General features: G+C 52.6%; 48 protein-coding genes and 10 pseudogenes. 18 read left to right on the forward strand and 40 right to left on the reverse strand.

The genetic code is table 11. The features are described from left to right. Window positions 1–262, forward strand: a pseudogene (locus B9P82_RS29510) (carboxylesterase family protein); the annotation flags it as partial. A 117-nt stretch (window positions 263–379) separates the two neighbouring features. Further along, window positions 380–1,508 (forward strand): annotated as a pseudogene (locus tag B9P82_RS29515) (carboxylesterase family protein); the annotation flags it as partial. Between the two features lie 624 nt (window positions 1,509–2,132). Here the strand turns inward: B9P82_RS29515 and B9P82_RS24165 are convergent. Continuing rightward, window positions 2,133–2,981: pseudogene (locus tag B9P82_RS24165) on the reverse strand (IS3 family transposase); the annotation flags it as partial. Window positions 2,982–3,213: 232 nt separating this feature from the next. Here B9P82_RS24165 and tnpA point away from each other — a divergent pair. From tnpA to B9P82_RS24185, 4 genes and pseudogenes are all read left to right on the forward strand, one after another. Beyond that, window positions 3,214–3,849 (forward strand): IS66-like element accessory protein TnpA, encoded by a 636-nt coding sequence (tnpA, locus tag B9P82_RS24170; protein ID WP_101701128.1) that lies wholly within the window; start codon window positions 3,214–3,216, stop codon window positions 3,847–3,849. Continuing rightward, a complete protein-coding gene (tnpB, locus tag B9P82_RS24175) occupies window positions 3,846–4,193 on the forward strand; it encodes an IS66 family insertion sequence element accessory protein TnpB (RefSeq protein WP_101701082.1) in 348 nt (115 codons plus the stop codon). Before tnpA ends, tnpB (B9P82_RS24175) begins: the two co-directional genes overlap by 4 nt. Before the next feature lie 19 nt (window positions 4,194–4,212). Continuing rightward, window positions 4,213–5,624 (forward strand): annotated as a pseudogene (locus tag B9P82_RS24180) (IS66 family transposase). Window positions 5,625–5,661: 37 nt separating this feature from the next. Then, window positions 5,662–6,282, forward strand: a pseudogene (locus B9P82_RS24185) (IS66 family transposase); the annotation flags it as partial. 121 nt (window positions 6,283–6,403) lie between these two features. On the opposite strand, the gene B9P82_RS24190 reads toward B9P82_RS24185, so the two are convergent. The 32 genes and pseudogenes from B9P82_RS24190 to B9P82_RS29525 form a co-directional block, all read right to left on the reverse strand. Continuing rightward, window positions 6,404–7,777 (reverse strand): VasL domain-containing protein, encoded by a 1,374-nt coding sequence (locus B9P82_RS24190; protein ID WP_101701083.1) that lies wholly within the window; start codon window positions 7,775–7,777, stop codon window positions 6,404–6,406. Further along, window positions 7,764–9,590: a 3'-5' exonuclease gene (locus tag B9P82_RS24195; RefSeq protein WP_371412090.1), complete on the reverse strand. Its 1,827-nt coding sequence runs from the start codon at window positions 9,588–9,590 to the stop codon at window positions 7,764–7,766. The genes B9P82_RS24190 and B9P82_RS24195 overlap by 14 nt, the downstream gene beginning before the upstream one ends. Before the next feature lie 77 nt (window positions 9,591–9,667). Next, a pseudogene (locus B9P82_RS24200) lies at window positions 9,668–10,911 on the reverse strand (GIY-YIG nuclease family protein). Between the two features lie 243 nt (window positions 10,912–11,154). Next, on the reverse strand, window positions 11,155–11,553 hold the full coding sequence (locus tag B9P82_RS29520) for a YdcA family protein (protein WP_101701086.1): 399 nt from the start codon (window positions 11,551–11,553) through the stop codon (window positions 11,155–11,157). 121 nt (window positions 11,554–11,674) lie between these two features. Continuing rightward, window positions 11,675–12,145 (reverse strand): hypothetical protein, encoded by a 471-nt coding sequence (locus tag B9P82_RS24215; RefSeq protein WP_101701087.1) that lies wholly within the window; start codon window positions 12,143–12,145, stop codon window positions 11,675–11,677. Between the two features lie 14 nt (window positions 12,146–12,159). Beyond that, entirely contained in the window at window positions 12,160–12,615 is a 456-nt protein-coding gene (gene tssE, locus B9P82_RS24220) for a type VI secretion system baseplate subunit TssE (protein WP_101701088.1), read from the reverse strand. Then, window positions 12,615–13,160, reverse strand: coding sequence for a type VI secretion system lipoprotein TssJ (tssJ, locus tag B9P82_RS24225; protein ID WP_101701089.1), 546 nt, complete (start codon window positions 13,158–13,160; stop codon window positions 12,615–12,617). Before tssJ ends, tssE begins: the two co-directional genes overlap by 1 nt. Beyond that, window positions 13,138–14,223 carry a type VI secretion system baseplate subunit TssG gene (gene tssG / locus B9P82_RS24230; RefSeq protein ID WP_101701090.1) on the reverse strand — a complete coding sequence of 362 codons (1,086 nt, stop codon included), beginning with the start codon at window positions 14,221–14,223 and terminating at the stop codon, window positions 13,138–13,140. Before tssG ends, tssJ begins: the two co-directional genes overlap by 23 nt. Beyond that, a complete protein-coding gene (gene tssF, locus B9P82_RS24235) occupies window positions 14,187–15,941 on the reverse strand; it encodes a type VI secretion system baseplate subunit TssF (protein ID WP_101701091.1) in 1,755 nt (584 codons plus the stop codon). Before tssF ends, tssG begins: the two co-directional genes overlap by 37 nt. 2 nt (window positions 15,942–15,943) lie before the next feature. Next, on the reverse strand, window positions 15,944–16,450 hold the full coding sequence (locus tag B9P82_RS24240; RefSeq protein WP_101701092.1) for a hypothetical protein: 507 nt from the start codon (window positions 16,448–16,450) through the stop codon (window positions 15,944–15,946). A 27-nt stretch (window positions 16,451–16,477) separates the two neighbouring features. Next, the gene (locus B9P82_RS24245; RefSeq protein WP_101701093.1) at window positions 16,478–16,900 is read right to left on the reverse strand and encodes a DUF1240 domain-containing protein; all 423 of its coding nucleotides are present in this window, start codon (window positions 16,898–16,900) and stop codon (window positions 16,478–16,480) included. After that, a complete protein-coding gene (locus B9P82_RS24250) occupies window positions 16,900–18,168 on the reverse strand; it encodes a PAAR domain-containing protein (RefSeq protein ID WP_101701094.1) in 1,269 nt (422 codons plus the stop codon). Before B9P82_RS24250 ends, B9P82_RS24245 begins: the two co-directional genes overlap by 1 nt. Before the next feature lie 30 nt (window positions 18,169–18,198). After that, entirely contained in the window at window positions 18,199–19,800 is a 1,602-nt protein-coding gene (tssA, locus tag B9P82_RS24255; RefSeq protein ID WP_101701095.1) for a type VI secretion system protein TssA, read from the reverse strand. Then, window positions 19,800–23,282, reverse strand: coding sequence for an ImcF-related family protein (locus tag B9P82_RS24260; protein ID WP_101701096.1), 3,483 nt, complete (start codon window positions 23,280–23,282; stop codon window positions 19,800–19,802). The genes tssA and B9P82_RS24260 overlap by 1 nt, the downstream gene beginning before the upstream one ends. Then, the gene (locus tag B9P82_RS24265) at window positions 23,279–24,487 is read right to left on the reverse strand and encodes a hypothetical protein (RefSeq protein ID WP_101701097.1); all 1,209 of its coding nucleotides are present in this window, start codon (window positions 24,485–24,487) and stop codon (window positions 23,279–23,281) included. The genes B9P82_RS24260 and B9P82_RS24265 overlap by 4 nt, the downstream gene beginning before the upstream one ends. Before the next feature lie 41 nt (window positions 24,488–24,528). Then, window positions 24,529–25,167: a hypothetical protein gene (locus tag B9P82_RS24270; RefSeq protein ID WP_246842156.1), complete on the reverse strand. Its 639-nt coding sequence runs from the start codon at window positions 25,165–25,167 to the stop codon at window positions 24,529–24,531. Then, window positions 25,164–27,353: a M23 family metallopeptidase gene (locus B9P82_RS24275; RefSeq protein WP_101701098.1), complete on the reverse strand. Its 2,190-nt coding sequence runs from the start codon at window positions 27,351–27,353 to the stop codon at window positions 25,164–25,166. The genes B9P82_RS24270 and B9P82_RS24275 overlap by 4 nt, the downstream gene beginning before the upstream one ends. Before the next feature lie 14 nt (window positions 27,354–27,367). Further along, the gene (locus B9P82_RS24280; protein ID WP_101701099.1) at window positions 27,368–29,719 is read right to left on the reverse strand and encodes a type VI secretion system Vgr family protein; all 2,352 of its coding nucleotides are present in this window, start codon (window positions 29,717–29,719) and stop codon (window positions 27,368–27,370) included. Next, window positions 29,716–32,370 (reverse strand): type VI secretion system ATPase TssH, encoded by a 2,655-nt coding sequence (gene tssH / locus B9P82_RS24285; RefSeq protein ID WP_101701100.1) that lies wholly within the window; start codon window positions 32,368–32,370, stop codon window positions 29,716–29,718. Before tssH ends, B9P82_RS24280 begins: the two co-directional genes overlap by 4 nt. A 173-nt stretch (window positions 32,371–32,543) precedes the next feature. Then, window positions 32,544–32,804 (reverse strand): annotated as a pseudogene (gene tssD / locus B9P82_RS29120) (type VI secretion system tube protein TssD); the annotation flags it as partial. A gap of 33 nt (window positions 32,805–32,837) precedes the next feature. After that, a pseudogene (locus B9P82_RS29125) lies at window positions 32,838–33,212 on the reverse strand (Hcp family type VI secretion system effector); the annotation flags it as partial. A gap of 4 nt (window positions 33,213–33,216) precedes the next feature. Beyond that, entirely contained in the window at window positions 33,217–34,929 is a 1,713-nt protein-coding gene (locus tag B9P82_RS24295) for an OmpA family protein (protein WP_101701102.1), read from the reverse strand. Beyond that, window positions 34,926–35,615: a type VI secretion system protein TssL, short form gene (tssL, locus tag B9P82_RS24300; protein ID WP_101701103.1), complete on the reverse strand. Its 690-nt coding sequence runs from the start codon at window positions 35,613–35,615 to the stop codon at window positions 34,926–34,928. Before tssL ends, B9P82_RS24295 begins: the two co-directional genes overlap by 4 nt. Then, window positions 35,612–37,093, reverse strand: coding sequence for a type VI secretion system baseplate subunit TssK (tssK, locus tag B9P82_RS24305; RefSeq protein ID WP_168188469.1), 1,482 nt, complete (start codon window positions 37,091–37,093; stop codon window positions 35,612–35,614). Before tssK ends, tssL begins: the two co-directional genes overlap by 4 nt. Before the next feature lie 17 nt (window positions 37,094–37,110). Then, window positions 37,111–38,658, reverse strand: coding sequence for a type VI secretion system contractile sheath large subunit (gene tssC / locus B9P82_RS24315; protein ID WP_101701104.1), 1,548 nt, complete (start codon window positions 38,656–38,658; stop codon window positions 37,111–37,113). A 32-nt stretch (window positions 38,659–38,690) separates the two neighbouring features. Continuing rightward, window positions 38,691–39,188 (reverse strand): type VI secretion system contractile sheath small subunit, encoded by a 498-nt coding sequence (gene tssB, locus B9P82_RS24320; protein WP_101701105.1) that lies wholly within the window; start codon window positions 39,186–39,188, stop codon window positions 38,691–38,693. A gap of 448 nt (window positions 39,189–39,636) precedes the next feature. Next, entirely contained in the window at window positions 39,637–40,239 is a 603-nt protein-coding gene (locus B9P82_RS24325) for a DUF2913 family protein (protein WP_101701106.1), read from the reverse strand. Between the two features lie 106 nt (window positions 40,240–40,345). Next, window positions 40,346–40,894, reverse strand: coding sequence for a YagK/YfjJ domain-containing protein (locus tag B9P82_RS24330; RefSeq protein WP_101701107.1), 549 nt, complete (start codon window positions 40,892–40,894; stop codon window positions 40,346–40,348). 249 nt (window positions 40,895–41,143) lie between these two features. Continuing rightward, window positions 41,144–41,734, reverse strand: coding sequence for a zinc-ribbon domain-containing protein (locus tag B9P82_RS29130; protein WP_246842157.1), 591 nt, complete (start codon window positions 41,732–41,734; stop codon window positions 41,144–41,146). Next, window positions 41,722–42,144, reverse strand: coding sequence for a putative zinc ribbon protein (locus B9P82_RS24345; RefSeq protein WP_101701108.1), 423 nt, complete (start codon window positions 42,142–42,144; stop codon window positions 41,722–41,724). The genes B9P82_RS29130 and B9P82_RS24345 overlap by 13 nt, the downstream gene beginning before the upstream one ends. A gap of 288 nt (window positions 42,145–42,432) precedes the next feature. Continuing rightward, the gene (locus tag B9P82_RS24350) at window positions 42,433–42,672 is read right to left on the reverse strand and encodes a helix-turn-helix transcriptional regulator (protein ID WP_101701109.1); all 240 of its coding nucleotides are present in this window, start codon (window positions 42,670–42,672) and stop codon (window positions 42,433–42,435) included. A 320-nt stretch (window positions 42,673–42,992) separates the two neighbouring features. Next, entirely contained in the window at window positions 42,993–43,712 is a 720-nt protein-coding gene (locus tag B9P82_RS29525; RefSeq protein WP_371412091.1) for an inovirus Gp2 family protein, read from the reverse strand. A 301-nt stretch (window positions 43,713–44,013) separates the two neighbouring features. On the opposite strand from B9P82_RS29525, the gene B9P82_RS24360 reads away from it, so the two are divergent. After that, a complete protein-coding gene (locus B9P82_RS24360; RefSeq protein ID WP_143704288.1) occupies window positions 44,014–44,580 on the forward strand; it encodes a hypothetical protein in 567 nt (188 codons plus the stop codon). On the opposite strand, the pseudogene B9P82_RS24365 reads toward B9P82_RS24360, so the two are convergent. The 4 genes and pseudogenes from B9P82_RS24365 to B9P82_RS24380 all read right to left on the reverse strand — a co-directional run. Next, window positions 44,567–44,746: pseudogene (locus tag B9P82_RS24365) on the reverse strand (transposase domain-containing protein); the annotation flags it as partial. The gene B9P82_RS24360 and the pseudogene B9P82_RS24365 sit on opposite strands and share 14 nt — an antisense overlap. A gap of 33 nt (window positions 44,747–44,779) precedes the next feature. Further along, entirely contained in the window at window positions 44,780–46,372 is a 1,593-nt protein-coding gene (locus B9P82_RS24370) for an IS66 family transposase (RefSeq protein ID WP_101701111.1), read from the reverse strand. A gap of 30 nt (window positions 46,373–46,402) precedes the next feature. Beyond that, window positions 46,403–46,753: an IS66 family insertion sequence element accessory protein TnpB gene (gene tnpB, locus B9P82_RS24375; protein WP_101701112.1), complete on the reverse strand. Its 351-nt coding sequence runs from the start codon at window positions 46,751–46,753 to the stop codon at window positions 46,403–46,405. Further along, window positions 46,750–47,157, reverse strand: coding sequence for a transposase (locus B9P82_RS24380; protein WP_101701113.1), 408 nt, complete (start codon window positions 47,155–47,157; stop codon window positions 46,750–46,752). The genes tnpB (B9P82_RS24375) and B9P82_RS24380 overlap by 4 nt, the downstream gene beginning before the upstream one ends. Before the next feature lie 320 nt (window positions 47,158–47,477). On the opposite strand from B9P82_RS24380, the gene B9P82_RS24390 reads away from it, so the two are divergent. Next, entirely contained in the window at window positions 47,478–47,753 is a 276-nt protein-coding gene (locus B9P82_RS24390) for a hypothetical protein (protein WP_246842158.1), read from the forward strand. 63 nt (window positions 47,754–47,816) lie between these two features. Here the strand turns inward: B9P82_RS24390 and B9P82_RS24395 are convergent, their stop codons facing one another. Genes B9P82_RS24395 through B9P82_RS24405 form a run of 3 tightly spaced genes read right to left on the reverse strand, consistent with a single transcriptional unit; the run spans window position 47,817 to window position 49,736 of the window. Then, window positions 47,817–48,881 (reverse strand): AcrVA2 family anti-CRISPR protein, encoded by a 1,065-nt coding sequence (locus B9P82_RS24395; RefSeq protein WP_101701115.1) that lies wholly within the window; start codon window positions 48,879–48,881, stop codon window positions 47,817–47,819. Window positions 48,882–48,924: 43 nt separating this feature from the next. Continuing rightward, window positions 48,925–49,197, reverse strand: coding sequence for a hypothetical protein (locus B9P82_RS24400; protein WP_101701116.1), 273 nt, complete (start codon window positions 49,195–49,197; stop codon window positions 48,925–48,927). Further along, on the reverse strand, window positions 49,194–49,736 hold the full coding sequence (locus tag B9P82_RS24405) for a hypothetical protein (RefSeq protein WP_101701117.1): 543 nt from the start codon (window positions 49,734–49,736) through the stop codon (window positions 49,194–49,196). The genes B9P82_RS24400 and B9P82_RS24405 overlap by 4 nt, the downstream gene beginning before the upstream one ends. A gap of 1,596 nt (window positions 49,737–51,332) precedes the next feature. Between B9P82_RS24405 and B9P82_RS24410 the strand changes: the two genes are divergently transcribed. The 10 genes and pseudogenes from B9P82_RS24410 to B9P82_RS24470 form a co-directional block, all read left to right on the forward strand. Continuing rightward, window positions 51,333–52,295: a hypothetical protein gene (locus tag B9P82_RS24410; RefSeq protein WP_101701118.1), complete on the forward strand. Its 963-nt coding sequence runs from the start codon at window positions 51,333–51,335 to the stop codon at window positions 52,293–52,295. Between the two features lie 231 nt (window positions 52,296–52,526). After that, complete coding sequence (locus tag B9P82_RS29135) at window positions 52,527–53,402, forward strand: GTPase family protein (protein WP_246842159.1); 876 nt, start codon at window positions 52,527–52,529, stop codon at window positions 53,400–53,402. 62 nt (window positions 53,403–53,464) lie between these two features. Continuing rightward, window positions 53,465–53,746, forward strand: a complete 282-nt coding sequence (locus tag B9P82_RS24425; RefSeq protein WP_246842160.1) for a hypothetical protein — start codon at window positions 53,465–53,467, stop codon at window positions 53,744–53,746. Window positions 53,747–54,426: 680 nt separating this feature from the next. Then, window positions 54,427–55,155, forward strand: a complete 729-nt coding sequence (locus B9P82_RS24440) for a helix-turn-helix transcriptional regulator (protein WP_101701120.1) — start codon at window positions 54,427–54,429, stop codon at window positions 55,153–55,155. Next, window positions 55,152–55,655, forward strand: a complete 504-nt coding sequence (locus B9P82_RS29140; protein WP_227549987.1) for a hypothetical protein — start codon at window positions 55,152–55,154, stop codon at window positions 55,653–55,655. The genes B9P82_RS24440 and B9P82_RS29140 overlap by 4 nt, the downstream gene beginning before the upstream one ends. Before the next feature lie 54 nt (window positions 55,656–55,709). Next, the gene (locus tag B9P82_RS24450; RefSeq protein WP_246842161.1) at window positions 55,710–55,976 is read left to right on the forward strand and encodes a hypothetical protein; all 267 of its coding nucleotides are present in this window, start codon (window positions 55,710–55,712) and stop codon (window positions 55,974–55,976) included. A gap of 12 nt (window positions 55,977–55,988) precedes the next feature. Continuing rightward, on the forward strand, window positions 55,989–56,300 hold the full coding sequence (locus tag B9P82_RS24455) for a hypothetical protein (protein WP_101701122.1): 312 nt from the start codon (window positions 55,989–55,991) through the stop codon (window positions 56,298–56,300). A 57-nt stretch (window positions 56,301–56,357) separates the two neighbouring features. Then, window positions 56,358–56,825, forward strand: a complete 468-nt coding sequence (locus B9P82_RS24460) for a hypothetical protein (protein ID WP_101701123.1) — start codon at window positions 56,358–56,360, stop codon at window positions 56,823–56,825. Between the two features lie 46 nt (window positions 56,826–56,871). After that, window positions 56,872–57,411 (forward strand): DUF4234 domain-containing protein, encoded by a 540-nt coding sequence (locus B9P82_RS24465; protein ID WP_101701124.1) that lies wholly within the window; start codon window positions 56,872–56,874, stop codon window positions 57,409–57,411. Between the two features lie 89 nt (window positions 57,412–57,500). Next, window positions 57,501–57,622: pseudogene (locus tag B9P82_RS24470) on the forward strand (DUF945 domain-containing protein); the annotation flags it as partial.

The following is a 57,622-nucleotide window of genomic DNA, read 5'->3' on the forward strand; positions in this document are numbered from 1 at the left end:
GGCTGTACGTGGACATTCTTTACCTGTCATGGTGTGGCTTCACGGTGGTAGTTACACGAGTGGATCCGGAAGCTTACCGACCTATGATGGCTATGCACTTGCCCGTCGTAATGTTGTTGTTGTTACTATCAATTACCGTCTCGGATATCTGGGTTTTTTCGCTCATCCAGCCCTTGAAGATGAAGATTGTGTTCATAATTTTGCCTTGCTCGATCAGATTTCAGCATTGCAATGGGTCCGGGAGAATATCTCAGAATTTGGTGGTGACCCGACAAATATTACGTTATTTGGTGGGTCCGCAGGTGCTCGTAGTGTCATGTCATTAATGGCCTCTCCCCTGGCAGCAGGATTGTTCCATAAAGCCATTATCCAGAGTGNCGATCAGATTTCAGCATTGCAATGGGTCCGGGAGAATATCTCAGAATTTGGTGGTGACCCGACAAATATTACGTTATTTGGTGGGTCCGCAGGTGCTCGTAGTGTCATGTCATTAATGGCCTCTCCCCTGGCAGCAGGATTGTTCCATAAAGCCATTATCCAGAGTGGATATACATTGCCTGATACGCCCAGCCAAAAAGCTTTAGAGCATGGCATTGGTTTAGCAGAAAAATTCGGTTTGCCTAATGCAACGGCGGAGCAACTTCGTGCACTCCCTCCTGAGATTTTTAGCTCACTGAATGGCATACCAGGAAATTCTCCCACACCAATTTCTGGCGATTCGGTTCTACCTGTTCCCACTCTTGATGTTTTCCTTGCTGGAAAACACCAACGTATGCCTGTTTTGATTGGTTCTAATAGCGATGAAGCAAGTGTCATGGCTGGTCTGGGTATCGATTTTTCCAGGCTGATTAAAAATATTAGACATGAGAGCCGTTTTGGCTTTGAATTAATCAAGTTATTGTATTCTGGTGTGAAAGGGGACGTTGAGTTGGGGCGTGTGGTTTGTCGTGACATGGCATTTACTACACTTGGATATATTGTCATGAAGGCGCAACAGCAAGTCAATGAACCTTGCTGGCGCTACTGGTTTGATTATGTTACTGAAGCAGAACATGAAATTTATCCCAGAGGGACATCCCATGGAGATGAGTTACCGTATATTTTTGANGCAACAGCAAGTCAATGAACCTTGCTGGCGCTACTGGTTTGATTATGTTACTGAAGCAGAACATGAAATTTATCCCAGAGGGACATCCCATGGAGATGAGTTACCGTATATTTTTGATAATTTACGTAAAACGGTACCACCACTAACGTGTATTAATAAACGTGATTCTTTATTTGCTGGGTATGTTGCTGATTATTGGGTCAACTTTGCTAGAAATGCTTCCCGTTCGTGCAATGTCTTATATGGCCCGGTTAAATGGCCTGCCTGTATTCGTGGTCGTGATAGAGTGTTAAGGATCGGGATTGATAAATATGCGGGTTTTAAAGTCGAGAAACGTTTTATGCATGCTAGATTAGCACTTTTCAAAAAGGTAATGAAAAAGCATGTAAAACTGTCGTAAATTTCAACTTGGTTGTATGAGGGGGNAATGTCTTATATGGCCCGGTTAAATGGCCTGCCTGTATTCGTGGTCGTGATAGAGTGTTAAGGATCGGGATTGATAAATATGCGGGTTTTAAAGTCGAGAAACGTTTTATGCATGCTAGATTAGCACTTTTCAAAAAGGTAATGAAAAAGCATGTAAAACTGTCGTAAATTTCAACTTGGTTGTATGAGGGGGTTATAACTCCTTTACCCCAGGTTTGTGGTATTCTGAAATGGTGCTTATTAGATATCTGTCAGATGAATTTCGGTTTGGATTAAATGTTGTAGGGACAATTCCATGATAATACTTTGGCTAAATCTATCAATGAGCCTATCAAAGGTGAATGTATCTTTCACACACGCGTGGNGGTTTGTGGTATTCTGAAATGGTGCTTATTAGATATCTGTCAGATGAATTTCGGTTTGGATTAAATGTTGTAGGGACAATTCCATGATAATACTTTGGCTAAATCTATCAATGAGCCTATCAAAGGTGAATGTATCTTTCACACACGCGTGGAAAAATAAGATGTGACTGATGGTTATTGTATAGATGGAATGTATACCATGCCTGACCTGCCCCCAGGATTAAATACAAAACTCAGTTAGTAATTTCGGATCCTTCACTCTCAGAATTACCCTTTCTCCAGCTCGCTGCAAATTCAGACGGCGTCTGATAATTCAGCGTGGAGTGCGGGCGACATTCGTTATAATCTTGACGCCATTCGCTGATGGTTTTCCTGGCATGACTGACGTCGCTGAACCAGTGTTCATACAGGCATTCATCGCGAAAGCGTCCGTTAAAACTCTCAATAAATCCGTTCTGTGTCGGCTTGCCGGGCTGGATAAGTCGCAACTCCACTCCATGCTCAAAGGCCCACTGATCGAGCGCGCGGCAGGTAAACTCCGGGCCCTGATCGGTTCTTAGCGTAGCCGGATAGCCGCGAAACAGCGCAATGCTGTCCAGAATACGCGTGACCTGTACGCCTGAAATCCCGAAGGCAACAGTGACCGTCAGGCATTCCTTTGTGAAGTCATCGACGCAGGTAAGGCACTTGATCCTGCGACCGGTAGCCAGCGCATCCATGACGAAATCCATCGACCAGGTCATGTTGGGCACCGCCGGGCGGAGCAGCGGCAGACGTTCTGTTGCAAGCCCTTTACGACGGCGTCTGCGTTTAACGCCCAGCCCGTTAAGATGATAAAGGCGGTACACGCGCTTGTGATTAACCAGAAGCCCTTCACGGCGCAGTAACTGCCATATGCGGCGGTAGCCAAAACGCCTGCGCTCCAGTGCCAGTTCAGTAATGCGCCCTGATAAATGGGCATCAGCCGCCGGACGCTGAGCGTCATAGCGGCAGGTCGACAGGGACAAACCTGTGAGTCTGCAGGCACGACGTTGCGACAGACCGATCGCATCACACATCAACACCACGACTTCGCGCTTCTGGGTAAGCGCCTCATAGAGGACGTCTGTCGGTGTCCCTCCGGTTCAGAGAAAATAATGTCCATCATTTATAATGGACATTATCACTATGAAATACCGGACATTACTCCCCGAGGCGTTGCGCTTACATTTTGATGAACATTTACCCCGNGTAAGCGCCTCATAGAGGACGTCTGTCGGTGTCCCTCCGGTTCAGAGAAAATAATGTCCATCATTTATAATGGACATTATCACTATGAAATACCGGACATTACTCCCCGAGGCGTTGCGCTTACATTTTGATGAACATTTACCCCGACTCGAAGTCGGTCGCCGTCTGGGTATTCCTAAAAGCACTGTCTGTGATTTTTTTGCTCGCTTCGCAAAGCACGAAATAAGCTGGCCGTTGCCTGCTGACATGCTGCCCGAAAAACTCGCATCCCTGCTTTATCCCGGTAAGGGCGCAGCACACCAACCTGAAGCCCCTGAACCCATTTTGCTCGAAGAACCCGCCGTCCGTAAGCGACCACGTCGGCCGAATTTTCCCCGTGAGTTCAAAATCGCGCTGGTTGAAAAAGCGCTGGCTCCGGGCGCCAACGTCGCGCTGCTGGCGCGTGAACACGGCATTAACGACAATTTGCTGTTCAACTGGCGCAACCTGTATAAACGTGGATTACTGCGCCCCCATGCTGATTCTCCCTTGCTTCTGCCAGTCACCCTCACTGAAACAGAGCGAGTGGCCGAACAACCGACACAAGTCACACTGCAGCCTTCCGTCGACAGCCCCTGCTGCGAGCTGGTACTTCCCTTCGGCACCCTGCGAATAAAGGGACAGATGACCCCCGAACTTCTGCGCATGCTGATCGGTGAAATGAAAGCAGGTACGCAATGAGTATGTTGCCGGCGGGGACGCGTATCTGGATAGTGGCTGGCGTGACCGATATGCGCAACGGGTTCAACGGGCTGGCCTCGAAGGTACAGAACTCGCTGAAAGACAATCCGTTCTCCGGTCAGGTCTTCATCTTCCGTGGGCGACGGGGGGACATGATCAAAGTGCTCTGGGCCGATGCTGACGGCCTGTGTCTGTTCATCAAGCGACTTGAGCGTGGGCGCTTCGTCTGGCCTGTGACCCGGGACGGCAAAGTACATCTGACTCCTGCACAGCTTGCCATGCTGCTGGAAGGCATAAACTGGAAGCACCCGCAGCGCATGGAACGGCTTGGTATACGGATATAACCCGTGATAAAACAGGGGAATGAATACCACGCTTCCCGACGACATCGACCAACTGAAGGCCCTGATCCTTGCACAGCAGGCCGTTATCGTGCGTCTGTCCGGTGAGATAACCGGCTATGGCCGTGAGATAGCCACGCTCACTGCGCAGATAGCCAAACTTCAGGGGATGTTGTTCGGGCGGAGCAGCGAGAAAAACCGCGAGAAAATAGAAAAGAAAATCGCGCAGGCAGAAAAACGAATAACTGAGCTTCAGGAAAAGCTCGGTGCCGTACAGTCGCAACTGACCACCATGGCAGGCGATGAGACGGCCAGAGCCCCGGGCCGAAAGGCACTTCCGGCCACACTTCCCCGCGACAGAAAGGTCATCCCGCCACAAGAAACCGAATGCCCGGCCTGTCACGGTAAGCTAACCCACTGGGCGAAAGTGTCTCCGAACAACTCGACATCATCAACACCGCGTTCAGGGTTATCGAAACGGTCCGGCCGAAGCTTGCGTGCAGCCAGTGTGACGGTATCGTGCAGGCACCGCTGCCGCCGAAACCGATCGAGCGCAGCTACGCCAGCCCGGGCCTGCTGGCCCGCATCATCATGGCGAAGTTCGCCGAACATCTGCCGCTGTACCGCCAGGCGGAGATCTATGCCCGACAGGGCGTGGAGCTGAGCCGCAATACGATGGGGCGCTGGGTCGATACCATGGGAGAGTTGTTACGTCCGCTGTATGACGGGCTCAATCACTATGTGCTGATGCCGGGTAAAGTGCACGCAGACGACACGCCGGTGAATGTGCTGGAGCCGGGAAGCGGCAAAACCCGCACCGGGCGTCTGTGGGTGTACGTTCGTGATGATCGTAACGGCGGGTCAGTGATGCCGGCGGCGGTGTGGTTCTCTTACTCGCCGGATCGCAAGGGCATCCACCCGCAGCGACATCTGGCAAAGTACAGCGGCGTGCTGCAGGCGGATGCGTATGCGGGTTACAACGCGCTCTACGAAGACGGGCGGGTAACCGAAGCGGCCTGTATGGCGCACGCCCGGCGCAAAATCCACGATGTTCACGTCCGCCACCCGACGGCCATTACCACGGAGGCGCTAAACCGCATCGGTGAGTTATATGCCATAGAGTCGGAGATCCGCGGGAGCCCGGCAGAAGAGCGGCTGGCGGTCAGAAAAAGCAGAACAGTGCCGCTGATGCAGTCGTTGTATGACTGGATCCAGTTGCAGGTGGCGGCGCTGGGTCGCCGTAACTATATGTTCTTCGGTTCAGACAGTGGCGGTGACAGTGCTGCGGTGATGTACAGCCTGATAGGTAGCTGCAAACTGAACGGCATCGAACCGGAAGCCTGGTTGCGGCACGTCATAGCAGTAATCAATACCTGGCCTGCCAACCGCGTGAAAGAGCTGTTGCCCTGGCGCATCACACTGCCAACTGAATAACGCATCCCTGTCAATACGGCTCTCGCTGTACGCTTACGATACCTTCGCAGGCTACGATCGGTTGTTCAGCGCAGAACGTGAAGGCGGTCCGTTAACCGAAGCGGCCTGCTGGGCCCACGCGCGCCGAAAAATCCACGATGTCTATATAAGCACTCAGACAGCGACGGCAGAGGAAGCCCTGAAACGCATCGGTGAGCTGTACGCAATAGAAGAAGAAATACGTGGCAGGCCGAAAGCAGAAAGGTTGTCAGCCAGACAGGTCCAGGCTAAACCGTTACTCGACTCACTCCATGAGTGGATGTTGGATAAAAGTGCGACTTTGTCGAAAAAATCCCGGTTGGGTGAGGCGTTCGGGTATACGCTGAACCAGTGGGATGTCCTGTGTTATTACTGCGATGACGGGCTGGCAGAACCTGACAATAATGCAGCGGAACGAGCGCTGCGAGCCGTGTGTCTTGGGAAAAAGAATTATATCTTCTTCGGCAGCGATCATGGTGGAGAGCGTGGCGCACTGTTGTACGGCCTGATCGGTACGTGCAAACTCAATGGTATCGACCCGGAGGCTTATCTGCGCCATATCCTGAGGGTGCTGCCGGAGTGGCCGTGTAATAAAGTAGCGGATCTCCTGCCGTGGAATGTGGATCTGACCTCTAAATAACTGTCAATGCGGCGCTGCCTTTACGCTTACATAGCTCTGTTGCAGATTCTGTCAGCAGGAAGGGACAGTAATCTGATCAACCCAGTGTATTTTTACACAATAACAGAATGCGGGTAACGGCCTACTGATCAGCCGTCACCGTCGAGTAGCTACTGATTAGCTGCTTCAGGCGCAGCTCTGTCTGGATTTTTTGCGCGGACGGGATCATCCCTGAGTTTTCCCGAATGCTCATCTGCCGCAGCTGTTCTTCAACGGGCACTGTTTTACTGAATGCCTGGGTAGTAGCAAACACCTGTGATTTCAGCTCGCTGACAGTAATATACTTTCCTTTTTGCCTATCCAGGGTATTGAGCTGTGCCGTCAGATCCTGCAGTTTGAGCATACCCTCATGCCATCCATTCATTGCATCAGTTGACAATGTTGTGACGTTAACCTGTTGCTGCCACTGCTGTGTCAGAGGCTTAGCCTGCTCCGGCCACAACGACTGAACCTGTTCGATAAGTTTTCTGGCGTAAGTGATATTCCAGTCAGGAGGTAATTTATCCAGCCGGGCAAGCTGCTGCTGTGTCTGTGCGATAAGGTCTTGAGGTAACGGAGTCTGCTGACGCAACATCTCCAGTTGTTCAGACGTGAGAGGTGCAGGAAACGGTGCCAGTGAAGCAGCAAGCTGAGTCTGTAGAGGATCTGGACGGTGAAGAAAATGCCAGCTCCACACTGAGACTATGCTTATCACCAGCATGGTACACATCCCGGTGACAAAGGATTTCCAATTTTTAACCGGGACAGGCATTGTCGACAGCACTTCCACATTCGGCTGCGGTTCCGGTTGCGCAACGTAAACCCACTTCACTGCACTCTCTGGCGTATCTTCATCCGGTCCACCAGCAAAGTCTCTCGTGGATGCTGTCGCATCATTCATCACGGTGGCAGGTAATACGATACCAGGCTGAATGCTCGCCCCGGCACTGGTTATACCATCGCTATTTTCCAGCCGGACAGCACAATTGTGCATCAGGGTACGCAACGTATCGAGCTGACTCAGATGCTTAAGCTCCAGACGCTGCAGTACCTCTCCCAGACCTGTAAGCAGTTGCTCCGCCCGGTACAACTGGCTGAGGTCGCTGTAATTCAGCAGGAGCGAGCGCATTCGTTGCTGCAGACGCTGACTCAGACTGCTGAGAATTTCCATGCGCGCATGGACTGGCTGAGGCCACATTGCCCCCCACTGATGGCTTATCAGGGCCTCGAGTATCGTCAGCCCTTCATTGAGCCCGAATAAACCGGCCAGCTGTGCACGCGCAAGCGTATACCAGGCTGCTGTTTGCAATTCCACACCGTTCTGCTCGAACAGTGAGAGACATAGTTTTTCCGCATAACGCCAGTTCACATCCGGGCGAGCCGGATGCGTCAGCTTACTCAGCTCATCGCGCAGGGCGGCATAATCCGGTAGCGAGCGCGGGTCGCCGCCGGTTTTTAACGTTTTACGCATAGTCATCCTGTTGCTCCTGCAAATCCACGCCGGCAAATTTTGTCAGTTGACGACTGATGCTGTTTTCTTTGTAGCAGGTCACCAGCAGCGAACGCGTCGCGCGGGTAAACGCGACATAAAGCGCCGGGATAGCTTCCGACTCATCCTCAGCAGCTTTATGAACAAAAGACGCATTGATGACGGCAACGTAAGGAAATTCAAGACCTTTACTGCTCTGAAAGGTCATGAGGTGTACAACATCGTCGCGATGTGAATAGGCTTTTTTATCCCCGGAGGTAAAGCTAATAGCGGTGGGTATCTTATGCTGCTCCAGCAATACAGTGAGCCTGTCGGCTGAATAACTTGTCGGGCACAGCACAGCAATATCTCCCCAGCGGCCTGCAACCACGTGTTGCGCCTTCAGCCATGCCACAACACGACGGGCCTCCTCCGCTTCAGAATGGCATAATTCAATATCAGGAATATCACCCTCCTCTCCGCAGGCTTCCGGCAGCACCAGAGGGAGCTCCTGATTATGATGACTTTCAAAATAGTCGCGTGAGAAGGCGTAAGCGAAATTGAGAATGCGGCAGGGATTACGGTAGTTAACCCGAAGAACAGACGTGCGTCCCTGGGCCTGGATACCCACACTCGCCAGCGAAAAGTTAAGTGCTCTCTCACGTCGGTACAGTGACTGCGCATCATCGTACATCAGCAATAATGAACGGGAGGCGTTATCAAACAATCGGGCAACTAATGAAAGCCAGCGCTGGTCGAAATCATGTCCCTCGTCAATCAGCACTGCATCATAACCACTGTCGGTCACGGCACCGCTGTTAACCGCATCTTCCAGCGCGGTAAAATAGTTATCAAAGTACAGCCCTTCACCACTCACATTGAGCTTGAATTTTCGGGCAGCACTCGCGCACCAGTCGTGGAAATGATAAACGTGCACTTTACCCGACAGCCCTCTTTCAGCAACACATTCACGGATATATTTCGCCAGAATAATATTGAAACACAGCACTAATACAGGACGCGCTGTCGTTTCTGTAAGATACAGACAGCGGTAGAGTAAAATAAGAGTCTTGCCGGAACCCGCCACCCCATGGATGACGCGGTGCCCTTCCCCGAGATTACGGGCCAGAACTTCCTGCTGCAGGTCCATTACCCTGCAGACCTGATTACTTTTTTTCTTTGACCGAATCGCAATCTCCGGGAACAGGTGCTGGCGTAAAATATCCCTGACAGCCGGAGTGACTTTCGGTCTGAAACGGGTGGTAAACAATCCCGAAATTTTAGAACGAAAAGCAGATAAAGAGACAGACTCAGTAATTTCATCCTGACAAATCGTCAGTGCCCGGGGAAAAATGGATTCCACTGCCCCATCGGCAGAGAGGGAGGTCAGTTGCTGGCGGGTGATACTGGTAAATACAACACCATAAGCCCAGGCAATATTGAGCTTACCTTTGTACAGGCCGGTATTTTGCTGCAGTTTCGGCTCACAGGATAACGATTCGACGGTCGCACAGGCATATTCCCTGACCTGTACCAGCGGATTTTGTTCCTGCTTTTCTCCCTGCGCAGTCATGAGAGTCACAGTCTGCGGGTCAATATGATGAAGGGTGCTCAGCTTCCAGTCTTTGACTTCAAGAAAAATAAGGCCGTTTGCGGGATCAATAATAACAAAGTCAGGATGCCTGTATTGCCGCCCCACCGGGATGTCATACCAGACAAGGCAGTCCTCTGCGAGATGTGATTCAAGGCGCTGGGCTACACGGCGCTCACCGTTCGTCATTCTCCCTGAACATAGCGTCAGGGACGTCATTAATTTCGCCATGCAATGCTATCCACTTATGTGCAGTCCATCAGCGGAGCCCTTCAATAGCTCCGCTGTAAAAATTTCAGAATATGATGTTATGCAGCTTCGCTTTCTGCATATTCGAGACTCTGCAGGTAATGCAGCGCCACCGGGTCAGCAATATATTCAACCTGCCCGTGGTGACGCTCCACCTCATCGATAATTCTGCTGAGCTCGACCCGGAAAAATTCCTTACGCAGGTTAACCCTGTTGATACGGTAGCTTTCCAGATGGTCGTGAAGTGTCTTTTCAAGTGCGGGGGCATCATCGCAGGAAATCATGGCGTGGACGTCAAAATCAAACGGCACGGCTGCCCCGCTCAGTTCTTTCACACGCTCCAAGGCTCCAGCCGTCGGGTCATGCCAATTTTAAATACGTTTTCACCGAAGGAGCCGATATTCGAAATCACATACACATGTCCCTGCTTTGTAAGCTGGGCCATGGATTTGGCGCGCTCATACTGCTGATGAACATCCTGGATTTTCTGCTCCAGCTCCAGACGCTGCCTTTCCAGCTCTTCCCGGTGAGCCCCCTCAGCGGCGAGCAGAGCCTCTTCAAGTAAACGCTGCTGCTCAGCAAGGCGTTGCTCCTCCTCTTCCGCTTCGCGCTGCTGCTGCTCCAGCTCATCCTGACGCTGTTTTTCTTCCCGCATCTGACGCTTGAGCTCAGCCTGATATTCTTTTTCTTCCTGCGCTTTTTCAAGCAGGGCGACCTTATCCAGAAACTGCTGTTTTACGCCTTCCCAGTCGGCGTTATCTTCAAGTTTCAGAAAGGTAATTTTCTCGCTGATGGCCGCGTAAACCACTCTCTCCTTCCTGAGCTGGTCGTACTTGCTTTGCCAGTTATTTACCGTAGTGCCGGAAAGCAGGGTTTTGACTTTGAATTTATACGCGGAGTCCACAATGCGCTGCAGTGCCCGGGAGGCTTTATTTCTGGCATTGTGAAACTCATCCCACTGACCTGCAAGGCGTTGCTTTTCCTGATACAGACCGCGAGCCACTTCAGTACGAACCGTTTCGTCAAAGGCTTTCTCTTTCTGTGCCAAGTCCGACATGGCCTGTTCAAGCTCTGCTGTTTTCTTCCGGAAGCCCCGGTAAATGAAAACCCGTATTATTAATGCAACGGCTATCAGTAAGCCAAAGAACAGACCGATAATTCCGGCCGGATTCGACACAGATTCAATAAATCGCTCATTAATATTGATTAATGCTCTTACCGCGACATAAACACCCCAGGCAATGACGCCAATAATAACCAGAATAATACCCGCAGCATTGTCATCTTTTTTTCTTCTTGCCATGTTTTATTTCTTTCCTTTCTTCTTTTAATCCTGACTATTTAATCTGAATAACGGGCAAAATGTAGTGTTCAACTAAAACTGGCCATCGTTTTAGAGTTTTCCAGTATCGGTTTTCCGATTCGTTTGGTGGTAACCCACCGTTATACTCGTGTGGCCTGAGCGCGCTGTAATACCTAACGATATCACCTCTGTTCAGGTGGCAAAATTCAGTGTGCAACTACAAAGAGCCTTTCCTGTACCCGATTAATACTGGTTTCCTGAGCAAATCGGTAAATGGGTGTATCCGGGTTTGTTGGCCATGTAGAGGGGAGCGCATGTGGGCTGTCGGGGTTGCGTGCTGACCGGTTCGTCGTTTTCTGCAACACGTTGCGGTTCCTGCTTTTTCGCAGTTGTCACTTTTTTCGTCTTAGCTTTACGAGTGGAGGTAGACGGACTTACCGGATTGCTGGTTTCTGAGGAACCATATCCGGAGCAGAATCGCTTCGACTGGCTCAAACTCCCGTCATTACAGACAAAACGTCCATCCGATGTGCAGTGTGCTATACCTCCTTTTGAACCTGAGCAGGGCTGCCTTCCACGCGCAGCATCGGCTTGTGCCGTAAACAGTATCCCTGAGACCAGAAGAAAGATTAATTTTCTCATTTCCATACCCTTGATTTATTTCGTTATTTTGTGGCTCTGTTCTCCGTCAGCCATTAACTGTTTCGCCAGGTAATTATGCAATGGCTGACAGGCAAACAAAAAATTACTCATTCCGGTTCCGCTATGGAAGCAGCGTCAGAATCAAACCAAAAAATGTGCTCTCATCAAAATCCTGCCCGGAGGGGGATAAAGCACCAGGCGGAGTAAAGGTCCAGTGGTTCACCGTGCCTGACCGCATAAATAATCGCCCCAGTGAAGTCGTATACCTCCCATCATGGAAGGTCGCCTCCACGCACCCGGTTACACCCTGACCATAAAGAAATGCCGGCACAAATTTTACAGACCGGTCGTCGATACGCAGAACGAGGGTGGCAATACCAAATACTCTCCCCTCAACCAGCAGGTCCGTAACGGATGTACTGACCGTCTCCACATTCAGTCCGGTACCCACCAGCCACGCGTCCATCTGCTCCTGAAGCTGCGCCATTCGCAGGCGAAACTCTGCAATATCAGTCTGACTCTTACTGACAGATGAAGCCGGAGCAGACTGTCTGGTCTGCAATTTTTCGAGAAACTGTGATTTTACTGACATGCTTTTATCTGGCCTTACAGACGGGTTGTGGTCTCGATATACTGCTGTTGCTTCAGGTGTCTGAGCATCACTCGTCCCTCGGGCATAAACTCGGTGCCGTAACGCACGAGGCCAATCCCCTTAAGCTCAGCATCAATGGCATAACGCAACTCGCCGGGGGCGTTCTGCTCCAGCAGGACGACAGTAACTTTTTTCAGACGTGGCTCATATTTGAGCAGGACAGCAGACAGGGTGCCCATCAGCTCATGTGCGGTGCCGGGCATGCCCTGCAGTATTTTTGTCATATCGGGCAGGCCATAGTCCGGCAGATGCGCCAGCGTGCCGGCGCGACAGTTGAGGATGCGCTGCATGTTATCGAGCACGGACAAAATCACCTGATTTTGCTCGCTGACCCGGTGGAGATCGAGGCCTCCGGTAAAGTTACCGGTGAGCATTTCATACAATGAAGGTGTGTTGTGTCCCTGGGGCATCAGTTGTCCTTGAGAGGTTGCAGCGTCAGATGATTGTTACCGGCTTCCAGAATGCGCGGCTTATCCGGGTCAAGTTCTTCACGCCCCATCACCCGCTTCCAGGTGTTGTTGACCATGTCCGGGTGACGGAACAGCCCCACCACCGCCACAAACTGTGCATCGGCCTCCATCGGCATATTCAGGTTCGTATCACCGCCAGGCTTAACCACCACATCACGACTCGCCAGCAGGTCAGGTTTCAGAATGGTCTCCCCGTCTTTCAGCAACTGCTGGTAGACCGTTTTGTCGAAGGTTTTGCGGTCTTTCAACTGGTAGATACGGACCACCACCGACTCAGACAGCGAGTTACTCTCGCGGGAATCGGTGTTCAGCGCTTCACGGGCGGTGAAATCGAGGTGCAACACCTTAATCTTTTTGTAGAACACGGCGTTAAATGCTGATTTGCTGCCATCGGTGATGCCCTGCGTCACCCCGCAGCCTGCCAGGCTGAATGCCAGCAGGGGTAACAGCCAGCGCGATTTTTTAGTTAAACTTGTACGTAACACGTCGGTTTCCTTGTTGTGGTGTTGCGGGCTGCAGTCCGGTGTAATAGCCCAGTTCGGTCGTATAGGTCTTCGGGATATCGTCCGGGAGAACTTCGTCTTCCGCGCCCAGCACGCCATTCATCCCCAGCCAGAATGGGCCTTCGCCAAGGGGCGGCGCGGCCAGCAGCCGGGTGCGGGTGGTCAGGGTGATTTTTGCCTTAAAGCGCCAGCCCAGATAGACACGCAGCATCACGAGAAAGTCCTGATACAGCAGACCATCAGGTTTCCAGCCCTGTGATTCCTGTTCGTTATCGGTGGACAGGGCAATCAGCAACTGACTGTTAGCATCCATAGCTTCTTCACCCAGCGGCGTGTTGCCATCCAGAAGAAAATCGTCATCACCATAAAAGCCCAGCGGCTGACTGACCTCCACCGGCCGCAGGCAGTACGGGCTAACCTGTACGGTGGTATCCGGTGCCAGCAGGCTCACCAGCGCCTGCATCCCCTCCTGGGTTTTACCTGGCTGCTGCAGTACGCCAAGCAGCGACAGAAAGCGCGATACCGGCGTGGCGATGTGCTCTGCGGTGCCCGGAATGCCCAGCCCCACTAGGCCCAGCAGCGACTGTGAAATGCTGTCGGTGCCGCCGGGCTCAAAGGTGGCCGGGTACGAGTATTTTCGCCAGATGCGGTAAAACTGCGTCAGGATGCGGTGGCTGAAGATATCCAGAAAGCCCTGCAGCGCCTCGTGTCCTTCGCGACGCTGGGTGATGTCATTGAGGTATGCCGTTGGTAAGGGGGAATCGACGCCGTACATCCCCATAAAGGTCGTGCGGATGAGCGGTGGCCTGCTTTCATCATCCTCGTCATATTCGACAGCCTTCAGCTCGCTCGCCGGGAAACCCATCCCCGGATGCGGCGCAAACCGCACCGGGTCATCTGCCGGATGGCTGGTCGAGCCCATCAGTGGCCTGCCCGGATTACGTTTCTCCAGCAGCTGGCATAAACGATAAAAGTTAATGCGGTGAAGGTCAGACTCCAGCCGCGGGGTCAGCCGGGAATGCGGCGGTTGTGCTTCTCTTCCCATTCCAGGCGCTCTCCGGTCGGTTGCAGAATAATAATCAGGCGGTTAAACAGGTAGATGTCGGTGTACAGCGCGAAGAAGCGGCTCAGCATCTCGCCGAACAGACAGATATCACCGCGCCCGGCAAAGCCGTGACTGTCCAGAGTGACCTCAATCTGCACACCGCGCACCAGATAGCCCTGCTCAAACCGCTCGGTTTCGCTGTGCTTCACGTCAATGATGGCTTCCAGTCGGCGGCGGTTCATCTCGCTGTCGGTCCATTCGTATAGCGCCAGGGTACCGCGCAGCACATCGGCATTATCCATCATCGACAGGAATCCGCTGCCGAGGTGACTCAGCACGCGCCAGTGAAAACGATCCTGCGCCGGCGGATAACAGGGCAGTGTCGGCGCACACAGGTTACGCACGCCGATACTGGCCGAGGTGGTTTTCATCACCGTATCCAGCACCGTGCTCTGCAGTGCTCGTCGTGGCAGTTGGCCGTTGGTGCCGGTAAGCGTCAGCGACAGGCTTTCGTCTTCCGGTACGGTATGGTTATCAAAGGCCTCACCGCCAAGGATAAGCCAGGTGTTATGCAGGCCCGATGGGCCACGGCGCACGCGGGTGTGGTAGTAATATTCCGGCGCTTCATGACGCATCATTCCGCCTTTGTGGCGGAAGCTCGAAAACGGCACGTAGGTATGCTGGCTCGATGACATCACCGAATCCACCGCGTAAATCTCGGTATGGCCATCCTGCACGCGCATCGGGCGCAGCATGTATTCTGTCTGCAGGGAGTTGAGCGTCAGCGGGTCGGATTCCAGCGGGAACAGGTTAATCACCGGCACACAGTTCAGGCGCAGATGCTTTTCGGTAAAGCTGAAATCATGCTCCCAGCGCTCCGCCAGTACCACGTCAATTTCAAACCAGGGGAGCTCAGCCGGAAAGACCACGGTCTCCAGCCCACGCAGCCCTGTGAACATGAATTTTTCACGGAAGGTGAAGTACTCCAGCAGCAGTTGATAGCCGCTAAAGCTGCTGCTTCCCTTCGGCCACAGGTCATCGTCGTCGCCGAAACCCAGCGCGGTGAAATACCCGTCGAGCGGTCTTCTGTCCATGTCTCCCGGCATCCGCAACCATAGGCGGGCCGTGTTCATGGTAAAGGCCTCATGCATGGCGCAGGCCAGCGGTGCATCAGCGTTGAAGTAGAACGGGAGCTGGCTGAGATCGACACGGCTCCAGTCGGCGAGATGACTGCAGTTAAAGCGCAGCGTGATGACCGAACGGCCATCTGGATCGGTCGCCAGTTGGGCACTCTCAAGCGACAATGGCTGAAGGGTAATCTCTTTGGTGGTGGTGTACCGGCAACGCGTGCCTTTCTCACCGATCGGCCGCGAGTTCACCTCAAAGCCTTTGACGATGCGCATCTGCTCTTTCATCTCACGCCAGTCAGGGGTGAATTCCACCACCGACATGGACGGAATGGTACGCAGGTAATGCGGCCACAGCAGGCTGACCAGCCCTTCGGTCAGTTCAGGCAGGTCGTCATCGAGCTTTTCGCGCAGCCGGCCCATCAGGAAGGCAAAGCCCTCGAACAGCCGCTCCACGTAAGGGTCGCGCGCCCCTGCTTTATCGAGATTGAGCATTGCCGCCTGCTCGGGGTGAGCACGCGCAAACTCTTCACCGGCTTCCAGCAGATATCGCATTTCAGCGTCATAATAACGCAGGGTTAAATCATCCATATTTATTTCTGCTCAATAATTGCTGAATGAATAGTATTATCTGAATAAAATTGTGCTGATGATGTTCCTGAGGAAAGGAACATCTTATTAATTACCACGCTGCCCACATACCGATGGTGGTAGTACATACTCAGTGGCCATCCCCGGCATCCATCAGGACGGCCGGTGCATTTCACATAGCCTTTACTCTCAAGAGTCGAAGTGTACGCAAACGAAAAGATGACAGAACTGACGATAAAAACACCTACCAGACCAATAAATACTCTGCTTGTTTTTTTACATTTAATAACCGCCTGTTCCTCGCCGTACCGCATAGCCAAATACCAATATATACATGGAAATATCAGAATAATCGGAATCATTAGCAAAGCGGAAACTGTTGGTGAAAATACAATGTCACTTCCAAACCCAAATAACTCACTATATGCATCAATTGCGAACCACAAAGAGCCTATTGAGGAAACACACCAAATAATAAGGTTACCAAAAAATCTATGTTTAGGACTCATAAATCAATCACCTGCGATGTTAGGTCGTCAATGTATGACGCAGATAGACGGATCTTTAACATAGCGGGTTGCAGTTCCTGCCATCCAGCCCGAAGGAACACCATTACAACGGAGATATCCCTTGTTGAGCAATTCTTTGGGGTACAAACAGGAAAATAACACTCCTAATACTACGATAGCAATGCAACTCCACTTCAAATAAGAAACATAATTATCCATTGTTTTGAAAGCAAAATCCTTCCCCTTAACAATCATCAGAATAAAATAAATAAGTGGAAAAATCATCACAACAGGCAAGGCAATTAATGCAATGCTTAACCATGAGAAAACAATGCTATCTTCGAAAGAGAAGTATGACTGAAATATACTATTTCCAAGATAAATACTCAGCACGCATAAGCCGAGGATTATTACTATAGCAAGAAAAGGTCGGATTTTTTCTTCAAACATCAGTACAATCTCCGTTGAATACTCGTCAGATTATCCCGAATATAATTTCGAACCTCCTCAATAATCACATTCTTTCCTCTAATTAACATTTGCTCAGCAAACATTGCCCCAAGATCCAGTAATCCCTGTTCAGCCTCTCTGGCTTTGTTTGCAAATTCTTGTTGTGCTGACTCTATATAGGCTACAACCTTGTCAGTCGCACCAAATTTTTCATCAAGAACATTTAAGGTAATGGCAGCAACACCACCAACGACGACAACTATTGCTAAGTTTGCAACGATCCATGGAGTTACCAGAACCAGTCCCCCCCCCCAAACGACAGCAGATGCTATACCAATTTTAACTGCATCTGTTGCCAGACTACCAATAAATTCAGCGAAGGAGGTTTCATCATTCATAATGTAATCGATAGTGCGATATGCTGCAGCCACATAAAAAGTTAATCTTGCACCTTCTATGATCGATTTCGCCAGACCATACTTGCCTATGCCTATATCTACAACCTTAGGGTTCTTTGCAGAAAAAACTGGCGCATTTAATATTTTCCTAACCCCTGGGTAGCCACTGATTTTAATCAATTCTGTGCCTTTATGATTCACATATACCGTGGCCTTTATCCCAAAACTACCTAACTGCCCCACCAACATGGATGTTGTGACGACATCCTTTATATTTGTACCATAGTTAACAATTATTTGACCTGGTGTGCTTTCAGTTATCGCAATCCAACCGTATTTCCACGCCCCCCAGGATGACAATATCTCAAACACTTCGGGTAAAGTTAGTAACATGATGTCTTGGTTATTTTTCTTAAACATCATTCTTAACTTTTCATCAGGTAAATCATGTGTGTTTTTTAACACAGGGTAATCAGATACGAATCCCGTTGGCTTTTGCTCACCGGTCAGATAACCAGGCAACTCAGGAGAAGTCTGCGCCGGGGCCGCTGTAAAGCCTGCTGCCGATTCCCCAGCGGAAGCTCCACTGCTCTTCTCGTATGTATCATCCATCATTGATGGAATAAACCTCGCCTTGCAGGGGCAAGTACTATAGCTGTCGAGGGTTCCGGCCATTCGCCGGTCATGAATAGTATCGTTGTCGATGCCGCCGGCTATCTTGAATAGTCCGGCATGCTTCCCGCAGGTCACACTGTCCTGCTCCCGCGCTACAGGTTTATCAAACAGAGTGTGATCCTCTGCGCCCGTGGTGATTTTCCCGCCGCAGGTCGTCTTGTCGCCCTGCACCAGGTAAAAGCCTTCTGCTGCCATATTTTTCCCTTTAGCTGAATTCTGTCCGGGTTATCCGCAAAGCACTGCACTGCTGGCCGGATCGAGCGCAATCAGACCGGACAGAAGCAAATCCATCTCGGGCTGAAGCCGTGATTTATCAGTTTCACTTCGTGTGGCTTTCATACGCAGCAGTCTGAGGCGACGTGATTTCACTTCAAACAACAGCGCAGGAGTCCACTGTGTGAGGGTGATTGACTGTGCTGCACCATCGAGCTCACCCAGCAAATGCAGCGCCAGTTCATTCTTACCTTTCTGCTCGGCCACACGGGCCATCAGCAAACGCAGCAGCCATTTGTCTTTCGTGGAATCCGCACCCGGGCGCGTCTGGAGCCAGTGGAGTGTGGCGTCCAGACCGTCAGTGTCCGCTTTCTCCAGGGCTTCCGGCTCAAGGGCCAGGATATCATTATCCGCCTCACTGACAGCACTGACCGGCTCATCCCGCCAGCCGGACATATCGTCCAGCACGCTCTGGTTTATCCAGTTTAGCGTGACCTCATCGGCAAACGGCGTACCGTCATTAAAGGCCAGGGTTTCAAGCCCGGTAAGGCGGCGCAGCAACCCTTTCAGGTCGGCGGCGATGATATCAGCCAGTACATCCTGTCCCGATTTCATCAGGGCCTGGTGGATATACCACTGCAAATCCAGCCAGAGGTGATTGGCGCCACGCGAGAAGGTGCTGTCCGCCTGCTCCAGTATCTCCAGCCAGCTCTGCTGCAGGTACAGGCGTTTGAGCATGGCCCGCTGATCAGCGCGCGGCGGTTCGATGCGCGTTTTCCCTTCGGCATCCGGGGCCGGAATAGCGCTCAGCGTGTCATGACGCAGGCTTTTCATCAGCCGGTGGGCGGCAAGCCAGCCATCGGGTTGATCACGCAAATATCCTGTCAGTGTACGGGCCTGAGCCAGCAAATCCTGACCGGAGATAATGCGACTCAGAACTGGCGCGTCAGGCTCCGTCGTGTGCGTGGAGGTCTGAGACTGTGCCTTGTTACCGGCGTTCTGTGGCACCACAGCATCCACACCACCGGCTTTCATCAGGCGAGATTCCAGCGCACTGTACAAGGTATTCAGTTCTGGCCGTGACGCTTCCGGCTCTGACTCCAGACTATCGCGAATAAGCAGCAGCGCACCGGCAGTGCGCAGGGCATCATCGCGTACCACTTCAGGCCAGAGTGACAGGCTGTCCAGCACACGGGAGCCTGCGAGCCACTCCAGCGCCGGTTTACGGCTCCGCTCGCGCTGAGGATGAAGCTGCATTTCATAGCGCTGTAGCAATCCCGCCAGCAGTTCAAGCCCTTCTGCAAATCCGGTTTCCCCGTCCTGATGCAGACGTGCCCAGCAGTAATAGGTGGCAATCCGGATATCTTTGGCTGTGCTGGTCAGCAGTTTTTCGGTAAGCGTGCAAATCAGCCCGGTATCGATACCGGAAAGCTTATTGACCTCCTCCCGGATACGCTGAAAATCATCGTCATATCCCGGGTCTTCTCCGGTCGGACTGGCGCCATTTATCGGCTCAAGCCAGGCCTGCCAGTTTTCCATGCGCGTCTGCGCCTGTTGTCGCAGCTGCGTGTCGTCAGCCTGACAGGCTACGACCAGATTCTGCAGTGTGCTCATTATTCGACTCCATCAATGTCACTGTTTCCGGCACTGGCCATCAGCGCCTGAGCCGTAGCTGCGCTGTCGACACTGAATATCTGCTCCGGCAGCGTGAATCCGCGCAGATCGAGCAGTGCCAACGGACCTTTTCCGAGTTGTGATCGCAATACCCACTGCAGGGTTCGACCGTCCGGAGCGGTGAAGCTCATCATCCATTGGCTGCGGTCAAGTTGCTGGCGCTTACCCTGGTCCAGCCAGCGAATAAAGCCCCAGGTTCCGCTGTAATCTCCGAACAAGCGTGCGCCAGCGTTGACCGTAGTCCAGGTCAGCATCGTCCCCGGCTTGTAAGTCTCTCCCGGCCAGCGGAAGCTCTGCCAGTCGGCCATCTGATTGAAGTAATGCAACGGCTGGCCATCAATGGTCAGTTGGGTTTCGACCACCTGCGGCACAGGACGCGCCTGCAGCTCAAAGCTGACGCCCTGGCTTCCGTCGGTGAACAGAATGTCTGACAGCTGGCTCAGTTGATTAATCGCCCGCAGGAAAGCCGGGTTAAAACTCAGCCCCTGGCTGTTGACCTTATCCGGTACCCACTGGCTGCCCTCTTTGTGCAGTACCCCGCTGAGCTCTGTGGTCAGGAAGCGCTCAATACGTCCGCTGTCCTTGCGCAAAAACTCAGCCAGCATTGGCAGGGAGGCATCACTTTTACTCGCCGCAAACGGGAAACGCCCGTCAAAGGCGGTGTGCCAGTTCGCCACTACCGAACGGCTCCATTTGTCATTCAGACTCGCTGCCGATGGCTGAAGCACGGTCTCCCAGGCCTGGGTCAGTGGCTGCACAAACATCGTGCTGCCAAAACCGCTCCACTCTTCACCAAGGCTTGCCGAAATCAGACTGCCGTACTGCTGGGTGTCGGTCAGATCCACGCTTTTGCCCTGGAATACGGTCTGCGCCAGAGTCTGCATCATTTCCTGCGGATCAGAGGCGCTGGCCACCTGTTGCAGACGCAGACGCACGCGGGTGATGCGGGTCAGATACGTCTGCAGGCTCAGTGAATTGTCAGCCGACATGACGTTGCTGCCTTTGTTTTTCCCCATCAGCGTCAGCAGTGGGCCAAAGGTTTCATCGAGCGGCCCCTGCGGCCCTGACGCAGACTGGTCAATCGCAGGTTTGTCTTTCCCGCCTACGAGATCTTTAGCCGATTTGATGATGGAGTCCGAAAGGCCTTCGCTTTGCTGACCGGTCTGCCCCTGCCAGGCGATGGTATTCATCAGGGCAATCAGTGGCGACTGACGGACATCACTCATCAGCGTCAGCTGGTCAGTCACGTCAGCAATGTTGTTTGCCGGATTCCAGTGCAGGCTGTTGAGGAAGTTCAGCCAGCTGCCGGCAAAGTCGGTGAAGTAACGTTGCGTCAGACGTGCTTTCAGGGCTTCCGGCGACAGGTCTGAGGAAACCGCTTTCCGGCTGTCGCTCAACACCCAGTCAATTTCATCCCGGCGGGAATTTGCGGCCTTTTCGATAGCCTGCTGAATGCCCCCTTCCCACGCCTGGCGGGTAAACATGCCCGGCACCACTTCCTCGGTGGTGAACAGTCGCCGCGCATCGGTACCGCTGGTCACATCTTCCAGAGAAACATCGGCGAAGTTACGACGCACGGATTTGAGCATGTTCTCATACAGAGTGCTTTCAGCGTTACGCCGCCCGATTTGCTGCAACAACACCTGACGGCTCTGGCTCACCAGCTGCGCATCCGGCGTGATTTTCCACTGTGGCTGTTTTGGCAGTTCGGAAATGTAGAAGGCCCACAAATCCGGTGACAGGCTTTGCCACAGGCCGGTTGAAATGCCCATCCGCGTCGGCTGCACGGCTTTCATGGTCTGAGCGTAATACGCGCCATCGGCTTTATCCGGACGGGCCATCATCAGCCAGGCCTTCAGCTGGTCATAGCCCGGTTTCGCCAGCTGTGCCCGCTGGTCGCTGCCGGGAGCGGAGCCAGCCAGCACGCTGAGCTTCTGCGTCAGGGCGGCATTTGCCGGGTCGCGGATCAGGCGGTTGTTCGCCACGCCGTACCAGGGCAGCATCGCGTCGAGCAGCTGCTGATTATGGTCCAGACCGAAGCGCTGATACCATGGCGCGCCTTCCTGAATACGGTGCTGCAGCCGGCCGGCGTCATTACGCAGGGTATGCAGAGCCGTCAGCTGATAATCCGATACGGAGGGATGCTCCACCAGAGCATGCGCCTGCTGCGCCACAGAGACAATCTGCAGGCGGTTGACCGCAAACGACAGCAGCGTCCCCGCCCCCCAGACACCGATAATGGCCATCAGCGTCCAGGCCAGCGTCTGTTCCCACGCCATACCGACACGGCGGCCACGCACGCGGGTACAGTCATCCACAATGCCCTGCCAGGTTACCGGCAGGGTCAGCGCATGGCGTTGTGATTCCGGGATATATTTCTCAGCGTCGGCAGGTGCAGCACTGGCTGTTTCTCCTGCGGTAGCGGCGGGTTTATTCTCCGGCAGGCTGAACATCAGGCCTCGCAGCGGAACGCGCTGCTGAGAGGCAGCCAGCCATGGCACCAGTTGCTGAGCCCAGCGGCCGATGTCGCCCTCTTTAAGGTGCTGGCCCAGGCGCAGCAGGAAGTCGTGGCCATTGTTCTCAGCGACCTGACTCACGCCCTGCGTTCGCAGGGTCGGCAGCATCAGCTCAAGCTGGCGGGTAATATCGTCGGGCTTAGCACGCAGTGGGAAACTGGCCCCGACCGGCTGCTCAATACGTTTTGCCTGCGACCAGGTGCTGTCGCACAGCTGCCACAGCCAGACCGGGGCGGAATAACGGAGCAGTTCGCTGATTTTTTCCAGTCCGCGTAAATCGTTGTCGCTGATTTGTGGGGTCAGATTAAGCGACTGCGGCATGACGCGGACAATACCGTCCAGTGGACGCCCGCGACGCAGTTTACGCAGCGCGGCGTATTTTTCCTTATCGGGCTCAGCAGTCAGACTGCCGCCGTAAATCAGAACGGTACGGTTACCTTCAAGCCACTGGTTTTCCTGCAGGCCAGGTACCAGTAGTTCGATTGCCGCCTCATCGCCAGTGATTAACAGCAGACGGGTTTTACGACGCCAGTAAAGGCCAATACGGGAGCGGAGATGTCCCCGGATCTTGTTACACATGACCACCGCTGGGTGAACAGGCGCTTTATCATTTTCCCGCTTCTTTTTCTCATCATCACCGTTGGTGTTGTCGACAAGCTTATTAAACTCCTGTTTGCCGGCATTGCGTACCGCCGCCAGAAGCACTACGGAAACGATAAGGGCGCAGCCTGAAATACATCCGCCGGCAATAAGCCAGTAAATTTGCTGCTGACTTCCGTCTTCAATCCCGGCTATATCCGGATGCTTCCAGACCATGAAAGACATAACGGCTAACAGCAAAAAGAAAATCAATGCGACAGCAAGATAGCGGCCTTCCGTAGTCTTGGGTGCTAAAGGTAGCTTCACGGATCCATCTCCTGTCGGGAAGCAATTGGGGTAATGAGCGTGCTCCACAGCACATTCTGTGTGGTATCACCGCAGATAATCATCTGTGGTAACTGAGTTTGTCGGGCGATTTCGGTGGCGGCAGCGATAGCCAGCCAGGGGGCCGCGGCACCGGCATGTCCCATAGATGTATCGAGCGAAATGACGGCTTCGTCCTCTACAGACTGCGCAGGGTGCACATTCTGGCACTCAATAACTTCTGCACGCTGCTCACCTGTCAGCCCGGCAAGCCATAAATTTTTGACGATATTTTCTTTGAGCGGGACGTTATAGGCAGCCATGTTCATCCCCTCCCTAAGCTCACCGGTTGGAGCAGCATCTGGCCGATGGAGCAACGCGAGAGGTTCGAGTGCCTCCTGGGTCAGGCGGTTGCCAAGAAGCAGAGTAACGGCTGCTTCAGCAGTATTGTTTGAAACAACCGGATCAATCTGGAGGCCAACAATCAACAACATCGCATCATCTTTGATGCGGTGATCCAGCCAGTGGTTGACTACCCCCGGCCCATTGCTGTCTGTGTATTCAAGCGCGCAGGTTATGCCACTCTCCTGCCAGGCTTCCTGCCAGATATTTCTGACAGCAGGGAATGGCAGAGATGACGAGACATCAAGGATGACAACAAGCGAAGCGTTCTCAGGAAACTGGCGAACTGGAAGATCGGCAATCAGCTCTGAAAACAGACGTGAGATAACTAATCCAGGAGTATCTTCTGGTTCTGCCGTAATACGGCTCAGCCTCCTGCTTTTTTCGCCTTTCCAGTCCGACTGCGAAATGATAATGCTGTGATTATTGAGCATATCATCAGCAACAGAAAGCTGTTCGTCTTCCTGATGGGCTGTAATAAATGTCGTATTCAAAACCTGAAGTGCACGACGAGCCCTACGGGTCTCACTTAGGATCCATTGCTCCCGACGCCGGTCAAAACCATTCGCTTTACTGTCCTGTAATGACCAGGCCCACATGCGAATTGTGAAACACACAATCCACACAACTAATGGTGTGCCAATGGCCAACATCCAAAAGTGACTGTTATCGATGTATCGTCCGAATATCCGCATAAAGATCACGCTGATGACCAGCATCGCCACCAATACGGCAAGCCAACGGGATATTTTAGGTGGAACTTGCCGGGGATAACATTTCGGAAGGTCTTTCAGGGAATACGACATTCACACGCTCATGCTTTAAAATTTCCAAATTTTAACTAAAGCTAGTCACCATCAAATGAAATACTCTCAAGCAACTTCAACATTTCTTTAGATAGATCTTCACCTTTATCATCCGAAGAATTAACACCAGAACCACATAGGGCATTATTTTTATGTATCAAACAAAAATAAACACTCTGACCTAGCGTTCCATCTTTAAGTTTCGCCATGGCATTAACAGCCATAAAACCAGATGCATCTTTGCTTTTAACTTGAAATAGAGACAGATGATTTACCTTCCCATTTTTCACATATGTGGCATCCGGAATTGATTTCCATACCTTATTTTTGTAGTCATAAACAATTTTATTATCAGCGGCACTAACACTGACCCCTTTGTTGTTAACTTGCTGTACATCATATCCTGCTTCAAATGCTTCACCAGAATACAGGCAAGTCCACTCCGATATTGGTGATTTTTTTTTGAAGTACTCATCATCAGACAATGCGGGGTATTTGAAATCACTAAAATGCATATTGCATGCATCAAAACTGGATGACGAAGAAATATCTGCGTTAGAATCTGATGTCAACGCTCTAGTTACTGAGGCACCTTCCACTTTAGCAACTGGTGCTGAAGCCATAGCGAAGGAGCTAACGCTAAGAAAAACTGATATATATAGCAATTTCATAATTTTCACTTCCTATGTTTATATCCTTCCGGGAAGTTCAAAACCAAACTTCCAGAAGCATTCGGGAATTTATTTTCCGTTAAAATTGCAAGGGCAACTCCGTAGGCACAACATCTCGAGTCGAATCCGTTTAGTGAGTGATGATAAAGCGAACCAATCCTACCAGGCAAATTAACTGCGGCACTTGCTTCCCAAAAACTAGGGCTTCGGTAGTAATACTTTGTTCCAAGATTTGTATTAACTGAAACTCTCTCTAAAACATGCTCCTCATCAGCATATTTTGCCATCTTATTTTTCACCCAATAAAACCCCGCACTATCTGCAGCTAGTGTGCTATGTGAATCACTAACAGTATTCCTTAGCTCTATAATTTCTGTTGTAAGCGTAGGGAAATGGCGATCTTGCAATGTAGCATTGGATCTATTCGCAGGAGGTTGTGCTGCAATTGATGCATATGCATCAACCAAACTCTGTTTTAATTGCTCTTGAACTGTTCTACCAATATATTTAAAATAGTTAAGGTAGTTTTCTGGGTTAGTTAATTGCAAAAAGCCACGTCCGTACCATGGGGCGTACCAGAGGTTACTGCCGTTCCCTTCATGAAGCGTACTCAACCACCCGGTTTCTTGTATTGCATTACCTAAAAAACAAGAAACTCTAAATGGAGTATTAATACAATACTTTCTCATGGAGGAGTTTAGATTTGAAATCTGGCTGCTCAAAATCGAGCCCGATGTTCTTAAATTTGTGTTAATAGCTTCCCAGGCAAACCGATTTCTGCCTGATTGGCGTAGAGCATGGCTAGGTACTATTTGTTTCATTTCAGAGAAGCTTAACCACCCACAATTTCTAAAATGGTTAATTATTGCCTTTGGCTCAAAATGCCACAAGCTTCCGCTGCTAAGTTCCCCAATGTCGAAACACAATGCTTCGGCATGAGCCTTGAATTTTGCATAATCTTCTTCCGTCATCGGATCATGCTCTTCACTTCCCGTTTTCAGCCACGAGAAGCGGGTGTCGATCGTACTTTTTTCCCATTCAAACGGGAAATGGCAGATTAGCTTTCCGCACTGGTTATCGAACTCACCATCTTCCTGAAGTTTCTTAATAGCGGCTGAATTACACTGGCTGTCGCTGTCACTATCGTCATCAACCAACTGCCAGCCCGTCCAGTGAGGGAAATCAGCGTCACTAAACTTTTTAATACCGGAATCAGCAAGATTGACTACCCCCTTTCCCCCCGGGTAATTGACCGTCATCCATAATGGCGCATCTGCCGGTACCAAGGTTTCATTGTCCGTGTTGATTACCCGCCCAAAGCGAAGTAATTCGAACCCGGCACTCGGGCTTTCCTTATATTTCCGCATCGCAGTTTTATAGAGATTGTATTCGTAGTCATTACCATCAGCATTAACCAGTGGCTCGCCCAGCAGATCGTATTTCCCGTCAACCTGCGTATTTTTCTGCCGCGTTACCATCGTGCAGTTGCCTTGGGCCAGAGTCATGCTGGCATACAGAGGCGCATTGCTGGTATAGAGCTCAGAAAGTCCGGTGATAGACGTGCTGTTATCTGCGGGGGCCTTGTCATAAAACTTTGTCTGCGGAGGCAGATAAAAGTGAATATCACCGTAAACTGCATCAGTGCGGCCATTCTTCGAAATATCCAGCTCTCCTGATTTCCTGCCCGTCAGCTTGCTGATGTTGTCGTCATCGCAGAAAATCTGGAAATGGAAAGCATTGACTCCATCCACCATGCCCGGAAGGCCTAACGGATCCTTACGGTAAACTTTCTCACCGGCTTTAACAGTTTCAGCCAGCGACTTCAGGTGCATGTATAGGGAGTAGAAAGCCACTTTTGCTTCATCACCGCTACCGATCTCGGTTTCATGCTTTATCAGCACATAACCATCATCACTCCCCTTTGTATTGGGTTTATCGGCGTTGATGTTAAATGGTGCCTGATCGCGCTTGTCTGAGCTTTTGCGGAGTGAAACGACGGTACCATCCGCTATCGCCCGCACGCTCTCAGCAGGTCTCCCTTCGTCAGTCTGACGTATATGTATTCCGCCATGCCACGAACCATGACCGTTAACCGGATACCCACGGCGGTCAACTACGGTCATGACTCTTTCAATCCAGGCCGCATCAGTTTCATGGGCATCTTTCGCTTTCAAAAGCGGTGGGCTGATAATCATAAACTGACTCCTTGTCAGGAAAAGCTGAATTTACTGGAAGGTTCTGTGGTTTCAGGAGCCACATTCGGGAAGTCTTCTGGCTTGTTAGCCTTTTCTTTTCGCCCGTAATGCCCGGCTTTAGTCCGGTACTCCCCCTGTGTGGCTGATTCAATGCCATTGGCATCGAGGGTGATATAGCTTCCCCCCCCGTTGATCGTGACCTGCTTCTTGGCAATAATCTCGATACGATCTTCGGTACTGACGACGCTGATTTCTCCACGAGCGATGAGCTCCATCAGGTCATTCTGTGCCTGGATCCTCACCGGCCCCTGGTTCGCGATGAGCTTGATCCCCAGCTTACGAACAAACACGCTCAGGGCATTACCCACCCCGATGAACAAATTTTTCACCACGCTGACGTCGGCATTTTTACCGGCCGTAGCTATCAGGTTCTGCCCGGCAGAAACCTGCAGATGTTGTCCGCTGGTAAGCGCCATTCCTTCCGGCGCACTGAGCAGCAGTACTGATTTTTTAAGGTCTGTCAGTTGCTGTTCCAGCAGCTTTATTTGCGCCTGGAGATCGGCCGGGTTCGCGGCCGCCTTCTGCGCATCATCGGAGATGGACGTCATCTGCTCCCGGGCATCACCCAGATTGCTGACCACTGGCTGCATCTCCAGCACCTGGCCCTGTGCTTTCGTCTGGCCATCAGCGCTGATGAATATCCCTTTCTGTGCCCGTATAGCTCCCCAGCTGTCGGTTCTGAGCTCAAATCCCTCACCGCGCTTCTGCTTCTCCGCATCCACTAAATGCCCGAGATTCAGCTGGCTCTTGCCGCCGTACTCGGTGGAGACCTTGATATGCTCCTGGTCACGGCTGTCATCCAGGCGGATTTTGTTATTTGCAGGCGTCCGCAGGACATTACGTTTGTAATTGCGGATAGTGACATGGTCACCGTGGGCTGAGTCGTGAAGTACGCCGGAAATGTACGGCCTGTCCGGATTACCGTCCTCAAAACCAATCGCCACTTCGGTGCCTGCCAGCAGCGGCAGGTGCAGGCCGTAAGTGTCGCCCGCATACGGACGGGACTGACGGACCCACAGGCTCTCGAACCCGGTCTCCCAGTTATCGCGGTCGAACAGCATGTTGACGCGGTAGCGACCGTCTTTATCGATGTGGCCGTAGGTGTCATTTTCGGTGGTACTGGTGACACGGGCTGGTAATGTACCGGCCATCACCGGGCGTTTGCCAGATTCCGGGCGGAAACTGAAATCAGTGCTGTCCGGGATGCCGTCAAAGTTGACGCCGAAATCTTCATCACGGCGCGCATGGCTGTGCATCGCCGTGATGACCACGCCCTGAGCAAACACATCGGACACTTCGTACCCGCCGGTGACTTTCAGTACCTGACCCGGAGAAAGGGTCGGACAGCTGGTGATGGCATGAGTCTGCGTCTGGCCATTCAGATAACGCTCATGACGAGTGCGGGCATAAAAGGCCCCGGACTCCGGGGCTGGATTGCGGTCGTAGGTGCTGCCCGCTGTCAGATAGTTATCCGCATAGTGATAGGCATCTCCATAGGTGGTGGCATCCCCGCGAGTCGCATCGACCTGGGTGTTCATGTCAGCCGTGGCCTGACGGTAGTTGTAATCACGGGTGCTGACCTGCTTCTGCACCACGTTATGATGGCTCTCCATGCCCCAGACCGAGTCTACCCCTTCCGAATGCTGTCCTGATGGCGGAACCGAGGGCAGCGTCAGGCCTTTTTCATACCCCTGCTGACCGTCATAAAACTCCACCACGTCGATGTTCAGGCGCGTATCAGTGGTAAAGCGGAACCAGATACCGACCTCACCCAGCAGGCGGGTAATAAAGTGCAGGTCATCCTCGCCGTACTGCATCACCTGTTCACGACGCGGGTACTCTTTTGAGAGTGAGAACAGAAAATCCTGACCGCGCAGGTTGTGACGCTCGCGCAGAATTTTTTCCACGATTTGTGGGACCGACATGTCCTGATAAATGGCGTTCTGGTGCGAACGATCGAGCAGCGCCAGGCGTGGCTGCAGCGTCAGGGCATAATGGGTTTCATCTTTTGAGGTGTTGAGACGTTCAAAGCCGCTCACCACTCCCTGAAGAGTTCGCACGGCCTGCTGCATTTTGATGCCGTAACCCTGGTCCACCGGGGCCTGCAGCGTCAGGGAGGCTGCTTTCATCAGCATTATTTCTTTGCTGATGGCATGGTCAGCGCTGGTGAATTCAATACGGTAGCTGAACGGCGTGCTCAGGGCTTCATCACCTTCAAACGCCAGTACATCGAGCTCTGCGTCACATCCCTTCACTGCCAACTGGTGATGGTTGTGGCTGAATCTGATCGGGGGATTACTGCTCATACGTGCACTCCTTGTGTACGGTCAAACTCCAGCCCGATACCCTCTTCCTCACTCCAGCTAAGGCATAGCGACTGTGGTTTCTGTTTCGCAGCCATGTGGGTCAGCAACTGCTGACTCAGCACCGGCAGAATTTGTTGATTAAGCAGACTGTCGACGTTGCGTGCGCCGGTGTCCGGCAGCAGGCAGGCGACAGTGAGTGCGTCATACAGGCTCTCATCAATCTGCGTGGTCAGGCCGTAGTGACGATGTAAGCGCTTGCTGACCTGTGACAGCTTCATTTCCACGATGGTACGCATGGCCGCTTCGGCCAGAGGGCGGTAAATCACGGTCTGGAAACGGGCCAGCAGTGCCGGCTGGAAGTGGTCGCGTAAAATCGGGCGCAACAGCTCGTGCAGATCCGCTTCGGTCGCTTCCGGCTGTTCGTCCAGCAGCTGCATCAGGTGGTCGCTGCCGAGGTTGGAGGTCATCAGGATAACGGTGTTACGGAAGTCGATTTCACGCCCTTCGCCGTCGCGCATAAAGCCGCGGTCGAAGACCTGATAGAACAGGTTCATCACGTCGCGGTGAGCTTTCTCCACTTCATCCAGCAGCACCACGCTGTACGGACGCTTGCGCACGGCTTCGGTGAGAATGCCGCCCTGACCGTAACCGACGTAACCCGGCGGTGAGCCTTTCAGCTGAGAAACGGTGTGCGGCTCCTGATACTCGGACAGGTTGATGGTAATCAGCGATTTTTCACCGCCATACAGCACGTCCGCCAGCGCCAGTGCGGTTTCTGTTTTACCCACCCCGCTCGGGCCTACCAGCAGGAACACGCCCTGCGGGCCGTTTTCTGACGTCAGACCGGTCTTCGCCGCGCGCAGACGCTGAGCGATAGCCTCAAGAGAAATATCCTGACCGACGACACGCTGGCCGATTTCATTTTCCAGGGTCAGCAGCTCAGTCTGCTCATCTTTCATCAGGGAAGAGAGCGGCACGCCGGTCCAGTCGGCAATCACGTTGGCAACCGTGCGGGTGTCCACATCCACCTGAACCAGCACGTCGCCCTGTTGTGCCTGTTCGAGCTGCTGCTGCAGGTCGGAAATCTCCGCCTGCTGGCTGATGTCCTGGCGGCTGACCATCAGCTGCTGCGCCAGCGCCTTTTCAGTGCTGAAACGCACTTCCTGCTCTTCAATACGCGCATCCAGTTCAGCCCGCTGCTGCTCGATGGCACCCAAGCGGTCACCATGGCGGTTGCTGCCGGCGGCGATATCTTCCAGCAGCGCCTGCTCTTCCAGTTCCAGCGCGGTCAGCTGTGCTTTCAGACGCACAATTTGTTCCGGCACGGTATCGAGACTCATGCGTACGCGCGCGGCAGCAGTGTCGAGCAGGTCAACGGCCTTATCCGGCAACTGACGACCGGTCAGGTAGCGACGGGACAGCGTAACGGCCGCACGCACAGCATCGTCAGTGATGTGTACGTTGTGGTGTTCGGCGTAGCGGGATTTCAGGCCACGCAGCATCAGACACGCGGTGTCGTCATCCGGTTCGTCGACCTTCACCATCTGGAAGCGACGTTCCAGCGCGGCATCGCGCTCGAAGTACTGTTTGTACTCGCTCCAGGTGGTCGCGGCGATGGTGCGCAGTTCGCCGCGCGCCAGTGCCGGCTTCAGCAGGTTCGCGGCGTCTGCGCCACCGGCCTGGTTACCAGCCCCGATAATGGTGTGGGCTTCGTCGATAAACAGCAAAATCGGTACCGGCGATTGTTGTACCGCATCAATGACGTTTTTCAGGCGCTGTTCGAACTCGCCTTTCACGCCAGCCCCAGCCTGCAACAGGCCGAGGTCAAGGGTGCGCAGAACAACCGGCTTAAGAGATTCCGGCACGTTGCCCTCTGCTATACGCAGCGCCAGGCCTTCAACCAGTGCGGTTTTGCCGACACCCGGTTCGCCGACCAGGATCGGGTTATTTTTACGGCGGCGCGAGAGAATATCGACCATTTGGCGGATTTCGGTATCACGGCCGAATACCGGGTCAATTTTGCCCTCTTTCGCTTTGGCGGTGACATCGAGGGTGAATTTATCCAGCGCGTTCTGCAGCGCCGGGTTCAGTTCGCCCTCTTTCGGCTCTGCACCGACCGGGCGGCCCACAAACTCCACGTCACAACCATGATTCTGCGCCAGCTCTTCTTCGTGCTGCGCTTCCGGGCGCTCGTCAGACTGTGCATCCAGCAGCGGGCGCAGGCGGGAAAGCTGGCTCATCCCGAGCGTCAGCAGTGGCCACAGACCGTCGCAGTGAGCAAGTCGTGGATTTTCCGTCAGCGCCATCAGCAGGTGTACACTACGGATACTTTCCTCTCCGGCTAGTGAGGCCTGCATCCAGGCTTCCTGCATCAGTTTCTGAATATCGGCGGACAGCTGCGGGCGGCTGCGTACCGAGCGCGGTTCATTATCCAGCCAGCCGAGTAAATCCTGCCACAGTGCATCCATATCCCACTCGTAGCGCCTGGCCAGTACTGTCAGGTCACCTTCCCCCTGTTCGAGCAGCTTCAGCAGCCAGTGCTCCGGCAAAATTTCCGCATGGGCACGGGTCTGGCAGAGCGAAGCCGCCCCTTCCATCGCACGGGCACAGTAAGGGTTCAGACGTCGCAACAGGATGGCTGGATTTTCCATGAATCTCTCTCTTTGTCGGTTCCTGGACACGCTACCGCCCATCGCTGTTTCCCATGAAGGGGACCAAAGCGCATACGGTCGGGCTGGCAGTTTGTGGGTTTCTTTGCTGAAAGCCCGTTTCATACAGGCACTCAGCAAAAAACTGCGGACAGGAAACCCCGTCCGCATCGGGCTTACGCGGTGGCGCGTTCGTTCCAGGAATCGGAATGAATGATGTTGCCGTCTTTGTAGGTCCAGGTGATTTTTTCGTAACGCAGCTCAATGCGCTCAAGGTGGTTGTGCTTCTCTTTAGAAGGATCCTTGATGTCATACATTTCAGGATTCACTTTCACCACTTTCACGTTTTCCAGTTTGGTGTTGAAGTACTCCACTTCCTGGCCCGCGTCGTTGATTTTGTACCACTTGAATTCCGCAGACTTGAGGGTCTGACCGGTNTCAATGCGCTCAAGGTGGTTGTGCTTCTCTTTAGAAGGATCCTTGATGTCATACATTTCAGGATTCACTTTCACCACTTTCACGTTTTCCAGTTTGGTGTTGAAGTACTCCACTTCCTGGCCCGCGTCGTTGATTTTGTACCACTTGAATTCCGCAGACTTGAGGGTCTGACCGGTGGTCACAGCCTTGTACAGGTACGGGCTGGACGAGTCGATTTCCTTGGTGAACAGGAACGGGGTGTGGATACGGGTACCGGTCAGCTTGCCGGTGTTGTTGTCAGTCGGGATGTACAGGTTATGCACCTGAGCGACAACTTCGATGCTGCCTTCACGATCCTGAACGTCCACAGAACCTTTAATGTCCGCGCCGCCGTCGTCTTTCAGCCAAAGATAAACTGGAATTGCCATGGAATTACTCTCCATTGTGTTGTGATGCGCCATCATCCTGCGATGACGCCTGGGTGTGGCCCGGTATCTGACAGGCATTGGCCTGCGGTACCAGACTGATTTCGACACGGCGGTTGAGCGCGCGCCCATCCGGGGTGTCATTGGTTGCGATCGGACGGCTCTCGCCATAGCCCTGCACCGCAAAACAGCTTTCCGGTACATCACCGGTATCACGCATCCAGTTGCGCACCGCTTCGGCACGCCTGAGTGAAAGCGTCTGGTTAAGTTTTGGATTGCCGGTGTTGTCGGTATGCCCGGCGACCACAATCAACCAGCCCGGCTTCGCTTTGATACCGACCAGTGAGTTGACAAGCCATTTGGTGGAGCCAGCCTTCAGCACGGATTTGCCGGAATCGAACAGCGACATGCTGTCGAGGCGGACAATTTTCGGTACCGGTTCAGGTTTCGGCTGTGGTTTAGGTGGTGGCGGTGGAGGCACGTACGAACGGATCGCATCCAGCACAGGCATTCGCAAACTCTCCCCCTGATACAGACCAAGGCCCATACGCGCCGGTACGCCATTGCGCGCCTGGTCATCCAGCTCTGCTGCATCGTCACGCAGGACAGCAACGGCATCGGCTTTGGGTCCGAAATCATGCATCGGGATACGGTCATAGCGGGCAATATCGAAGCTCACACGCTGCAGCAACTGGTGATTGATCCAGCCACTGCTGAGCAGCGCAGCAATGGCCGCCAACGTGAAAATCCCGAGCGCACAACGGAAGGTTCGCCCACGTGGCGTCAGGCCTAGCCCTTCAGGCAGCAGCGGCAGGATAAAATCCGGGAAGGGGGAGATAACCGTACTGTCCGTTCCAACCGGCTGCCAGCCCGCCACCTGCTGCATCGCAGTGTGACGGGAAAGCCATGCAGTCCAGGCAGATGTGGCCAGACTCCCGGCAAGGATCGGCCCCATTCCCCACAGCACCGCTGTAGGTGCAATGACAGGAACGTCGGGGTTCTCATCCATAAAGACTGCTTTGACGTGCTGATGGAACCAGCTCATCAGGCTGTTCATCAGCACCTGTTGCTGCATCGCAGGCGACCCACCGGTGGTAACCCATGCAGCGATTGAACTCGGCGCTGAAGATTCACGCCAGACCCTCACCCCTTCCCCCGGGATAGCCGCCTGCCAGAGCAGATCATTCGTCATCGCGCTGCCAACCTGGCCATTCAGAACCAGCGGCACGGAATGCCCGGTTTCTTTACGCAACTGGCTGATTTGCCATCGCAGGGCCAGCAGACGGCTGGTAAGCGCTTCGCTGTCGGCGTGTTTCTGCGGACAGACGCTGACCATCACCGACAGCTGGCGACCCCAGTCAGGTCGCAACCACAGTACCTGGCGGGCGGCCTGTTCCAGATCCTGATGATCCTCCACGCGGATCCAGCAACCCTGCGTGACCGTAAGCACCGGTGACTGCTGTGGCCAGGCCAGAGGCAGATCGCCACAGACCAGCACCACGGGCTGACGATAAGTGGCTTCCGGGAGGTCATCCAGACGCAGGGTGGCGTCATGCTCCGCACGACGACTGGCGACATACAAGAACGCCAGGATAAGCCCCAGCATCGCCAACAGAACAAGCACAGAAACCAGTCGGGATACCGGCAGGAAACTCAGGCAGACCACTGCACTCAGCAGGGCGGCCCACAGCGCAAGCCCGCGCTGTTGTGCAGGACTCATTTCACAGCTCCCGGTAGCAGGGTCAGCAGTGTCTGATCCAGCCAGTGGCTCAGTCCCCACCACAGCGCAGCAACCACCACCACGCTCAGGCCAACTCGCACGGGCCATGACGCCAGCCAGCCGCCCATTCCACGCCCGGTACGACTTTCCGCCAGGACAGGATGGGTTTGTGGATAACTGAACGGCGTGACATGTTCACTGAGCGCGTTGACGAGTTTCTGGCGCTCCGGATCGTTCAGCGAGCGGAAACTGCCGAGGAACCCCAGCATCATGACCCGCTGAAAGCAGGTCACTACAGCATGATCAGGCGCCGGTTCACGCAGCACATCGCGCATCCGATCGCACAGCGTATCACCGGCATCCATGGTGCCGAGGAAGTGTCCCTGCAGGGGAATGTCATACCACTGCACGCAGGCATCATCCTCCACACCGCGGCCTTTGACAGCTTCATCAAGCAGCGCACACTGTGCTGTGAGAATATGCTGACAGCTGGCTTCATCGAGTTCGCTCGCTTTCAGCTCACGCTGTACACGTTCGACATCAGCAATGCAGCGCTCCCACAACGTGCGCCCTTCTCCATCCTGAAACTTCGGACCGTGACGCAGGCTGATTACCTGCAGCCAGGTGTCCTGCAGCAGGGCATCAATATCAATGGACGCGGCCGGGCCGCGTTTGCGCTCACTCATGTTCTCAGTACCGCAAAGAGTTCAAGTTCAGGCTCGCCGAGCATGCCCGGAACGTAAAACATACAGGTCCCACTCTGGAGCATTTCTGTGGCCAGAGGATGAGAGACATCGAGGCTGAAATACTGGTTTTCCAGACGCAGTGGAATGGCGGCCGGCACATGACGCAGCGGCGTAAGCGGCACACCCACCCGTGAAGAATTGACGATACTCCTGACATGATCCGGACTGCCGACCTTGCACTGGCGCGGGAACTGTTCCTGCAGCTGTGCCACCGGCATCGGTGATCGTACGGAGAGGTAGTAATCCGCCCCTTCCCGAAGACGTGGGTCATGCAGACGCGCCTGCCAGAAGTGAAGCCGGGCATCATGCTCAAGCTCAATCGCCACCACCCGCGACGGCAGGCTGGCTTCCAGCAGGTCGCCCAGCAGGTCAAAGAGTGGCGGGAAGACGTTATTCAGCTGCTCATGCTGCCAGACAGGAATGGCACTCACCTGGTGTTCCAGCGAGAAGGTCAGCAGGCTGCCCGCAAGGCGCGCCAGCTCCGGGTACAGACGCTCCGGTGGACTTTGCGGGTGACGCTGAAACTGTCCGAGCACAGGTTCTGCACTGTTCAGGGCATTGAGAAGCCAGAACAGAGACACATCCGCCACGGCAAAATCGGCCATGCGCTCGTTACTTTCACGACGCATATCCATCAGGCGGCTCAAACGGGCACGCAGTTGCGTCATCAACTGTTCCAGTTGGGTCACCAGCCAGCGGCTGCCCTGCAGAGCCAGCAGTGGCGGAAGCCAGGTTTCATCGAGTGCCCAGCTCCCCTGTGAATCCTGCTGCAAACGGGCAACCGGACAGGTCAGATAATCACTGTTGTTCTGATGGGCGAAACGCAGCGTCAGCTCTGGCTGCATCACTGCAATCTGGCGGGTATCGTCCCCAAAGGTGTTGCGGACATCCCGCCAGCGCTGGCGATAACGCACAGGGCGCTCGGCCACCTCATCGGGTTTGAGGCAGTTGCCGCCATTCGCCCGCAGCAGCGGCAGCGCCAGAACCACCACCACTTCATGTGATTCGCCCTCAAGCGCCAGCACCGGCGGCAGGGAGTCGGCATTATCCGTGTCGATAAGCGTGCCGTCGGGGAAACGGATGTGCAGATGACGGGCCTGCAGGCGGCCCAGTTTCAGTGCATCCGGTTCGAAAGTGGCNTGTGATTCGCCCTCAAGCGCCAGCACCGGCGGCAGGGAGTCGGCATTATCCGTGTCGATAAGCGTGCCGTCGGGGAAACGGATGTGCAGATGACGGGCCTGCAGGCGGCCCAGTTTCAGTGCATCCGGTTCGAAAGTGGCCTCAATCATTCCCCAGGGATGGGAGAGTCCCAGTCGGGCAATGCATTCCGCGGACCAGGCCGCGTACGCGGCCTGTTGCTGGAAGTGCTGGGGAGAAACCATCACACCCCTGCCCCATAACGGTTGTTCCGTTTTCATTGGCTTCCTGCCTTAGCTTATGACTTGGCTTTCGGCATCTGGGAAACCAGTGACAGATTGACGTCCATCCCTTCCACCTGGAAGTGCGGGATCGCATACAGCTTCACACGGAAGAAGCCCGGGTTGTCCTCAATGTCTTCCACCACCACTTTGGCGTCACGCAGTGGGTGAGAGGCCTGCAGCTCGTCGCCCGGGTCGGTCATTTCGGTCACCAGACTGCGTACCCAGGTGTTGAGCTCAAGCTCCAGCAGACGACGGTCTTTGGTTGTGCCGATATTTTCACGCTGAATCAGCTTCAGGTAGTGTGCAATACGCGACAGCAGGAAAATATACGGCAGACGCGCGTTGATACGGCTGTTGGCCGTGGCATCCGCTGTGTCATACAGGGCCGGCTTCTGGGTGGAGTTAGCGCTGAAGAAGCAGGAATAATCTCTGTTTTTATAGTAACTTAATGGAATAAAGCCCAGGTTCGCAAACTCGAACTCACGGGTTTCCGGGATCATCACTTCTGACGGGATCTTCACCTGATTGCCGGTACCCAGATCGTACAGATGAATAGGCAGGTCCTGCACGGCACCACCGGCCTGCGGGCCACGAATTTGTACACACCAGCCGTTGTTGATGAAGCTGCGAACCATGTTGGATGCAAAGGCGAAGGATGCGTTAGTCCACAGGTATTTATCGTGATCCGGGCCTTTCACTTCTTCCACGTAGTTAAAGCTGCGTACGGGCACGGTATCCGGGCCATATGGCAGGCGACCCAGCACGCGCGGCATCACCAGACCGATATAGCGGGCATCGTCCGTCTCGCGGAAGGATTTCCACTTAATGTACTCCGCACGGTCAAAGTAGTTGCCAATGTCCTTGATGGCCGCCACTTCCTCCATCGAATCCTTGAGGAAGAATTTCGGGCCGGCAGAACCGATAAACGGCATGTGGGCAGCTGCGGAGACTTTTGAAATGTTGCGCAGGAGCGCGACATCCTGCGCAGACGCATCAAATTCGTAAGCGGAAATCAGCGCAGCAATCGGCTCTCCACCCGGAGTGTCGTACTCATCAATATATGTATGTTTATACAGTCCGCTCTGGATGATTTCCGGGCTGTCTTCGAAGTCCTGACGCAGGTCTTCTTTGGACATATCCAGCAGCTCAACCTTCACGTTCTGGCGAAAATCGGTTTTGTCGACCAGGGATTTCACGCCGCGCCACAGGCTCTCCACCGCCTGGAATTCTTCGCTGTGCATTACCGCGTCCAGCTGACGGCTAATCTGGTAGTCCAGCTCCGCGATATGGAGGTCAATCAGGTTTTTGTCGAGTTTTTCAACTTTTGAGCCCGATTTTGTCAGACACTCCAGGAACACCTGCATCCCCGCAGTTAAACGTTCATCCGCAGTTGCATCCGACATCGCCTGCGCGTCCTGCCAGATATCCAGCGCACTCAGCTCAGACACAGGGTTAAGATTAATTTTTTCAAAAAGCGACGCATAAACCCCACCTGCTGCAGGACGTTCCAGCACAACGCTTTCGCCAGCCGCGGCGTTTTCATTTTTTACAGACATGAGCATTCCTTGGTTAATCCGTGATTACCGGGTGACGGTTAAGAGTGTTTTGGGGCCAGGGCTGAAAGTTCGGCTCTGAGTTCTGCGCTTAATGCCGGGTCGAGCAGAATTTTTTCCAGTTCCTTTCGGAAAGCCTGATTGTCCAGCAGGTTCGCTTTTAAATCGCGAAGCAGGTTGCGCATGGAAAGCATTGCCTTCAGCTGAGGGATTTGCCGGGAGACCTGCTCCGGGGTGAAATCTTTAATGCTCTGGAAAGTCAGGCTGATGTTATCTTCGCTGCCGTCATCAGCCAGCGTGTTTTTAACTGTCAGATTGACTTTTGGGGAATATTCGGAGAGTACCGCGTCAAAATTATTTTTGTTCAAGCTAACTTTTTTACGCTCAGACAGTGGTGCAGACTCCTGTCCATTACTGAAATCGCCCGCCACCAGTAATTTAAGTGGGAGCTCGGTTTTCTTGCTGGCTCCCCCCGTGTGCAGGTCAAGCTTTAGATTAATACGTGCCTTTGGAACTTCATTCTGGAAACTATCAGCCATCTCATCATCCCTCGGTTTATTACTATGCGCTCACTAAAACGACATTTCATTACACGCGATAATAGAATAATGATCGACAGGAGATCAAATATACCGATCTTTAATCTTATTTAAGTAAATTCTTAGGAATTTTCCTCTAAATGTTAATAGGGAATTGCACTGTCATGGCAGTAAAATGAACTACCACCAGCACACAAAACAAACATTTATGTCGCAGTAGTAAAAACAAACGGACAATTGTTAATAAAAAGATCTTAAATTGATTTGCATCAATATCAGGGGAATTAAAATACCCATGCTTTTTAAAGATATGGTTTTAGATCAGAAAGAGATAAAAGGTTCAGAAAGTCATAGCTTTGCTTCATGTGGGAAATACAGCAGTAGCGATAAGGAAAACATCAGGAACAAAAGCGGTTTCATGTCCCGGAAGAAAACGTTTCATTAACTATCAGAGCTGTATGGCGATCCTGTCAGGCTTCAGCACGACAGCAGGGAGTGCATGGGCCAGGAAAACCGCCATACATGCTGACAGGTTGCCCGTCACCTGAAATTCAACCAGCGCAACCAGTTTGCCTTCATTAGAAAATCCATCGGTCAGTGCCGATTTTCTTACCAGCAGCGCATCAATATCACGATATTCTTCAGTCAGGGGTTCAGTGCCCCACTCCCGGTCACTCACCACTGCATTGACCCAGCCCTGCGATTTAAGCTGTTCAATTGCGTACGTCAGCCGGTACAAATCCGACTTTGCAGACACAGGTCCGGTGCACGAAGACCAGAGATATTCCAGACGACTGAGTAAGCTTGCGGCAAGACCTTTCCGGCGCCCCAGCACCACCAGACTCTCAATATCGGATGCGATTGCACGCGGAAACCGTTTTTGCTTATACGCAACAGTCAACCAGCGCATCAAAAATGCATGCGTACTGAGCGGCGACAACGCATGACCATACTGCTGTGCGGTACGTAAGGCGACAAGGGCACACCATGCAAAATGTGCCAGTGCCGTGACTATTTGTTCCGGGGGTAAGGTATCGTGAGCTTTTTTCATTCAGAAATTATATCGGCGCAGCAGACTTCGGGGAAGACCGGGAGAAGGTTCGTATTTTCAGACCTACATTAACGACTATCTCCTTTACTTATCCAGGTCATTATCTTCATGGACACACCACACTCGTTCGGGCCATCATAACGGGAGATGCCATTTCATTCACTCTGGTCTGTAGCTGACTAAATGACTGTGAAAATGAACTCTTTTCGGTGCGATTGATATTGAAAGACGTCATCCTGGTGACGTTGTTATCAGCATGCATCACCGTGCACCATGCGTCTCTGAGTAACCCGTTCATCTCCTGCCATACGACCTCATCGTGCCAGGCCCCAAGCGTATCAAGATTCATCAACAGCACCATTTTACACTCTGGCGCACTGACAGACTCCCACATCCAGCGCAGTACTGTGGGAGGTGAAGGACGGCGTGCCTGCTGGCACTGGCGCGAATATTCGCCGGTCCGCTGCCAGACTTCGGTGTGAAANCGCAGAATCAATGACCGGTATTCGCTCATGGCTTCACAATACGGCAATTTCAGCGTTAAGCTGAATGCCGCCAGTCGCGGGTAATGGTCAACAGCCTGTTGCAGAAATGCTCGCGTACTGAAGGCATCCGCGCTGACAGCATCGGACGCCCGTGTGTAAGAATGATTCACAATACAAACTCTCTTTGGGTTAAATCAGGGAGAACACCGCCTCTACGGCGGTATCGGGTTCATAAGGATGGGGGGACTATCCGGAACTGCAGATATAATTTATCTGCCAGTTAGCCTCTTCGATGCTGTAGATACCGGTCTGGCACCGGTAACAGTGCTTCACGCCCTGATAATGGNCAAACTCTCTTTGGGTTAAATCAGGGAGAACACCGCCTCTACGGCGGTATCGGGTTCATAAGGATGGGGGGACTATCCGGAACTGCAGATATAATTTATCTGCCAGTTAGCCTCTTCGATGCTGTAGATACCGGTCTGGCACCGGTAACAGTGCTTCACGCCCTGATAATGGTCACCGCACCACACACAGTACCAGGACAGCGTCATCACCGTTGCATCCAGTCCGTTGAGCATATTGCGCAGCTTCCTGTGCCGGGCCTCAGCTTTCACTTCCGGGTCAAGATGNTCTTCGATGCTGTAGATACCGGTCTGGCACCGGTAACAGTGCTTCACGCCCTGATAATGGTCACCGCACCACACACAGTACCAGGACAGCGTCATCACCGTTGCATCCAGTCCGTTGAGCATATTGCGCAGCTTCCTGTGCCGGGCCTCAGCTTTCACTTCCGGGTCAAGATGGGCACAGTTCATCAGCACATCCCGGGCCACGGTCTGCGTATCGTGTTCAAACCACGCCGGGTCGCTGAAAGTGGCGGCATGCAGCACCAGACGACACCCACAGGAAGCACAACTCCATATCTGCCCCGGCGCGCTCATGGCCTCACTGGCCGTCACAAAGTGACCTTCGCGGTCATTTGCAAGGTAACATTTCAGTACGCGCATGCTGTTACCTCTGCAGTATGGATTTCAGCATCAGAGAGCGTCCTGCTGAACTCACCGGTTCGGCAGCTCAGGCAGTAGCGCTCGCCATGGTAATTGCTGTCGCAGCCACTGCAGTGCCAGTCATCCCGGTAAACCAGCGGGCGGGCATGCGGTACGTAACATTTAAGTTGCCGGTTATGACGGGCCTCCTCAGGCTCTGGTCTGACATATGGACAATGCAGCCGCCCGTTATCCGTCAGCATGTCAGTTTGGTGTTCAAAGTAAGGTCGCTCAGTGTTGTATTCAGGATGGTATCGCAGCGCACTGCCACACAGGTGGCAGGTGTAGCGGTCATACGGATACCGTTGTGCCGTTCTGGCTCCGGTGAGACGACCATTACCGTCAAGGGCGATGAAAGATTTGGCGTACATCGTGGTGCTCCTAGCCGCCAGACGACACGCAGGCGTAAGCCGTCCCGGTATGGGCGGCATGGCAGTGTGACTGGCGGGTCAGTTATGCGTTAGCGGAAGATGATTCGTGGTATTCAGTCTCTGCCAGCCGCCGGGGTTACGATTGTGCAGGCGCTACAGAGGTGCGAAAACAAACGGGGCAGGGTCTGGCACCGCAATACTGTCGCTGGCAATGGGAACACTTCCAGCGCTCCGGGATATTCAGTGGTTTAGTACGACGTTGTTTTTCCATTCAGATAGTCCCTCTGCTCAGACGCCACGGGAATCGGTAATGCGCTGTCGCATCCAGGATTCCACCTCGCTTTTGAACCAGCGGGAACTGCGCCCTAATTTAATCGGTTTCGGGAACAGCCCGTCGCCAATCAGCTTATAGAACCACTTGTCCGTCATACCGGTGTACGTGGTGATAAAGGTCATGTCGATAAGCGGGTCCTGAGCTGAAAGCCGTGTGTCAGGACTGGCATTAATGTCCGAATTCGTCGTGGTCATGGTATTTTTCTCCCTCTGAGGATATGGCTGTCGGGAGAGTCCGGTGGTGGTTGAATTATGGGGTTACCGGTTCGCCTCAGAGGATAGGGGAACGTTGTAAAAAATTACCAGGCCCATACCATCAGGCCTGGTAAATCGAGGTATGTCTGACTCAGCCGCGGCTGCAACCGAANTTTTCTCCCTCTGAGGATATGGCTGTCGGGAGACGTCCGGTGGTGGTTGAATTATGGGGTTACCGGTTCGCCTCAGAGGATAGGGGAACGTTGTAAAAAATTACCAGGCCCATACCATCAGGCCTGGTAAATCGAGGTATGTCTGACTCAGCCGCGGCTGCAACCGAAGTTACGTTCACCATCACCGGTGACTTTGGTTTCGCGTTTGGCAAGATAAGCGGCCTGTGCCACCGCCTGTTGAAGCTCTGTGGTATTACCACGCGTCAGCCAGGACACCGGGCTCTTCGGGAAGCGGGCCAGAACGGCATGCGCCTGTGCATCCACCTTCAGGGCACTGCACCACGCCTGTTTAATCATACCTGCAAGCGAATCCGGGTCTTTGTAATCTCCCGGTCCGCACCACGTATCGCGGTTCAGCAACAGCACCGCGTGGTAATGCTTCTTCCCTTTGATTTCACCAAACTCCCGCGCCCAGACAAAACGNCTGCACCACGCCTGTTTAATCATACCTGCAAGCGAATCCGGGTCTTTGTAATCTCCCGGTCCGCACCACGTATCGCGGTTCAGCAACAGCACCGCGTGGTAATGCTTCTTCCCTTTGATTTCACCAAACTCCCGCGCCCAGACAAAACGCAGCGTGGTCGGCCATACGCGCTTGCCCTCGCGACGTTGACGCGCCTGAAGGGCTGCAATGCGGGCTTTCAGGGCATCGGTGAAGCGGGAGATAACGGCCGCATCGGTGGCCGCTGGCGTATCCGGCAGACGGAGGTCAACACGCAGGGCCAGTAAGCGGGTGTAAGCGTTAAGTGCGCAACTGAAGGTATCGGCGATGCGTTGCTGCCAGAAAAGGTCGTATGTGTAACTCATTAAAATGGACTCCGGTGGGTTATCGTTCATAACCATTACCAGCGCCGTAAAAAATAACTTTTTGCCTTCAGCGGGTCCCTAAGCAGGTCCACAGAGACGGCTGGATTCGATAAAATATCGGGGGTGGCAGGGAGATGTATGCAACGGGTAACAGCACAGAGACTTAAGCCATGAGGTAAATACGAATTAGCAACGATTCTGGCGCAGGGTGACCCGAATACTGCGAAAAACAGTCTTCCCGTTACCGACAAGTCGCGAGCTTCAGTGAACAATGGACATGAACAGATAAGAACCGGAGGGAATGACAATGATTATTGACGTTGATGAAGCACCGGCGATTGCCCTGACGCTTTTGACAGAAACGCTGTCTGGCTGGCAAAAGACCATTCCGCCATCGTGGCCTTCAACATGGCCCGTTGTTGAGCGACTTATTGAACGTCATGATGAGATGAATTCAGCCTACAGGGAGATAGCATCCCATAGTCTCACCAGGCAGCAGTTTTGGGTACCTCTTGAACAGATCATCCATGCCGCCAGCTTTGGAACTGATGAACGTTTTACAGCACTGCGGGATGATTATCGGGAGCTTACAGCCCTGAATGACGATATCAGCGTAATAAGCATGCAACTGGCTGAAATGCTTGAACGACGTTCGGAGCTATGCGAGTACGGCCACTTCCAATGCGATCGTATGCGTAAACTAACGGAATTTATCGATGATGCCGGAGAGGAAAACGGCCATTACCAGTTTTACGTTAAGCCGGAATTACAGCGACTTAACGGTCTCGATCTCAAATACTGGCCCAGCATCGCCGATATCATTCGTAAGCGTAAAGTGAGAGCCGTATTGACGGCTATTTATTGGTGAGATCTACGTTCCAGGGCAGAAGTTCTGCCACTTTGTTCGACGGCCACTCCGGCAGCACGCTCAGGATATATCTGAGGTAGGCTTCCGGATTGATTCCATTCAGTCTGCACGTTCCGATCAGGCCATACAGCAGGGCTCCACGCTCGCCACCATGATCGCTGCCGAAGANGTAAGCGTAAAGTGAGAGCCGTATTGACGGCTATTTATTGGTGAGATCTACGTTCCAGGGCAGAAGTTCTGCCACTTTGTTCGACGGCCACTCCGGCAGCACGCTCAGGATATATCTGAGGTAGGCTTCCGGATTGATTCCATTCAGTCTGCACGTTCCGATCAGGCCATACAGCAGGGCTCCACGCTCGCCACCATGATCGCTGCCGAAGAAGATGTAGTTTTTCTTCCCCAGACAGACCGCTCGTAGCGCACGCTCAGCAGCGTTATTATCCGGCTCTGCCAGACCGTCATCGCAGTAGTAACACAGGGCATCCCACTGGTTCAGGGCATAAGCGAACGCCTCGCCCAGCCGGGATTTTTTTGACAGTGTCGTGCTTTTTTCCACCAACCACGCATGCAGGGAGGCCAGCAGCGGTTTGCTACGGGATTGCCTGGCTGCCAGACGCTCTGCTGCCGGGAGACCTCGTATTTCCTCTTCTACCGCGTACAGCTCGCCGATACGTTTCAGGGCTTCCTCTGCTGTCGCCGTTTGCGTGCTTACATAGACGTCATGGATTTTTCTGCGCGCATGGGCCCAGCATGCAGCTTCTGTCAGCGGCCCTCCTTCACGTTCCGGACTGAACAACCGATCATAACCTGCGAAGGCGTCCGCCTGCAGCACACCATGATAGTGACGAAGATGCTGCTGAGGATGCTTCCCCTGCCTGTCCGGCGAGAAGGCGAACCACGCCGCTGGCGGATCTGACGAGCCAGCGCTCCGGTCATCGCGAACATACGTCCAGATGCGCCCGGTTTTCGTCTTCTTTCTGCCCGGTGCCAGCACTGGCACCGGGGTATCGTCCGTATGCAGTTTGCGGCAGTCCATCACGTAGTGGTAAAGAGCTTCATCCAGCGGAGCCATTAACCGGCAGCAGGCATCCACCCAGTTGGAGAGCAGCGCCCGGCTCAGATCCACACCCTGACGGGCCAGGATTTCAGTCTGGCGATACAGTGGCGTATGTTCACAGTACTTGCTCGTTAACACGCGTGCCAGCAGACCCGGTCCGGCGATACCCCGGTCGATGGGACGTGATGGCGCAGGGGCTTCAACGATACAGTCGCATCTGACGCAGGCTTTTTTTACTCTGACCGTACGGATCACTTTCAGGGCGCTGGAGACCAGCTCCAGTTGCTCCGCGCTGACTTCGCTGAGGTACTCCATACCGTTGCCGCATTCCGGGCAGCAGGTTTCCGCTGGCTCCAGCCGGTGTATCTCACGGGGAAGGTGTTCCGGTAACGGGCGACGATGACGGGACTGGCGCAACTGGCGAGGTACCAGTGGATCGTCTTCCCGTCCGTTGTAGCGATCGCTTTGCTGCTCCTGCTGTTTCAGCAGGGCTTCGGCTTCTTCAACCTGTTGGCGAAGTTTTTCTGAGCGGGTACCGAACAGCATCCGCCGCAGTTTTTCTATCTGTGCCCGCAGATGCTCTATTTCGCGCTCTTCGTTCTCTATTTTCTCTTCAGCGCGGGCCAGCGCCGAACGCAGGAACGACTCAGTCTCTGCAACGAGACTGAGCTGGCTGTCTTTCTGGCGAAGCGCGTCTTCCAGCGCAGCGATACGGGCGAGATAGTCCTGACTCATGAACCCATTTATAATGCGGTCATGTGCTTTTTACAACATAGTCAGAGAGTTAAGGCGAGCTGTTTTTGGCTGACGCCAGTCCAGCTTATCGAGGAGCATGGCGAGCTGTGAGCGGGTGATGGCGATTTTACCATCACGTACAGCAGGCCAGATGAACTGGCCTTCTTCCAGCCGTTTGGTAAACAGGCACAGGCCGTCAGCATCAGCCCAGAGGATCTTCACGGTGTCACCTTTGCGGCCACGGAAGATAAACAGGTGGCCGGAGAACGGACTTTCATCAAGAGTATGCTGTACCAACTCGCCCAGACCATTGAACGATTTGCGCATATCCGTGACGCCGGCAACCAGCCAGATGCGGGTACCTGACGGAAGATTAATCATCCCGGCACTCTCCCGGTAAGCTCACGCAACAGCACAGCAAGCAACTCTGGCGAAGGATTTTCGAGGCTTATTTTACCGTTGCGGAACTCCACGCTGCAGGAGGAAGCGTTCAACGGGCACTGCCCGGAACCGGTATCTGATATTGCCGGGTCAGGTACGATCTCGACAGGCAACAGTGACAACTCTGAAGACGAGGTGATGGTAGCTGGCAGGCGACGTGATACCCGCCCCTCGTTTTGCCACATGCGCAGCCACTTAAAAATGAGGTTGTGAGCAACACCGTTTTCGCGGGCGATCTTAGCAACATTGGCATCAGGTTGGGATGCCAGGTCAACGATGCGAAGTTTGAAGTCATTGGAATAAACAGTGCGGGATTCAGTTCGCCAGTCGGCAGCATTGTCCATGAATAGAGCTCCTTCTAAATTAGGTGGAGCTCTAAGCTAGCGATCCCGGAACCAGAATCACAGGCGGCAGTGGCTAGACGCTTACNTTTCGCGGGCGATCTTAGCAACATTGGCATCAGGTTGGGATGCCAGGTCAACGATGCGAAGTTTGAAGTCATTGGAATAAACAGTGCGGGATTCAGTTCGCCAGTCGGCAGCATTGTCCATGAATAGAGCTCCTTCTAAATTAGGTGGAGCTCTAAGCTAGCGATCCCGGAACCAGAATCACAGGCGGCAGTGGCTAGACGCTTACTATCATTCGTTCGCTGGGGATGGAAGAGGTGGAGATCACATTTGCAGATGAAGCGACGGAAGCGATCATCAACGCCCGCAGGCCTTCGCTGACGGATTTCTTCAGAGCGTTATTTGATCGAATCAGTGAACAAAAAACAGGGTACCATTACTCATTACCACGGACGTTTAAACTTTCAGATACTGCGCTGGCGACGATTTGTAATATCACCCGGGATCTGACACCTGATGATTTAATTGACGCAGTTTATGTTAAGCGCACCCGCCACAGGCTGAAAGGACAGGGCTTTAGCGCAGCGTGGTGAAGCTAGCCCCTGGCCAACAAACGACGGAGAAAGGTTTCGAGGTAACCTTTCTCAACGTCACGGCTAATCAGCTGATTTTTTTAGCTGATAATCTTTGGTGACAACGCCCTCTGCAGAGCCAGGATTCACAACCGCCGGGCGGATCCAGATCAACCGTTCTCCCCGGCGGCGAATGTGCCCTCTGCGCAGATGCATGCGCTTTGTATGCGATCCCGTACCGCTCCCCTCCCCTCCACTCACAGATCGTTGCTCATCTGAAATCTGCAGGACTTTGTAAGTAAAGCGAGGCTTAATCGCGGGCTCTGCCGCTTTGACTCGCTTACCCCGGATGAATCGGGGTGTTTTGCTGTCTGCCGGGGTGATGGTATCCACGATAACGTTAGCACAGTTCAGTACACTGCAGGCGTTGATGAATGACTGCAACTCATCGCGCGTATTTATCATAATGTCGGCCATCAGCTTGTCGCGACCTCCGAGCATACCTTGCGCTCGTTCAGCAAATTCAGGCAGTGCGATAAAAGGTTCAGCACTGAATTGCTTCAACTGAGACTTTTTAACCAGCCCCGCTTCCTGTAGCGATTCAACCGCCAGTCTGGTTGCTGAAGGGTGCTGACTGATGTCTGTGGTTTTATTAAGTTGATTGTCGTAAGGGTAAAACATTCCCCCGTAGTTCATCTGCCAGCGATTCTGCTGATCAACCCAATAGACTGAACAGACGAAAACACCACCACCGGGAAAATGCTCCAGCACCCGATTGATACCTGGTACAGGCTCCAGCTCCAGCGTCGTGACCGCTTCCCAGCATAACGCTATTCGCTTTGTTGAACGAAGAACCGGCATTTCAGAATACTGCTCAAGGGGGACATCTTTTTCCCACGGTATTTCAAACGCCACCACAGGGTAAGGCAAACGGGCAAGATCCAGATGCGTCTGGCGGAGATCTTCTGGTGCAATGAAGTCAGCGCAGTTTGGCAGGATAAATTTGACGCTGCTCTCCAGCAGGTTTATCACGTTCCGCAGGACGTAAGCAGTATACGGCGCGTCGTGCAGGCAATTACGCTCCAGCTCACGCAGATCATCGATCGCAGAAGATGTGTAGTTTAATGGCGTTATCGCTTCTCTGGTCATTCGTACTCCCTGAACCGTTGTTCTTCGATGTTGTTGTGGTCAATTACTTTATCTTAATGAATTTATTATTCTTAAAAGTGTTAACCAGATCCTTTTTCATCTGTTGAACCAGCTTATCAGCATACGCTTTGGCTATTTCCATCCCTTTCGATTTAGCGACGATGAGCAGGGATGTCAGGTCATTCTCCCTCCCGCAGTTGGCACAGACGACAAAGCTATGACCCGGAGGTGAGTATTCCTCGCAGGGTAAAGCAAACTGCTCCGATCGACAGAATGCACAACGCAGCCGGATCGTTTCTTTGAGATCGTCCATCATCCCATCAGACCAGGAAGCGAACCCGCAAGTCCGCCAACGATAGATCCGACCAGAGGGTGTTCCAGAAATTTAGCAAGGCGGCTCTTAGCTTCCTGTTTTTCTTCATCAGAAGCTGAAGACATCTCGATCTGCTGAAGCAACTGGTTAAATACGTTGTGGATGTTTTGTGTGTTACCGTTGCCAACCTGCGCTGGCCCATGAACATTTAGCGTCGCAATTTGCATACTGGCCCCTAACTCGTATGAACGATTTTTCCCGTGTTTGACTGAGATAGCACGACTCTGACCTTCTTCTGTTAAGCTTACTCTTGCAAAGAGCCCATTTCGTTTGCTTACCAGAGAACGGGAATGGCAGATATTGATGATCTTGAATAAGTACTCTTCCGACCAGTGAAGCAGCTCGTCAATAGCAATGCGATCGTTCTGGCCTGCATCGAATCCAAATGAAACAGTTTTTATCGTTTCTCCAAGGTTCTCCATGTCGTCGTTCATGTACGTCAAAAGGGCATCGATATCTGACTGAATTTTCTCTGCGTCCATGTTTAGCCTTATTTAGTGTTCTGATGAAAAAAGAAACATTATACATCTGCCACAGCCAGGCAGTAAGCCCTGATGCAATCAATGGCCAGGTAGCTCTGTTAATGCCGTTGTTCCTGCCGGTCTGCCAGCAATGCGGATCCTAATGACTACTATACAATCTGCACCCGCTGAGAAACTGATATTACTAGCCCATTCATTACCCCGAAAGATAATACTATTCAATACCTTCTAAAACGCACTGTGTCGCGTCAGGTTCAACGTATTCGAACCATTCAAAGATTTCCATTACCTCTATCTTTCATGCGATTACAGGGACTTTCAGAAAGCTTCAGTAATATTCAGAATTAAAACGCTCAGTCACTTATCAAATCACTGACATCCAGTGTATTAATCATCCCTGCATACTGATGGCCTTCCCCATAAGAATAAACAAGTTTTAACTGCGTTATTCGGCTTACGGTATCTACCCCGATTATTACTCCCGACGCAGGCTACAACATGGATTATGGTTCGTTGATGTAATCAATACTCTGGTACACACTAAACGGATCAATACAAGCCATTCAGCTGTCATTGATCTTTCCTGGCCAGTTCTCGTAATAACACGTTAAGCAGGCAGGCTAACACCAGTAATACTCACTATGCATTTTCACTTCGCTAAAAGCTGCCTTACACCAAGGTTACTCCCCTGATACATTATCGACAGCACTACACTCCATGGAGGTTTATACACCTGCAACAATATCACTAAATTTAATATCTAACGTATTTACGTAGCCTTATCTCAGGGCAACCACCTCACCCTGTTTTTTGATAAAGGGGATATATCTGAGCTCAAGTACTATCTTAATAACAACCTTACCTACCGACTGATATCATCGGTAACACTCTTCTTAACAGTAACACTCCCTTTCAGATGACATTCTTTTCTTAGCTATCACTCACCCTTCTGATGCAATACGCTTGTATTAACTGTTGTTGAACTATAAAGACACCCCCTTCTTTATTATATTAATACCAATCCAACACATCGGGCCTGACTGCAATACCAGAGCAGGTTACGTCAGGCCTGGTCTATGCGCGATAAAAGCTATGCACGTTCACTCTGGAATTATCTTTACCAACAACCAAAAAAAAGACACTTTGTCGCCTCAAATAACCTCAACCACTATAACACCAAAATTTCCACAGCTCACAGAAGCCATCTCCCTGATTCTGAGCAATGAAGTGAAACTATACCAGGGTAACCATACCTGATGCCAAAAATGTATCCAGCAGCGAACCAGGCACCATGATGGGGATGAAAAAGCGCGTGTACACAAGGATGATCGGGTAGCTAAGATGCGCCTTTCACAAAGGGAATATTGAAGATAAAAACCAGAAAACAAGGTATTAGAAAGAAATTTAATAACATTAACGACTACACTCACACCACGCTATCACCTTTTAAAAACCCACTTAAAACCACCACTTAACCTCAATCTGACTACCAGATGTGTTTTTTAGTGACTGTAAAACCGTATCCATGCTACTGTGTGACCACTAAACACACCACTAAAATCACTACAATGTAGTTTAAAAACAAAGGAATTAATAATGGCAGTTAATTTCTACAATGGAAGTCAGGGAATTATAAAAAGTCGGGATATGCGGATTTGCAATTATTATGCTGACTGGCTGATGACGAATAACCGAATCGACACCAGAAACATTCCACGACAGGATGCAGAAAGTTGCAGAAAAGCATTAAATGAACTTATTAATCAATACATTCCGGATAAAGAGCAACAGATAAGGTTGCTCCAGGATATGGAAATGGGCAGGGAAGAAAACATTCTGCCACTGGATAGTTTTGACTGGCTGAATCAGGATGAGCGAGCTACATTCTGGTTGTGGGGTTACCTCTGTAAAGTTAGCGATGAAGATTTTGGGATTACCCGAAATGGAAATACACTATACGGTCCAAACTGGTATACACATTTCGGATTATCTCTGTCTCCAGTCAATCACAGGGAACGGGTGAATATCATAGGTCATATATTTGATCGCATTATCATCACGCCTCCCCCTGTGACGTATTTAAAAAAACAGGTCATGGAGAGACTTAAAGACAAGTGGAAAAATATTTACAGCAAACCATTCCCGCTAAAATGGTTGCCGGATGAAGAGGACGCTGTATTGTGGGCGTGGAACAACCTGAGTAAAGTACAGAAAGTCAGCATCAGTACCCTGGAGGAACTGAGTATGACCTCCGGTGGGTTAACAACATGGTTTACTCCTCTCAGTCATACAGAGCGTAACCTTGCCCTGCGTGCAGCGCTGGATTTATGGGACAATGCCCCGGACTCAAAACGTTTGTTTCTCCTGAACCTCAATAAAGCCTGGAACCAACAAAAGCTACGCCAGTCCCGTACTGATAAAAAAGCGCTGAACACATATCTTAAGAACGAAACCAAAACGCGACTCGACTTTATGGCTGATCGTAGCGGGGTTCGTATCAGCGATATGCTGGAAATGTTGATTAATGAACATTACCGGAAAACCTGCGGTGGTGAATAAATTTTCTCCCTGACTACAGAAGTGAATGAAAGTCTCAATCATACAGACCAGAAATTACATTCAAAAAAATTTCAGACCTATATTACCTGTGTGAGAACGGCAGCAGAAATGCTGCCATTTTATTATTCCACTCACGGAGGNTACATTCAAAAAAATTTCAGACCTATATTACCTGTGTGAGAACGGCAGCAGAAATGCTGCCATTTTATTATTCCACTCACGGAGGTTAATGTGTCCGATAAAACTGAACAGGGCCTTGATGCCCTGAAGCAACAGCTGTCTATCCTGCCCGAAACACTCTCCCGCACAATACTGAACCGCATCCGGCAGCACATCCATTACGAGCCGGTCATTGGCATTATGGGTAAAACAGGAAGTGGAAAAAGTTCGCTCTGTAATGCGCTCTTTCAGCAGCCCCTCAGCCCGGTCAGCGATGCTCAGGGCTGTACCCGTGAACCGCTTCGCTTCACGCTCGATATCGGCGGGCGCCGCATGACGCTGGTCGATTTACCCGGTGCCGGAGAATCTCTGGACTATGACCGTGAATACCGGCAGTTGTATAAAGAGCAGTTACCGACGCTGGATCTTATCCTCTGGGTGATGAAGGCGGATGACCGGGCCTGTGCTACTGATGAGGCATTTCACCGGTTCCTGCTCAAATGCGGTGTCTCATCAGGCAGCATNCTGGACTATGACCGTGAATACCGGCAGTTGTATAAAGAGCAGTTACCGACGCTGGATCTTATCCTCTGGGTGATGAAGGCGGATGACCGGGCCTGTGCTACTGATGAGGCATTTCACCGGTTCCTGCTCAAATGCGGTGTCTCATCAGGCAGCATTGTCTTCGTCATTAACCAGGCCGACAAGGCAGAACCCTCGCTGGAATGGGACAGGGAAGCCTGTCAGCCCTCCACCGGCCAGCTACTGACACTGACTGCCCGGAGCGCATCCATCTCGCGGCAGTTCTCCTGTCCTTATCCGGTGCATGCAGTGTCGGCAAAAACCGGCTACAACCTGGCCCGTCTGGTCGAAACAATGATATTCGCCCTGCCCCCGGAGGCCAGCAGCGGCGTGTTTAGTCNCAGCCCTCCACCGGCCAGCTACTGACACTGACTGCCCGGAGCGCATCCATCTCGCGGCAGTTCTCCTGTCCTTATCCGGTGCATGCAGTGTCGGCAAAAACCGGCTACAACCTGGCCCGTCTGGTCGAAACAATGATATTCGCCCTGCCCCCGGAGGCCAGCAGCGGCGTGTTTAGTCAGGTCAGGGAAGAACACCGGTCTGCAGAGGCAGAGAGTACAGCCCGAAAGGATTTTGGCGATCTGCTGGGTGAGTTATTCAGCCGGATAGTTGACGCCATTCCGCTGCCAAAGTCGGTCCGGGAAGGGCTGGGAACAATCCGCGATGGCATTGTGAATGCCGCTTCCGCACTGTGGCACTGGTTTTTTTGAGGAGGTGGAAATGATACTCAGGAAGCTGACATGGCCTCTGTTACGCATGCTGCTGCGCTATATCCGAAGACAGANAGAGTACAGCCCGAAAGGATTTTGGCGATCTGCTGGGTGAGTTATTCAGCCGGATAGTTGACGCCATTCCGCTGCCAAAGTCGGTCCGGGAAGGGCTGGGAACAATCCGCGATGGCATTGTGAATGCCGCTTCCGCACTGTGGCACTGGTTTTTTTGAGGAGGTGGAAATGATACTCAGGAAGCTGACATGGCCTCTGTTACGCATGCTGCTGCGCTATATCCGAAGACAGATAGTAAACAGGATCCTGGGTTACTGTCGGCACGCAGGCAGGCCGGAGAAAGCGATCCACCGCGTCCGTTGGGCTCTCATCGTTCTGTTTCGCATCTTACTGCGTTTATTGAGGGAGAGATTAATAAAACGCAATACTGCAGCCACCTTCAGCCCTGACAGCGCATCCTGCTGACCGGCTTTATGACAGGGTATGACCACCTACAGCTCACTCACTGAACAATGTGCAATTATCCGCGAGAATTCAGTCAGTTATTTTCGAAAAAATATTTCATCTTTTCTGCCTCTTCCTCTCATCGCTGGTCATAACCTGTCCACCCCGTCCTGCATAATAACCGCATGAGTTATCTCAGTATTTTTATTCACGGAGGGCATATGCGCGCCACGGATCCTGCGCATCGACACGACAGGCTGGCACTCAGGCTGTCAGTTATTATCAGCCGGCTTCTTGCCGGTGAATCCCTTTCACTGAAAGCGCTGTCCGGTGAATTTAGCGTATCTGAACGCACCCTGCGCCGGGATTTCTCTCAGCGTCTGCTGCATCTGGATCTGACTGGCGATAATGGCTTCTGGCGTTTAAGAACGAACCCGATGCGCGATCATACCCCGGGTGCACTGGCGTTTGCCCGCAACACCGGAATAGCCCGTCTCATTCCCTCACAGAGCCGTCAACTGATGCAGCTGCTGATGGATGAAAGCGGCACATCGCCCTGTCTGATAGGTCATGTACAGCATCCAGCGGGGATCCTCCCGGACTGCTTTCAGAGGCTTGCTGAAGGCATTTACCACCACCGGATGGTCAGCCTGCTGGTAAAGGGTATTCGTCACGACCACCTCGAGCCCTACCGGCTGATTTTCTCACAGGCATACTGGTATCTGGTGGCCAGCCAGTATGGTGCGATACGGGTATTCAGGGTTGAAGAAGTAACGTCGGTCTCCCTGTCTGAACGCTCTTTTCACCGACGCAGTGAGACCAGCGCGCTCATTGTGGACGCGGATTTCATCAATGCCCTTCCGCATTTTCACTTTATCAGCAACGTCATTCACACCTTCCGGGAGCATTCTCCCGAACCTCAGACCAGACCAAAAGGAGTTAAAACATGAAATACGGCAAAGCCCTGCTGCTGAGCGCAGGAATGATGCTGTCATCGCTGTCAGCTGCAAATGCCGCTACGCCCGATGCGTTTATACAGGCACATCATCAGCGCTGCGGCAAGCCCGTCTTCTATGCACAGACCGCTAACCACAAAAAAGAGGTCGAGATTTGCATCATCACCCCGTCGGTATCCTATTCATTCGGGAAGAAAGGCGCAGAACATAAGGAAATGGACATTACCGTACCGGCAAACACCACCACGTACGCATATCAGAACAATCAGGTAATCAGTCTGCAGGAATTCACTGTCCGAAACGGCGACACCTCATACCAGGTATCTGCCGGGACAAACGATGAAGGCACACCGTTCGCATCCCTGGACGTTTATCAGGGAACACCGGAGAAGGGTAAACATCTGGCGGAAATCCGTCTCGACCCGAATACGGTGGTGAACAATATCAGCCATTCACTTGCACAGGAAGACGTGACGGAATCGGACAGCCTCTGAGCAGAGGCGTTTTAACGAATGGATATTCACACAATGATGAACAGGCAATTAAAAATGACGACCGCTCACCGGGGCGTATTACTGGTCTTCACGCTGCTGGCAGCGCTGGCCCTGAGCGGCTGTGGTGACAAAAACGAACGTGAGTTTATCCGGGGCTGTAAGTCCGGTGGCGGAACCACCGCGATCTGCGGCTGTATCTGGGACGAGCTGAAAACGAAATATACCCACGGGGAACTGGAGAAAATGAACCAGCAGTACGGCTATGTACCTCCCCGCTTCATGGACAACATGCTGAGCGCTGCTCAGCAGTGCAGAAAATAAGGACTGAAAAGAATGGCGCTTGTTATTAAATATTTTGCGATTGCCTTCGGCATCGCGCTTGCGGTGGTCCTGTTTAATGTATTCGGGAATACGGGCGAAATCCGCAGTTTCGGGCAGGGAATGGGGTATCTGTTCTGGATGACGCTCGGCCCCGGTGCAGGTATGACGGTCGGCGCGTTCCTGCGCCAGTGGCTGATGCCGGATGCAGTATACACCAGCGAAGGTATGACCGGGCTGCTTAAAGCCCGCCTGTTCTGGCTTGTGGGACCTCAGTGTATCGGCTGGCTGACCGGTCTGATAACGGTGGGCAAACAGCTTATGTAACGCCCACGACGGGTTCATCAACAGTTACCACCTCTTCGATAATTTAAGGAAAAGTTCATGCGCAAACTATCTGCCGTTCTGCTGGTAACAACACTGGCATTCACTGGCCTCGCACACGCAATCCCCAATATGTGGACCAGCGGCTTCGGCATGGGGGTGACCGAATACATCATCACCAGTCCCGAAAATGTGATGTTTAACCTCAACTGCACCGGCAACCCCGATGAGCAGAACATCCTGCAGCATCACGTCATGCTCACCTTTCCTGATGGTTCCGGAGCGGACTCACATGACGACCAGACCGTCATCACGCTGGTCATAAACGATCGACAATTCCCGCTCCCTTCGTCTCTGGGATGGCGTAATGCAGACAATGCCTGGTCGCAGTTTATTACCGCTCTGGGGCAGGCAGCACATTTTGATGTGTATGTGAATGACAGGAAAGCCGGCAGTTTTCATCCGGGGATCAGGAATACGCAGCAGGAACTGGAAAATATCAGCGACTGTGAAAATACGGCCGGTTAATTTCCGGACACACCTCCCCCACTCGTTTAATACAGGAATTTAGTTCATGATGGATATCACGATTAACACCCTCGGCCAGCGGCTGAATACCCGTACGCTGCATTTTGTCCTGCTCAGCATGGCCACCTGTGGCGTCTGGCCCCTGCTCTGGCTTTACAAAAAGCAGGATATCATCAGCGAAACCACGGGCTACCCGCTTTACGGCAATCTGTTTATTATCTGGCTCACCGTCTGTTTCGGGCTCAGCCGTCAGTTGGGTGTCATGGCTGCGCCTGACCCGTATGGCTACGACTCAACCGGCGATATCCTGCTGGCACTCAGCGGACTGCTCTCAGTGGCCAGCGGAGTGATGTATGTGGTCTGGGCCTTTAAGGCCAGAACGGTGCTGCGTCACTATGCGCTGAACACCTTTCGCTTCGACCTGAAGATGAACGCCTTTTATACCGTGCTGTTTAACGTCTTCTATATCACGTACTGCATCAATGACATGCAGCAGGCGCTGGCGAAACACCAGATTATTCATGGCACGACAGCAGCACTGAATGAACCCGCGCCAGCCGGGGCAGAACCGACGAGCCAGCCCTGACAACTGTCATAACACAGGTATTACACACTACCGACGCCCTGCTCATCCGAGCGGGGCGTTTTCTTTTGTTTCTCAGAAAGGAAATTTCCATGCGCTTAGCCAGCCGCTTTGGCCGAATTAACCAGATCCGCCGTGACCGTCCGTTAACCCGTGAGGAACTGATGCAGCATGTCCCCAGCGTGTTCAGTGAGGACAGACACGGTTCCAGAAG

It is taken from the genome of Citrobacter sp. L55 (assembly GCF_002850715.1).
Classification (GTDB): Bacteria; Pseudomonadota; Gammaproteobacteria; order Enterobacterales; family Enterobacteriaceae; genus Citrobacter; species Citrobacter braakii.

Bases quoted from the DNA above. Each gene is read 5' to 3' on its own strand.
- B9P82_RS24460 (WP_101701123.1), top strand. From the start codon at position 56,358: ATGCGCAAACTATCTGCCGTTCTGCTGGTAACAACACTGGCATTCACT.
- B9P82_RS24245 (WP_101701093.1), bottom strand. From the start codon at position 16,900: ATGTTTGAAGAAAAAATCCGACCTTTTCTTGCTATAGTAATAATCCTC.
- B9P82_RS24410 (WP_101701118.1), top strand. From the start codon at position 51,333: ATGGCAGTTAATTTCTACAATGGAAGTCAGGGAATTATAAAAAGTCGG.
- tnpA (WP_101701128.1), top strand. From the start codon at position 3,214: ATGAAATACCGGACATTACTCCCCGAGGCGTTGCGCTTACATTTTGAT.
- B9P82_RS24370 (WP_101701111.1), bottom strand. From the start codon at position 46,372: ATGAGTCAGGACTATCTCGCCCGTATCGCTGCGCTGGAAGACGCGCTT.
- B9P82_RS24265 (WP_101701097.1), bottom strand. From the start codon at position 24,487: ATGTCGTATTCCCTGAAAGACCTTCCGAAATGTTATCCCCGGCAAGTT.
- B9P82_RS24325 (WP_101701106.1), bottom strand. From the start codon at position 40,239: ATGAAAAAAGCTCACGATACCTTACCCCCGGAACAAATAGTCACGGCA.
- tssA (WP_101701095.1), bottom strand. From the start codon at position 19,800: ATGAGCACACTGCAGAATCTGGTCGTAGCCTGTCAGGCTGACGACACG.
- B9P82_RS24240 (WP_101701092.1), bottom strand. From the start codon at position 16,450: ATGAGTCCTAAACATAGATTTTTTGGTAACCTTATTATTTGGTGTGTT.
- B9P82_RS29520 (WP_101701086.1), bottom strand. From the start codon at position 11,553: ATGAGAAAATTAATCTTTCTTCTGGTCTCAGGGATACTGTTTACGGCA.
- B9P82_RS24350 (WP_101701109.1), bottom strand. From the start codon at position 42,672: ATGACCACGACGAATTCGGACATTAATGCCAGTCCTGACACACGGCTT.
- tnpB (WP_101701112.1), bottom strand. From the start codon at position 46,753: ATGATTAATCTTCCGTCAGGTACCCGCATCTGGCTGGTTGCCGGCGTC.
- B9P82_RS24450 (WP_246842161.1), top strand. From the start codon at position 55,710: ATGACGACCGCTCACCGGGGCGTATTACTGGTCTTCACGCTGCTGGCA.
- B9P82_RS24275 (WP_101701098.1), bottom strand. From the start codon at position 27,353: ATGATTATCAGCCCACCGCTTTTGAAAGCGAAAGATGCCCATGAAACT.
- tssC (WP_101701104.1), bottom strand. From the start codon at position 38,658: ATGCTCATGTCTGTAAAAAATGAAAACGCCGCGGCTGGCGAAAGCGTT.
- tnpB (WP_101701082.1), top strand. From the start codon at position 3,846: ATGAGTATGTTGCCGGCGGGGACGCGTATCTGGATAGTGGCTGGCGTG.
- tssF (WP_101701091.1), bottom strand. From the start codon at position 15,941: ATGGATGATTTAACCCTGCGTTATTATGACGCTGAAATGCGATATCTG.
- B9P82_RS24195 (WP_371412090.1), bottom strand. From the start codon at position 9,590: ATGGCGAAATTAATGACGTCCCTGACGCTATGTTCAGGGAGAATGACG.
- B9P82_RS24440 (WP_101701120.1), top strand. From the start codon at position 54,427: ATGCGCGCCACGGATCCTGCGCATCGACACGACAGGCTGGCACTCAGG.
- B9P82_RS24250 (WP_101701094.1), bottom strand. From the start codon at position 18,168: ATGGCAGCAGAAGGCTTTTACCTGGTGCAGGGCGACAAGACGACCTGC.
- tssG (WP_101701090.1), bottom strand. From the start codon at position 14,223: ATGGGAAGAGAAGCACAACCGCCGCATTCCCGGCTGACCCCGCGGCTG.
- B9P82_RS24405 (WP_101701117.1), bottom strand. From the start codon at position 49,736: ATGGACGCAGAGAAAATTCAGTCAGATATCGATGCCCTTTTGACGTAC.
- B9P82_RS24465 (WP_101701124.1), top strand. From the start codon at position 56,872: ATGATGGATATCACGATTAACACCCTCGGCCAGCGGCTGAATACCCGT.
- tssL (WP_101701103.1), bottom strand. From the start codon at position 35,615: ATGAGTGAGCGCAAACGCGGCCCGGCCGCGTCCATTGATATTGATGCC.
- B9P82_RS24455 (WP_101701122.1), top strand. From the start codon at position 55,989: ATGGCGCTTGTTATTAAATATTTTGCGATTGCCTTCGGCATCGCGCTT.
- B9P82_RS24395 (WP_101701115.1), bottom strand. From the start codon at position 48,881: ATGACCAGAGAAGCGATAACGCCATTAAACTACACATCTTCTGCGATC.
- B9P82_RS24400 (WP_101701116.1), bottom strand. From the start codon at position 49,197: ATGATGGACGATCTCAAAGAAACGATCCGGCTGCGTTGTGCATTCTGT.
- tssB (WP_101701105.1), bottom strand. From the start codon at position 39,188: ATGGCTGATAGTTTCCAGAATGAAGTTCCAAAGGCACGTATTAATCTA.
- B9P82_RS24345 (WP_101701108.1), bottom strand. From the start codon at position 42,144: ATGTACGCCAAATCTTTCATCGCCCTTGACGGTAATGGTCGTCTCACC.
- B9P82_RS24215 (WP_101701087.1), bottom strand. From the start codon at position 12,145: ATGTCAGTAAAATCACAGTTTCTCGAAAAATTGCAGACCAGACAGTCT.
- B9P82_RS29140 (WP_227549987.1), top strand. From the start codon at position 55,152: ATGAAATACGGCAAAGCCCTGCTGCTGAGCGCAGGAATGATGCTGTCA.
- B9P82_RS24280 (WP_101701099.1), bottom strand. From the start codon at position 29,719: ATGAGCAGTAATCCCCCGATCAGATTCAGCCACAACCATCACCAGTTG.
- tssH (WP_101701100.1), bottom strand. From the start codon at position 32,370: ATGGAAAATCCAGCCATCCTGTTGCGACGTCTGAACCCTTACTGTGCC.
- B9P82_RS24380 (WP_101701113.1), bottom strand. From the start codon at position 47,157: ATGGACAATGCTGCCGACTGGCGAACTGAATCCCGCACTGTTTATTCC.
- B9P82_RS24295 (WP_101701102.1), bottom strand. From the start codon at position 34,929: ATGAGTCCTGCACAACAGCGCGGGCTTGCGCTGTGGGCCGCCCTGCTG.
- B9P82_RS24190 (WP_101701083.1), bottom strand. From the start codon at position 7,777: ATGACTATGCGTAAAACGTTAAAAACCGGCGGCGACCCGCGCTCGCTA.
- B9P82_RS24360 (WP_143704288.1), top strand. From the start codon at position 44,014: ATGACAATGATTATTGACGTTGATGAAGCACCGGCGATTGCCCTGACG.
- tssE (WP_101701088.1), bottom strand. From the start codon at position 12,615: ATGCCCCAGGGACACAACACACCTTCATTGTATGAAATGCTCACCGGT.